Source organism: Paenibacillus alkaliterrae (genome assembly GCF_021532375.1).
GTDB lineage: Bacteria > Bacillota > Bacilli > Paenibacillales > Paenibacillaceae > Pristimantibacillus > Pristimantibacillus alkaliterrae.
Genome location: NZ_JAKGAP010000030.1, coordinates 1 through 54799, shown reverse-complemented (window position 1 = coordinate 54799; position 54799 = coordinate 1). Strand labels below are relative to the sequence as shown.

49 protein-coding genes and 1 riboswitch are annotated in these 54799 nt (G+C 47.9%); of the genes, 30 read left to right on the top strand and 19 right to left on the bottom strand.

Translation table 11 applies throughout. The features are described from left to right. Positions 1-1090 precede the first annotated feature (1090 nt). Positions 1091-1996: an AraC family transcriptional regulator gene (locus L1N85_RS14275; RefSeq protein ID WP_235239635.1), complete on the bottom strand. Its 906-nt coding sequence runs from the start codon at positions 1994-1996 to the stop codon at positions 1091-1093. Between the two features lie 170 nt (positions 1997-2166). Here L1N85_RS14275 and L1N85_RS14270 point away from each other — a divergent pair, with 170 nt between their 5' ends. From L1N85_RS14270 to L1N85_RS14260, 3 genes are read left to right on the top strand one after another with little or no spacing between them, the layout of a single operon-like run. Then, complete coding sequence (locus tag L1N85_RS14270) at positions 2167-2808, top strand: carbohydrate-binding family 9-like protein (protein ID WP_235239633.1); 642 nt, start codon at positions 2167-2169, stop codon at positions 2806-2808. 24 nt (positions 2809-2832) lie between these two features. Beyond that, positions 2833-3684: a sugar phosphate isomerase/epimerase family protein gene (locus L1N85_RS14265; RefSeq protein WP_235239630.1), complete on the top strand. Its 852-nt coding sequence runs from the start codon at positions 2833-2835 to the stop codon at positions 3682-3684. 24 nt (positions 3685-3708) lie between these two features. Next, entirely contained in the window at positions 3709-4743 is a 1035-nt protein-coding gene (locus L1N85_RS14260; RefSeq protein ID WP_235239628.1) for a Gfo/Idh/MocA family protein, read from the top strand. Between the two features lie 83 nt (positions 4744-4826). Here the strand turns inward: L1N85_RS14260 and L1N85_RS14255 are convergent, their stop codons facing one another. The 4 genes from L1N85_RS14255 to L1N85_RS14240 all read right to left on the bottom strand — a co-directional run bounded on the left by L1N85_RS14255 (position 4827) and on the right by L1N85_RS14240 (position 8208). Then, complete coding sequence (locus L1N85_RS14255) at positions 4827-5078, bottom strand: HPr family phosphocarrier protein (protein WP_235239626.1); 252 nt, start codon at positions 5076-5078, stop codon at positions 4827-4829. A gap of 38 nt (positions 5079-5116) precedes the next feature. Continuing rightward, complete coding sequence (locus tag L1N85_RS14250; protein ID WP_235239624.1) at positions 5117-6643, bottom strand: tripartite tricarboxylate transporter permease; 1527 nt, start codon at positions 6641-6643, stop codon at positions 5117-5119. Positions 6644-6660: 17 nt separating this feature from the next. Beyond that, positions 6661-7116, bottom strand: coding sequence for a tripartite tricarboxylate transporter TctB family protein (locus L1N85_RS14245; protein ID WP_235239622.1), 456 nt, complete (start codon positions 7114-7116; stop codon positions 6661-6663). A 69-nt stretch (positions 7117-7185) separates the two neighbouring features. Continuing rightward, the gene (locus tag L1N85_RS14240; RefSeq protein ID WP_235239620.1) at positions 7186-8208 is read right to left on the bottom strand and encodes a tripartite tricarboxylate transporter substrate binding protein; all 1023 of its coding nucleotides are present in this window, start codon (positions 8206-8208) and stop codon (positions 7186-7188) included. A 266-nt stretch (positions 8209-8474) separates the two neighbouring features. On the opposite strand from L1N85_RS14240, the gene L1N85_RS14235 reads away from it, so the two are divergent. The 5 genes from L1N85_RS14235 (at position 8475) to L1N85_RS14215 (ending at position 14438) form a co-directional block, all read left to right on the top strand. Then, positions 8475-10067 carry an ATP-binding protein gene (locus L1N85_RS14235; protein ID WP_235239618.1) on the top strand — a complete coding sequence of 531 codons (1593 nt, stop codon included), beginning with the start codon at positions 8475-8477 and terminating at the stop codon, positions 10065-10067. Beyond that, a complete protein-coding gene (locus tag L1N85_RS14230) occupies positions 10064-10753 on the top strand; it encodes a response regulator (protein ID WP_235239616.1) in 690 nt (229 codons plus the stop codon). Before L1N85_RS14235 ends, L1N85_RS14230 begins: the two co-directional genes overlap by 4 nt. A 137-nt stretch (positions 10754-10890) precedes the next feature. Next, positions 10891-11421, top strand: a complete 531-nt coding sequence (locus L1N85_RS14225) for an acyltransferase (protein ID WP_235239614.1) — start codon at positions 10891-10893, stop codon at positions 11419-11421. A 150-nt stretch (positions 11422-11571) separates the two neighbouring features. After that, on the top strand, positions 11572-13452 hold the full coding sequence (htpG, locus tag L1N85_RS14220) for a molecular chaperone HtpG (RefSeq protein ID WP_235239612.1): 1881 nt from the start codon (positions 11572-11574) through the stop codon (positions 13450-13452). Between the two features lie 569 nt (positions 13453-14021). Further along, positions 14022-14438, top strand: coding sequence for a VOC family protein (locus tag L1N85_RS14215; protein ID WP_235239610.1), 417 nt, complete (start codon positions 14022-14024; stop codon positions 14436-14438). 377 nt (positions 14439-14815) lie between these two features. Here L1N85_RS14215 and L1N85_RS14210 read toward each other — a convergent pair whose 3' ends face one another. Beyond that, complete coding sequence (locus L1N85_RS14210) at positions 14816-15961, bottom strand: acyltransferase (RefSeq protein ID WP_235239608.1); 1146 nt, start codon at positions 15959-15961, stop codon at positions 14816-14818. 105 nt (positions 15962-16066) lie between these two features. Here L1N85_RS14210 and L1N85_RS14205 point away from each other — a divergent pair, with 105 nt between their 5' ends. The 3 genes from L1N85_RS14205 to L1N85_RS14195 all read left to right on the top strand — a co-directional run bounded on the left by L1N85_RS14205 (position 16067) and on the right by L1N85_RS14195 (position 19040). Next, positions 16067-17284, top strand: coding sequence for an MFS transporter (locus L1N85_RS14205; RefSeq protein WP_235239606.1), 1218 nt, complete (start codon positions 16067-16069; stop codon positions 17282-17284). Positions 17285-17387: 103 nt separating this feature from the next. Further along, on the top strand, positions 17388-18560 hold the full coding sequence (locus L1N85_RS14200; RefSeq protein WP_235239604.1) for an MFS transporter: 1173 nt from the start codon (positions 17388-17390) through the stop codon (positions 18558-18560). A gap of 42 nt (positions 18561-18602) precedes the next feature. Beyond that, positions 18603-19040: a nucleotidyltransferase family protein gene (locus L1N85_RS14195; protein ID WP_235239602.1), complete on the top strand. Its 438-nt coding sequence runs from the start codon at positions 18603-18605 to the stop codon at positions 19038-19040. 71 nt (positions 19041-19111) lie between these two features. Here the strand turns inward: L1N85_RS14195 and L1N85_RS14190 are convergent, their stop codons facing one another. Together L1N85_RS14190 and L1N85_RS14185 are read right to left on the bottom strand one after the other, a co-directional pair. Next, positions 19112-19540: a VOC family protein gene (locus L1N85_RS14190; protein ID WP_235239599.1), complete on the bottom strand. Its 429-nt coding sequence runs from the start codon at positions 19538-19540 to the stop codon at positions 19112-19114. Positions 19541-19901: 361 nt separating this feature from the next. Continuing rightward, complete coding sequence (locus L1N85_RS14185) at positions 19902-20636, bottom strand: hypothetical protein (RefSeq protein ID WP_235239597.1); 735 nt, start codon at positions 20634-20636, stop codon at positions 19902-19904. Positions 20637-20845: 209 nt separating this feature from the next. On the opposite strand from L1N85_RS14185, the gene L1N85_RS14180 reads away from it, so the two are divergent. Further along, complete coding sequence (locus tag L1N85_RS14180; RefSeq protein WP_235239594.1) at positions 20846-21310, top strand: MEKHLA domain-containing protein; 465 nt, start codon at positions 20846-20848, stop codon at positions 21308-21310. On the opposite strand, the gene L1N85_RS14175 is transcribed toward L1N85_RS14180, so the two are convergent. Beyond that, a complete protein-coding gene (locus tag L1N85_RS14175; RefSeq protein ID WP_235239589.1) occupies positions 21303-21944 on the bottom strand; it encodes a DHHW family protein in 642 nt (213 codons plus the stop codon). The genes L1N85_RS14180 and L1N85_RS14175 overlap by 8 nt on opposite strands. A 17-nt stretch (positions 21945-21961) precedes the next feature. Then, positions 21962-23131, bottom strand: coding sequence for a DUF3895 domain-containing protein (locus L1N85_RS14170; protein ID WP_235239586.1), 1170 nt, complete (start codon positions 23129-23131; stop codon positions 21962-21964). Positions 23132-23338: 207 nt separating this feature from the next. Between L1N85_RS14170 and L1N85_RS14165 the strand changes: the two genes are divergently transcribed. Continuing rightward, on the top strand, positions 23339-23995 hold the full coding sequence (locus tag L1N85_RS14165; RefSeq protein ID WP_235239583.1) for a pentapeptide repeat-containing protein: 657 nt from the start codon (positions 23339-23341) through the stop codon (positions 23993-23995). A gap of 98 nt (positions 23996-24093) precedes the next feature. Further along, positions 24094-25491, top strand: a complete 1398-nt coding sequence (thrC, locus tag L1N85_RS14160; RefSeq protein WP_235239579.1) for a threonine synthase — start codon at positions 24094-24096, stop codon at positions 25489-25491. Positions 25492-25589: 98 nt separating this feature from the next. Here the strand turns inward: thrC and L1N85_RS14155 are convergent, their stop codons facing one another. Both L1N85_RS14155 and L1N85_RS27935 read right to left on the bottom strand, forming a co-directional pair. Then, the gene (locus tag L1N85_RS14155; protein WP_235239574.1) at positions 25590-26408 is read right to left on the bottom strand and encodes an SDR family oxidoreductase; all 819 of its coding nucleotides are present in this window, start codon (positions 26406-26408) and stop codon (positions 25590-25592) included. A gap of 311 nt (positions 26409-26719) precedes the next feature. Beyond that, on the bottom strand, positions 26720-27046 hold the full coding sequence (locus tag L1N85_RS27935) for a hypothetical protein (protein ID WP_407946424.1): 327 nt from the start codon (positions 27044-27046) through the stop codon (positions 26720-26722). A gap of 126 nt (positions 27047-27172) precedes the next feature. Between L1N85_RS27935 and L1N85_RS27930 the strand changes: the two genes are divergently transcribed. Genes L1N85_RS27930 through L1N85_RS14140 form a run of 3 tightly spaced genes read left to right on the top strand, consistent with a single transcriptional unit; the run spans position 27173 to position 28343 of the window. Further along, a complete protein-coding gene (locus L1N85_RS27930) occupies positions 27173-27571 on the top strand; it encodes a hypothetical protein (RefSeq protein WP_407946423.1) in 399 nt (132 codons plus the stop codon). Positions 27572-27582: 11 nt separating this feature from the next. After that, a complete protein-coding gene (locus L1N85_RS14145; protein WP_235239567.1) occupies positions 27583-27834 on the top strand; it encodes a S1 family peptidase in 252 nt (83 codons plus the stop codon). Further along, entirely contained in the window at positions 27834-28343 is a 510-nt protein-coding gene (locus L1N85_RS14140; protein ID WP_235239564.1) for a DUF3221 domain-containing protein, read from the top strand. The genes L1N85_RS14145 and L1N85_RS14140 overlap by 1 nt, the downstream gene beginning before the upstream one ends. Positions 28344-28892: 549 nt before the next feature. Here L1N85_RS14140 and L1N85_RS14135 read toward each other — a convergent pair. Then, positions 28893-29702 carry a UTP--glucose-1-phosphate uridylyltransferase gene (locus L1N85_RS14135; protein ID WP_235239560.1) on the bottom strand — a complete coding sequence of 270 codons (810 nt, stop codon included), beginning with the start codon at positions 29700-29702 and terminating at the stop codon, positions 28893-28895. A 210-nt stretch (positions 29703-29912) separates the two neighbouring features. Between L1N85_RS14135 and L1N85_RS14130 the strand changes: the two genes are divergently transcribed. From L1N85_RS14130 to L1N85_RS14115, 4 genes are read left to right on the top strand one after another with little or no spacing between them, the layout of a single operon-like run. Then, complete coding sequence (locus L1N85_RS14130) at positions 29913-31196, top strand: UDP-glucose dehydrogenase family protein (protein WP_235239557.1); 1284 nt, start codon at positions 29913-29915, stop codon at positions 31194-31196. After that, a complete protein-coding gene (locus tag L1N85_RS14125) occupies positions 31193-32137 on the top strand; it encodes an NAD-dependent epimerase/dehydratase family protein (RefSeq protein WP_235239552.1) in 945 nt (314 codons plus the stop codon). The genes L1N85_RS14130 and L1N85_RS14125 overlap by 4 nt, the downstream gene beginning before the upstream one ends. A gap of 17 nt (positions 32138-32154) precedes the next feature. Continuing rightward, complete coding sequence (locus tag L1N85_RS14120) at positions 32155-33411, top strand: glycosyltransferase family 4 protein (RefSeq protein ID WP_235239549.1); 1257 nt, start codon at positions 32155-32157, stop codon at positions 33409-33411. A gap of 5 nt (positions 33412-33416) precedes the next feature. After that, positions 33417-34424 carry a CotS family spore coat protein gene (locus L1N85_RS14115; protein WP_235239546.1) on the top strand — a complete coding sequence of 336 codons (1008 nt, stop codon included), beginning with the start codon at positions 33417-33419 and terminating at the stop codon, positions 34422-34424. 4 nt (positions 34425-34428) lie between these two features. Here L1N85_RS14115 and L1N85_RS14110 read toward each other — a convergent pair whose 3' ends face one another. The 3 genes from L1N85_RS14110 to L1N85_RS14100 all read right to left on the bottom strand — a co-directional run bounded on the left by L1N85_RS14110 (position 34429) and on the right by L1N85_RS14100 (position 38307). After that, the gene (locus tag L1N85_RS14110) at positions 34429-36021 is read right to left on the bottom strand and encodes a glycoside hydrolase family 32 protein (protein WP_235239543.1); all 1593 of its coding nucleotides are present in this window, start codon (positions 36019-36021) and stop codon (positions 34429-34431) included. A 184-nt stretch (positions 36022-36205) separates the two neighbouring features. Beyond that, positions 36206-37288, bottom strand: coding sequence for a branched-chain amino acid aminotransferase (locus L1N85_RS14105; protein WP_235239541.1), 1083 nt, complete (start codon positions 37286-37288; stop codon positions 36206-36208). Positions 37289-37410: 122 nt separating this feature from the next. Beyond that, the gene (locus L1N85_RS14100) at positions 37411-38307 is read right to left on the bottom strand and encodes a hypothetical protein (protein WP_235239539.1); all 897 of its coding nucleotides are present in this window, start codon (positions 38305-38307) and stop codon (positions 37411-37413) included. A gap of 140 nt (positions 38308-38447) precedes the next feature. Here L1N85_RS14100 and L1N85_RS27615 point away from each other — a divergent pair, with 140 nt between their 5' ends. Next, positions 38448-38630 (top strand): NlpC/P60 family protein, encoded by a 183-nt coding sequence (locus tag L1N85_RS27615; RefSeq protein WP_328285213.1) that lies wholly within the window; start codon positions 38448-38450, stop codon positions 38628-38630. A gap of 34 nt (positions 38631-38664) precedes the next feature. On the opposite strand, the gene L1N85_RS14090 is transcribed toward L1N85_RS27615, so the two are convergent. Beyond that, positions 38665-39531 (bottom strand): AraC family transcriptional regulator, encoded by an 867-nt coding sequence (locus L1N85_RS14090; RefSeq protein WP_235239534.1) that lies wholly within the window; start codon positions 39529-39531, stop codon positions 38665-38667. Between the two features lie 137 nt (positions 39532-39668). Here L1N85_RS14090 and L1N85_RS14085 point away from each other — a divergent pair, with 137 nt between their 5' ends. The 5 genes from L1N85_RS14085 to L1N85_RS14065 all read left to right on the top strand — a co-directional run bounded on the left by L1N85_RS14085 (position 39669) and on the right by L1N85_RS14065 (position 44351). Next, positions 39669-40727 carry a Gfo/Idh/MocA family protein gene (locus L1N85_RS14085; RefSeq protein WP_235239532.1) on the top strand — a complete coding sequence of 353 codons (1059 nt, stop codon included), beginning with the start codon at positions 39669-39671 and terminating at the stop codon, positions 40725-40727. Next, positions 40724-41581, top strand: coding sequence for a sugar phosphate isomerase/epimerase family protein (locus L1N85_RS14080; RefSeq protein WP_235239530.1), 858 nt, complete (start codon positions 40724-40726; stop codon positions 41579-41581). The genes L1N85_RS14085 and L1N85_RS14080 overlap by 4 nt, the downstream gene beginning before the upstream one ends. A 19-nt stretch (positions 41582-41600) precedes the next feature. Then, complete coding sequence (locus tag L1N85_RS14075) at positions 41601-42491, top strand: sugar phosphate isomerase/epimerase family protein (protein ID WP_235239528.1); 891 nt, start codon at positions 41601-41603, stop codon at positions 42489-42491. Between the two features lie 525 nt (positions 42492-43016). Then, on the top strand, positions 43017-43949 hold the full coding sequence (locus L1N85_RS14070; protein ID WP_235239527.1) for a manganese-dependent inorganic pyrophosphatase: 933 nt from the start codon (positions 43017-43019) through the stop codon (positions 43947-43949). 96 nt (positions 43950-44045) lie between these two features. After that, the gene (locus tag L1N85_RS14065) at positions 44046-44351 is read left to right on the top strand and encodes a DUF6509 family protein (protein WP_235239526.1); all 306 of its coding nucleotides are present in this window, start codon (positions 44046-44048) and stop codon (positions 44349-44351) included. 2 nt (positions 44352-44353) lie between these two features. Here the strand turns inward: L1N85_RS14065 and L1N85_RS14060 are convergent, their stop codons facing one another. After that, positions 44354-44581, bottom strand: coding sequence for a hypothetical protein (locus L1N85_RS14060; RefSeq protein ID WP_235239525.1), 228 nt, complete (start codon positions 44579-44581; stop codon positions 44354-44356). 320 nt (positions 44582-44901) lie between these two features. Next, positions 44902-44994: riboswitch (cyclic di-GMP riboswitch) on the top strand. A gap of 37 nt (positions 44995-45031) precedes the next feature. On the opposite strand from L1N85_RS14060, the gene L1N85_RS14055 reads away from it, so the two are divergent. The 3 genes from L1N85_RS14055 to L1N85_RS14045 all read left to right on the top strand — a co-directional run bounded on the left by L1N85_RS14055 (position 45032) and on the right by L1N85_RS14045 (position 53655). Then, positions 45032-47020, top strand: a complete 1989-nt coding sequence (locus tag L1N85_RS14055; RefSeq protein ID WP_235239524.1) for an S-layer homology domain-containing protein — start codon at positions 45032-45034, stop codon at positions 47018-47020. Further along, positions 47013-52946, top strand: coding sequence for a DUF6531 domain-containing protein (locus L1N85_RS14050; protein ID WP_235239523.1), 5934 nt, complete (start codon positions 47013-47015; stop codon positions 52944-52946). Before L1N85_RS14055 ends, L1N85_RS14050 begins: the two co-directional genes overlap by 8 nt. A gap of 85 nt (positions 52947-53031) precedes the next feature. After that, positions 53032-53655 carry a hypothetical protein gene (locus L1N85_RS14045; protein ID WP_235239522.1) on the top strand — a complete coding sequence of 208 codons (624 nt, stop codon included), beginning with the start codon at positions 53032-53034 and terminating at the stop codon, positions 53653-53655. 262 nt (positions 53656-53917) lie between these two features. Here the strand turns inward: L1N85_RS14045 and L1N85_RS14040 are convergent. After that, a partial coding sequence (locus L1N85_RS14040; RefSeq protein WP_456238768.1) for a hypothetical protein occupies positions 53918-54799 on the bottom strand: 882 nt, incomplete at its 5' end.

Here is a 54799-nt window from a genome sequence, read left to right as displayed (position 1 = left end):
AGGGGGGCTAGCCCCCCTTTGAATCTGACTCCCTTATGGCTAAAATCTAAAAAATTAAATCGGCTAAAAGATAAACTTTTATTCCGGCCTTGACAAACTCGTACAAGGTGACGTGCGTTTCTTCCTCCGTAAAGCCTTTGACTACCTCGGACCATAACAGGTTCCAATCTCCTTGCCGAAATATGGACGAATCCACACCTTCTTCGCTTCAATCTCGGGATGAGGTTTGGCCTTCTCAACGAGCTCGACAAAAATGGTGATCGGTATCTGGAACACATCATCACCAAGCCGTCCAAGAAATTTCGTCTTGTTGAGCTTGATGAATTGTATACCTGATCGTCGTTACACCGAACCATATCTCCAAGATCAAGCGTACGCAAGATATCGTTCTTCGTTTCCTTTGTAAGCTCTGCTTCCTTCCATGCTTTCGCAAGAGAGGGATCTGCGTTTTTCTGAACGAGGCGGACAAACCATCTCGCGTCAATTTAATATTGCTTACCATCCAACTGGCCAATGACCTTTCTCCGCGAATAATGCACGAATAGATAGGTTTTACCTGGCAACTAAGAATGAATCTCCTGGAATCAATTTCGCTATCTCTGCCTTATATGATTAAGGTCACTCATACGAATATCTCCTTCCAGACCCCCTTTCGCATGGGGAGGCTGTTGCTAAATCCCTCATGCAGGGTTGCTGATCGCTCGACTTATCGCGAATTATTGACCTTCTGCCTGCTTCTCATTCTCATACAGTTTCTCAAAACCCTGGTCATCCACCACGATACCGCAGCATCGGCAGCGAATATCTGAGGGGTCGTCCGGTAGAACTTTTTGATCGTCCCACTGCAGGACTCCCCTTGCGGGCAAGTGCTGCTCCGTTTCGCCGATAGTTGATCGGAAACGTGATTGGATTGTTGTACCGGAAGTTGCACGCTAAATGAGTTTTCGAAAATATCAAGGAAAATCGTCTGCGCCGTATACTTCAATGAAGTTAGTGTATAAATCCATCATAGCGCGCCAAACGGGGGGGATCGAGAAGCTGCTGTAATTGGCTAAGCGTAAAGCCGTACCCCGTGCGCAACCGCTGGCCGTTATAATATCCGGGACAGCTTGCGGTATTCCGTGGCGGAAATGCCCTCGTTCCGCCGGAATAGGCGGCTGAAATAATGAATATCGGCGTAGCCGACGCTTTCCCCGATCAGCTCGATCGAGAGGTCGGATTCGCGGAGCAGCCTTCTCGCTTCGCGGTGGCGTATGGATTGCACGAATTCGATTGGCGGCATGCCGGCAAGCTGTTTAAAGAGCTTCGCCGCGTGATCGAGGCTCAAATTGAGTCGGTCCGCAATCGATTTGTTCGTCCAAGCCTTGGCCGGATTTGCCTCGATCTGCTCCATCAGCTCAAAAAGCTTAAGGTCATGCTGGGAGGCAAGGAATGTCGAGCGCGATAATGGCAGTCGAAGTAATTGAGCCAGGATGTTCAGCATTAACGCCTTGCATACGAGCTCGTAGCCTAAAGGACGATTCGTAAATTCCTGAACAAGCTGTTCCATAAGCTGCACGCATACGAGCGGGGGCGTATAGACCGGGTTCAGAGACAATGGAGGGAAGACGTCGGATACGGCTTCATGGGCGAAGCGGCCGATGTCAACGGACGCCTCGTTCACGACCAAGTCCGCTTCCGTCTGGATCTGCAGTTCATCGAAAAAATCAAAATGAATGCCGAGAAAGCGGGTATCCGGCTTAGAAACGGCTTCATTCTGATGAAAGACGCCGGAAGGAAGAAAAATGAGCTGACCCGCAGTAATCGTGTAGCGCTGCCCCCGCATCGTTGTGGCCGCTTCTCCCTGGCTGACATAAAGCAGCTCGAAATCGTACAGCCTTCTCAGCGGCATGGACCCGGTCTTCAAGCGCTGGAACTGCGCGTAATGTATACTGGGCGACCACTCCCTGAAAGGAGCCTGGCGCTGACGGGGATAGATCAATTCTGACGGATTCACCGCATGGCCTCCTCGATTGAAAACTTGCATCCTCTTACAACGGAATTGTGCAAATAATCTCTTTTCCCGCTAAAGAATTTCATCCAGTAATCATTTAATCTATAAGTATTATTACATGCCATTCACTGAAATACAACGTAACGGAATCAGCTAAAAGAGGAGGAGAGCGATTGGAAACCGACGCTCTGCATGCAGACGGCGTATATTATTGCAAACGAGCCAGATTTACCTGTGAGCCCGATGGATCGGAGACGGTGGATTGGAGCTTCTGCGATTCCATGGCATTAACGGACACCGTGACGGGGCTGTCGCCTTATGAGCCTACGGAGGTGCGGGCTTGTTGGAGTCCGGACAGCTTGTACGTTCGTTTCTTATGCAAGGACAGTTATATCGTCTCGGGCTTTACGCGAAGGGACGATCCGCTGTACGAGCAGGACGTCGTAGAAATGTTTATCGACGAAGAAGGGCTGGGACGCCATTATTTGGAGCTTGAGGTCAGTCCGCGTAATGTCGTGTTCGACGCAAAGATCGAGAACGATGGCGTGGCTTCTATTACAGGAACGAATAAAGAATGGAGCTTCACCGGGCTGCAGACGAACGTCGAAGCGGATGGAGAAGGACACTTCATTTATTTCATCCGCATACCTTCCAATAATTTCAAGCGCAAGCCCGAGCAGGGAGTTAGCTGGAAAGTGAATTTTTACCGGATTGACGAGGGGAAGGACGGGACCAGGCAGTATCAGGCTTGGCAGCCGACCGGAGCCATCAATTATCATATACCGTCGAGATTTGGAACATTGGCATTCGTTTAAACCGATGAAAGAGAGGCGTTTGGGATGAAAAAAGGAATAAACATATGGTCGTTTAAAGAGGGCACCTCGATCGGGGAGTGCATACAGCTGGCGAAAAAGGCGGGCTTCGACGGCATTGAGCTGTCTCTGAACGAAACGGGAGAGCTGGGGCTTCAGGCAACCGATAAGGACGTCCGGGAAATTCGTGCCCGTCTGGATGAAGCGGAGCTGGAAATCGCAGGCTTGGCGACCGGCCTCTACTGGTCTTATCCGATGACGAGCGGCGATACAGCCAAGCGCAGCAAGGCGATTGACGTATGCAAGAAGCAGCTTGAGCTTGCGGCCGCGTTAGGCGTCGATGCGATTCTGGTCATTCCTGGCGCCGTAGGCGTGGACTTCATCCCGGGCGCCGAAGTGATCGACTACGATCGCGCATATGAACGCGCGCTGGAATCGATCGGCGAGCTGGTGCCATTCGCGGAAAGCGCGGGCGTGGCGATCGCCATCGAGAACGTTTGGAACAAGTTTCTGCTGTCGCCGCTCGAAATGCGTTCGTTTATCGACGCGCACGGCTCCAGCTTCGTAGGCTCCTACTTCGACGTGGGGAATGTCGTGCACAGCGGCTATCCGGAACATTGGATCCGTATTCTGGGTCACCGCATCAAGAAGGTGCACTTTAAGGACTACCGCCGTCAAGCGGGCGGTCTGCACGGCTTCGTCGATCTGCTTGCGGGCGATGTCGATTACCCTGCGGTTATGAAGGCGCTGGAATCGATCGGCTATGACAACTATGTAACGGCGGAAATGATTCCTCCCTATGCGCATCATTCCGAGCAAATCATTTTCAATTCGTCAGGCGCGATGGATGCGATTCTGGGACGCGCAGGCACTAAATAATACGAGGACAAAGGAGACTTTCTCATGTTAAAGGTAGGATTAATCGGATTCGGTTTTATGGGACGTATGCATTTTGACAATTATGTCCGCTTAATGGAGGAAGGTGCGCCGGTAGAGCTGATATCCATTTGCGACTTGCGGATTGAAGAGCTGAAAAACGGGGCAGCGTGGGGCAATATCGCGACGAAGCAGAATGTGTACGATTTGTCGCCGTACCGGCTTTACGACGATATACAAACGATGCTGGAGAATGAGCAGCTCGATATAGTAGATATTACGCTTCCGACAAATCTTCACGCGGACTTGGCCTGCTCCCTGCTGGAAAGAGGCATTCATGTCCTATGCGAGAAGCCGGTGGCGGGCACAGCGGCGGACGGCTGGCGAATGGCGGAAACGGCGAAGAACACGGGCAGCACGCTCATGATCGGACAATGTCTTCGCTTCTGGCCGGCTTATGAATATTTGAAGTCTTGCGTCTCGGACGGGCGCTATGGCGCGGTTACGGCCGGCAGCTTCTTCCGCGGGAGCGGCTCTCCGCAGGGCTGGTTCCTCGACGGCAGCCAAAGCGGCGGCTGTATCCTTGACATGCATGTTCATGATACGGATATCGTGAACTGGCTGTTCGGCAAGCCGGAGCAGGTGTCGACGAACGCGCGCAATGTCATTCCGGGCAGCGGCTACGACATCGTCTCGACGAACTATATTTACCCGGACGGCAAGGTGCTGAACGCGCAGGCGGATTGGACGCTTCAAGGCGATTTTGGCTTCGCGATGACTTACCGGGTGAATTTCGAAGGAGGAAACCTTGTCTTCGAGAACAACCAGGTGAAGGCCAATCCGAACGACGGCCCCGGCTTTATCGCCGAGTTATCGGAGGATATGGGCTATTACCGCGAAATCAAATACTTTATCGAGTCGGTCAGCAAGGGCGAGCCGGTCTCCATATGCACGCCGGAAAGCGCGGTGGAATCGCTCGAGATCGTCGAAGCGGAAATCCGCTCTGCTGACAAAAGAGGCGCGCTCGAAGCTTTGCAGGATAAGCAGCGGATTGAGATATAGGAATAGCCCCGAACGCGCATAGTGGCATTGCGTTCGGGGTTTTTTCATACAGATCATGTTAAGTTGGTAAATGCAAACCGGGCTCATTCATTAGAGTTCACCTCTACATAAAGATGATATTTATTGAAGACATCGATCATGGCGGTTTTTGCTTCTTCCTCATCGGGACCATGAATTTCAAGTTTATATGCAAGATTTTTGTATAGTGAAATACTTAGGCCAAGAATACTTTTGACGTCGACGAATTTCGTTTCACTGATGCAAAGGACGATGCTTGATTTAAAATTGGCTGCAGTTTGGTTAATGTCAACAATAGCCCGGATTTCAGCTTTCATAAGACAACCTCCGTTCAATATTTTGTTAGGAACCTGCGCTATCCTTCCTCATTGACTACAACCTCTTTTCCTCTCTTTTTCAACAAGACAGGAACAATAATCCAAAGTGCCGCGATAATTAAGAAAACGAGTGACAGCGGTTTTTGCAGGAAAATCATAAAATCACCGTTGGAAGTCGTTAACGCTCTGCGCATATTATTTTCAATCATCGGCCCTAGCACTAAGCCAAGCACGAGGGGAGCTAAAGGGTAATCATTCCGCGCAAGTATGAACCCGGCAACTCCGCAGCCAAGCAGCAGCATTAAATCAAAGATTTGCGCTTGCACGGCGTAAACGCCAAAAATAGAAATGGCGATAATGAGCGGGATCAAGTATTTCGGCGGCGTTTGAATGATCTTGGCAAATACTTTCACAAGCGGCATATTGAGAATAAGCAAAAGGAGATTTCCGATCAGCATGCTGGCAATTAATCCCCATACCACTTGAGGATGCTCCTCGAATAATAAAGGGCCTGGCTGGATGTTATACATGATTAAGGCGCCCATCAATATAGCTGTCGTCCCCGATCCCGGTATGCCGAGTGTAAGCAAAGGAATCATGGCTCCGCCGGATGCTCCGTTATTAGCGGATTCCGGAGCTGCTACGCCGGCGATATTTCCTTTGCCGAACGATTCAGGATTTTTGCTTATTTTTTTCTCCAAAATATAGCTGAAGAAAGAAGCCAATGTGGCACCGGCGCCAGGCAGAATGCCAATAAAAAATCCTAATATCGAGCCGCGGGTAATCGGGCCGGCGCTATCTTTTAGATCTTTCTTTGTCGGAAGAATACGTCCGATCTTCGCTGTTTGGCCGGTGGAGTAATCATTCTCCAATATCGTTTTGAATACTTCGCCCAGAGCAAATAGGCCGACCGCAACGGTTAAAAACTCGAGGCCGGAATAAAGCACCGGAATGCCAAAAGTAAACCTTGCGACACCCGACACCGTATCCATGCCGATAGTAGCCAGAAGTAATCCGAGTACCGTCATAATAAGAGCCTTCGTAATGGATTTGCCGGCCAAACCGCTGACGGCGCATAGTCCAAGGAGCATCAAGGAAAAATAATCCGCGGGCCCGAACTTAATCGCAACTTCCGATAATGGTTCAGCTACTACAATGAGCGCAATGACGGCAAATATTCCTGCGACAAAAGAGCCGATCGCAGATATGGATAAAGCAGCTCCAGCTCTTCCTTGCTTGGCCATTTGATAGCCGTCCAAGGTTGTTACGACGGAAGAGGATTCTCCCGGCGTATTGAGCAGGATGGACGTCGTTGATCCGCCGTACATCGCTCCGTAATAAACGCCGGCCAGAAGAATAATGGAGCTTGTTGCCGCCGCTTCCGGCGGCAATCCGCCGGTTATTGAAGCCGTTATAGGAATAAGCAGCGCGACACCGCTCATGGGACCTATACCGGGAAGTACCCCTACAGCCGTACCGATTAACACGCCGATAAAAGCGAACAGAAGATTACGCCAGTGGAAGGCGGTCGCAAAACCGTCTGCGAGAAATTGTAATGTGTCCATTCATATACCTCCTATTATCACGATAGCCATGACGGAAAGCCAGGCATCGAACCTTCGAGAATGACGACAAAGATGACGTAAACGCCTACTGCAAACAACCCGGAGATCAATATCGACTTCAGCCATTTTCCTCTTTCCAGCACTTGAAAGCTGACGAGGAGGAAGAGGAAGGTTCCGATGATATAACCGATCGTTTCTAACAAGAACGCATATAAAAACGCTGCAGCGAAGATGATTAGAAACCTTTTGTAATCGAGCTTTTCTTCCTTGCTGCTTTGATCTTTAGACTTCAATACTTCGTAGAACAAACGCAGACTTAAAAGAACGAGCAGCGCTCCAAGGCTGAAAGGGGCAATATTGGGACCTACGGTGCTTCCGTATGCCGAAGAACTGATGGTCGTGCTCTGCCACATAAAACCGATTCCTAGAAGTAAAAATACAATACTGGCATATCTATCGAAAACTTTGTTCAATGTCGTGCACCTCCTGTGATTAAAGAAAGAGGGGGAGAGAGACATGCCTCCCTCCCCTAATGAATTCGGTTACTTCTGCATGCCGAGCGCCGTTAACAGCTCTTGTATAACCACTTCTTGTTCTGCCAAGAAGGCTGCGAAATCGGTGGAATTTTTGTACTCGCTCGCCCAATCGTTTGCTTTCAGTTCTGTGTTCCAGGCTTCATTCTCGGAAAGAGCTTTCAACGTTTTGTCCCAAAATGCGATTTGGTCTGCTGTCATGCCTTTCGGGCCCAATACGCCGCGCCAGATCGTGAAATCTGCATCGATGCCCAGCTCTTTTAAAGTAGGCACATCCTTAAAGTCGCCGCCGAGCCGTTCATTGGAAGTAACCGCGAGAATTTTGATCTTGCCTGCTTTCAAATAACTTCCGAGGGAAGAGATATCGGTTCCGATCGCATCGGCATTATTGCCTAGCAAAGCGGCAATCGCTTCGCCCCCGCCGTCATAGGACAGGTATTTAATCGTTTTCGGATCGACGCCCAGCTTGAAGGCCGGCAGTACGCTGATTAAGTGGTCCATGGAACCGGGAGCGGAACCGCCCGCAAGCGTAACCTTTGAAGCGTCTGCTTTAATGTCGTCGATAAGGGCTTGAATGTCATTGTATTTGGAATCGGCAGCAACCGCGATTGCGCCGTAATCCTTCGTTATTTGTGCGAGAGGGGTGACATCCTTGTATCCGTACGGGCTGTTTCCTTCTTTTTTGAGATTGTTAATGAGAATAGGCGGTGAGCTTACAAACAGCTTGTAAGGGTCATCGTTGTCTTTCGCTACGTATTCGGCCAAAAATACGGTGCCGCCGCCGCCGGGTTTATTTTCTACGGTCATCGTCTGATCGACCAGCTTCGTTTCACCGAGTACCTTGGAGAGAGATCTTGCTGTTTTATCCCATCCGCCGCCGGCTCCTGAAGGGGCCGTGATCACGAGAGGCTTCTCCGGATATTTGGCGGCATCCGAGCCTCCTCCATTCGATGCTGTTCCACAAGCTGTAAGACTAACGACAACAAAAGCTGCGGCTACTATTGTTTTCCAATGATTTGTTTTGAGAACCATTCGATAATTCCCCCTTTAGTATCCATCAAGTAAGCGCATGCAAAATGTTGAAAGCGCTTACTCAACTTATATGCTTCATATTAGCATCGCTTATTTGAGTTGAAAAGAATAACGACATAAGTTGAAAAGGAAACATATTGTTAATTTTGTTCATAAAATTTACGGCCGTAATCGGCTTCAGGGGCTATGTTCAGGGAAATATGTAGAATACAATAAAGGCAATGCCAACATTTAAGTTGAGATGCTCTTTGCAAGGAGGTTGTTGAATGCGATTACAAACCAGACTTATTTTGTTGATTGGAACGCTGCTATTTATCATTATTATTGCGTTAACCTTTAGTTTTGAGAGAATGCTGGTGACCACGCTGGAAAAGAATGTGGGCGCCTCTGCACTGAAAATAGCAAAGACGGTAGCGTTAATGGATGTGATAAAGGACGCTTTTGACGAGGAAAATCCATCCGAAATCATTCAACCGATCGTTGAAAAAATTAGAATGGAAACGGATGCCGAGTACATTGTCATTGGCAATCGGGAAGGCATTCGATATGCTCATCCCATTCCGGATCGAATCGGGAAAGAAATGGTCGGCGGAGACAACGAACCGGTACTAAACGGCGAATCGATTATTTCGGAAGCTGTCGGCTCGATGGGGCCCTCACTGCGGGGGAAAACGCCAATCTACGATGATCATAATCAAATCATCGGTATTGTGTCAGTGGGTATATTGTTAAAAGACATTCATGAATCGGCCGCGACCTACCGGAATGCGATGATTATTTTTGCGGCAATAGCGCTTATAGTTGGATGCACAGGTGCGATTGCGATTGCAAACGGCGTGAAACGGTCCATTCACGGTCTCGAGCCTAAGGAAATTGGCTTGTTATATCAGGAGAAGAGAGCCATTTTGGAAACCATACATGAAGGAATCATCGCTATTAATACAGAGGGAACCGTTACACTCGTTAATCATACGGCATTAAAGCTGATCGATCCGCTTGAGCGGATGGAGATTACCGGGAAGCATGTACGGGACGTCATACCGGATTCCCGTTTACTCGAGGTTATCAAATCCGGAAATGCGGAAATGGATCAGGAGATGGTCATTAACGATAGTATGGTCGTGGTCAATCGCCTGCCGATTTTTGACCGTCAACATCAGGTCGTTGGAGCCGTATCAAGCTTCCGCAACAAATCCGAGCTGCTCCGTTTGACGGAGGAGCTTACGCAAGTGAAACGATATACCGAAGCGCTGCGTTCGCAAACGCATGAATATTCCAATAAGCTGTATACGATATACGGGCTCATTCAGCTGGAATCGTATCAGGAAGCGATGGATATCATTACGCATGAAACGGATGTCCATCAAAACCTTATTCAGTTTCTATTGCAGGAGATTCCGGATCCAATTGTTGGCGGTATCTTAATCGGTAAGTTTAACCGTGCGAATGAATTAAAGGTGAGCATGGAAATTGATCCGAAGAGTACGTTCAGAAATATCCCCCGCGATCTAAACCGCAACCTTCTCGTAACCGTCATCGGCAACTTAATTGATAATGCGCTGGAGGCGGTGCTCGCCGCCAGCAATGCCGCTAAAACGGTAAAGGTTCTTTTGACGGATGCAGGCGATGACATAAGGATTGAGGTCGAAGACAATGGAGCCGGTATAGCGGAGGACGCTGCAGCTCATCTGTTTGAGGTTGGTTTCTCCACGAAAAATGAGGTCAATCGGGGTTTTGGTCTTGCTATCGTTAAGCAGGCTGTACAACAGTTACGGGGATATATTAGCTTCCGGTCGCAATCACAAGGAGGCGCCCTATTTACCGTCGTTATTCCAAAGGACAAGGAGAGAGAGCTATGATACGAGTGGTCATTATTGAGGACGATCTCCGAATTGCGCAGATCAATCGCCGGTTTGTGGAAAAAATAGAAGGATTCGAAGTGGTTGGAATTGCAACGGATGAGCAGCAAGCGCACGAGCATTTGGACATTTTGGCCCCGGATCTCGTTCTGCTCGATTTGTATTTTCCCGATATGAATGGACTTGATCTATTGCATTATATTCAGAAAAACAATCCGTTAACGGATGTCATTATCATTACGGCGGCTAAGGAATTTGATACGGTACGGGAAGCCATTCGCGGCGGCGTGTATGATTTTATGATCAAACCGGTTGTATTCGAGCGTTTTCAGGAGAAGCTTAAGTCTTATCAAAAATATCATCAACATATGACGCTGCTCGGCGGAGCGAATAAGCAAGTGGATCAGGAGGGCATTGATCAGCTGTTATGGGGAGTGAACGATAGCCCGGATAAGGACAATTATCTCCCTAAAGGCATCGATAAGATAACGAGCGAGAAAATCTTCTCCTTCATTCTTAGCGGCCCGGAAGTGCTGACCGCGGAAGAGCTTGGGAAGAAGGCCGGTTTCAGCCGTACGACCGCCCGGCGATACTTGGAATATTTCGTGGCCAAGGGCGAGTTGATTGCCGACATCTCCTATGGAACCGTTGGAAGGCCTGAGAGAATATATAAGAGAACGAAGTGATTTCATTAATTTAAAAAGGAAACGATATTTAACAAACATTAATTATTCATAATTATTCGTTTTGAATAATAAATTACGCAAATTTCTGATATTATATTCATTATGAATATCATATCGGAGAAGGGCGGAATTATAATATGCGGTTAAAAAATATTGTATATAAACTTATCGGGTTCTACAAGTTTGGTAAAGCAGCTCCAAAGCTGCGCGGGAAAGTGTACGTTAATAAAATCGGAGAGATTCAGATTGGAAAGAATCTTTCCGTAATTGGACATCCCTGGGCTGTTCAATTTACGAGCACAAAGGGGGCCAATTTGAAAATCGGTGACAATGTATATATTAATGCAGGAGTAGGAATTGCGGCTAATCAAGAAATCGTGATCGGCGACAATGTTAAGATTGGTCCCAGAACGAGCATTTTCGATAGTAATTATCATCGCTTGGACTGCGCCGATCAAGGAGAACTCGCCCGAAAAATCGTAATCGGCGCTAATGTTTGGATTGGAGCCGATTGCACCATTCTGCCGGGTGTCACCATTGGCGATAATTCCGTGATTGCGGCTAAAAGCACGGTTAATAAAGACGTGCCGCAGAATGTATTGGCCGGAGGAAGTCCGGCGAAAGTTATTCGAGAATTAATCATAGAAGATGGATGGGTTAGAGCATAAAGCAAGACACAAATGGAACTCATAACTTGACCTATTGACATGGAAAATTAAGATGTGTTATATAAAAGGGAGGATTAGCACTCCTGTAATGTGAGTGCTAATCATCGTGACGGTTGATTACTAGATACTAGATCGAAGGGAGTTCTATCCGTGGTCCAAAAAGAGTTTAAAGCAGAATCGAAAAGATTGCTGGAAATGATGATCAACTCCATTTACACGCAGAAGGAAATCTTCTTAAGAGAGCTGATTTCCAATGCCAGCGATGCAATTGACAAAATCTATTACAAGGCGCTAAGCGACGAGCAGCTCGTGTTTAACAAAGAGGATTACTACATTAAAGTTACCGCCGATAAGGCGGGCAGAACATTGACCATCTCCGATACCGGCATAGGCATGTCGCAGGAGGAGCTTGAAAATAACTTGGGCGTAATCGCCAAGAGCGGCTCGTTCGCCTTCAAGAATGAGAATGAGGTGAAGGACGGACACAATATTATCGGCCAATTCGGCGTTGGATTTTATTCGGCGTTCATGGTGGCGGATGAGGTTGCGGTTACAACCAAGGCGCTTGGAAGCGATCAGGCCTATAAATGGGTATCGACGGGTGCGGAGGGCTACACCATTGAGCCGGGCGAGAAAGAGACAGTGGGCACCGAGATCGTTTTGACCATTAAAGAAAATACCGAGGACGAGCAGTACGACGAATACCTCGATGAGTATCGCTTAAAGGCGATTATTAAAAAATATTCCGATTTTATTCGTTATCCGATCAAGATGGATGTGAAGGGACAACGTCCGAAGGAAGGCGACGACAACGAGCTCGAAAGCTACGAGGAAGAGCAAACCGTCAACAGCATGGTGCCGATTTGGCGGAAAAATAAAAATGAGCTCACATCCGAGGACTACGAGCAATTTTATTTCGAGAAGCGCTACGGCTTCGATAAGCCGATCAAGCATGTCCATATTAGCGCCGACGGCGCCGTTGTCTACAACGCCATTTTGTTCATCCCGGAAAATACGCCGTTCGACTATTACACGAAGGAATACGAGAAGGGGCTTGAGCTTTACTCCAATGGCGTACTTATCATGGATAAATGCGCGGACCTGCTTCCTGACTATTTCAGCTTCGTGAAAGGTATGGTTGATTCCGAGGATTTGTCTCTGAACATTTCGCGCGAGCTGCTGCAGCATGACCGTCAATTGAAGCTCATCGCCAAAAACATCAAAAACAAAATCAAAGGCCAATTGCAAGGCTTGGTTAAGGATGAAAGAGACAAATATGAGCGTTTCTACAAAGCGTTCGGCAGACAGCTGAAGTTCGGCGTATACAACGACTACGGCATGAACAAAGAAGACCTGCAGGATCTGCTGTTGTTCTACTCCTCCAAGGAGAAGAAGCTGGTCACTCTGGATGAGTACGTATCGAGAATGCCGGAGGATCAGAAGTACATCTATTACGCATCCGGCGAATCGAACGAGCGTATCGAGAAGCTTCCGCAAACCGAGCTGGTGTCCGACAAGGGCTATGAGATCCTCTATTTCACCGATGATATCGACGAGTTCGCGATCAAGGTGATCATGAAGTATAAAGACAAAGAATTCAAATCGGTGTCGAGCGGCGACCTGGGCATTGAACCGGACGCAAGCGAAAAGCAAACCGAGGCCGAAGAGAACGACAGCAAGGACCTGTTCGAGCAGATGCAAACCATCCTTGCGGGCAAAGTGAAGGCCGTAAAAGCGTCCAAGCGTCTGAAAACCCACCCGGTCTGCTTGTCCACCGAGGGTGAAGTCACGATCGAAATGGAAAAGATCCTGAAGGCGATGCCGAACAGCCAGGACGTAAAAGCGGACAAGGTGCTGGAAATCAACGTTAATCATGAGGTGTTCCAATCGCTTAAGAGCGCTCATGCCGGCGACCAGGAGAAGCTGAGCCTGTATACGAACTTGCTGTACAGCCAAGCGCTTCTGATCGAAGGCTTGCCGCTGCAGGATCCGGTAGAGTTTACGAATGATCTTTGCAAGATTATGGTTTAACTTGGCGTTAACCATATAAACTGACCATATGGTTAATCGGCTGCGTTTAAAAGAAAAAGTGAAAATTTCCAGAAAAATACAAAGGAGCTGCCAAGGCAGCTCCTTTTGAGCTAATTGGTTCCTGACACGCTCTATTCATGCTTTTAACGGGAAAACCAGGCGTTATTCACGGGAATAATCGCTTCTAGTCGTCAAACTGACCACATTAGCGGGACAAATTCCAGTTAGGCCAGACTTGCTCGCTGATGAAGCAAGTTTAGCGGTATTTTTTCCAGTTGGATTCATCAATATGTGAAACTCCATTGATCGTGGTGTATATAAAAAAAGGGACCCACAGCAACGGGCTGCGGGTCTAAAAATATATATATATAATTAAAAAGGGGGTCAAGGATGATTATAGACGTTCTACATTAAAGAATGATGAAGCATAGATGTCATTATGATTACAATTTGTGCAGATTGCAGCCGGTAGTTTATAAAATAGCAATTTGGAAGAAGTTCTATCCTATTTTTGATGCTATAATAGAGCTGTTAAAATATCCTAATTCAATGATGAGGTGAGATCTGTTATGGGAGTTCAAGCTGAGAAAATTTTTGTTAATTTGCCGGTTAAAGATTTAAAAAAATCGGTCGACTTTTTTACACTAGTCGGATTTGAATTTAACGCCCAATTTACCGATGAAAATGCAACGTGTATGATTATCAGTGAAAATATATTTGCGATGTTGCTGGTTGAAGATTACTTTAAGACGTTCACCAAAAAAGACATTGTCGATGCAACCAAAAGCACGGAGGTTATTGTCGCATTATCCACTGACAGCAGGGAAAAAGTGGATGAGCTTGTGAATAAGGCTCTAACAGCTGGCGGTAAGCCTTCAAAAGAGCCGATTGATCATGGCTTTATGTACGGATGGAGTTTCCAGGATATAGACGGTCATCTTTGGGAGCTTTTCTATATGGATGAAAGTGCAGTGAATCCAGAGTAATACATGGCTAACGCTTGTAATGGCGAAGAATCAGATCTTCTATAATAGCCTCTCGGTATTCGATGAAAATGATGGGGCTTAATGACTGCAGGACAGCTGTTTGGGAAATGGGAAACGTGAAGGAAAAACGGCTGTGAGAGCCGCTGCCCCTTACTGATGAGGTAAACTCACTATAGATTTATTGAGATTTCCCTCACAATAAGTCGACATTAATGAAAAAATCCTCGAGAATAGGAGGAAGGCTCATTTGATAGGTTAAGGGAGCCCTTATCCTATCTGCCTCGGCGAATGCCGAGAGGCTATAATATTATCAAAGAGGCTGTCCGCAAGCAGCTTGTTGCTGCTTGCGGACAGTTTTTTTTCTCTTATACAGAAGCTCAAGCCGCTTCTGAACGTTTCACTCGGCCGAATATCACCCAGTAATAGGGCAAGAAACGGGAGGCCAGAGAGACGGTAAGCGATGAACCGAATAGGGCAAAAGCGAACCCTCCTAAATACCAGACGTGCAGGAGTGCTTCAATATCTGTTGCCGGGCGGAATTCACGGTATAGAGCCAAGAACAAAGGATGCAGCAAGTAAATACCAAAGGCCAATTCTCCAAGGCGATGAAACAAATAGATGAACCGTGCAGATAAATGAGTGTAAGAGATGTAAGATAGCTGCAGCAAGACTAGAGCAGTCGTGAATGTATGAATACTCCACAAGGCGTTGTACAGCAGCATATCGTATTTCGTCCCATACAGGCGGAAGTTATACCAGATATATATGTGTGCCGCGCTTGAACTCAACCATAAGAACAAAACGAGCAGCTTCAACGATAGCTTCTTATATCGTCCGGACGAATGATAGCCTTTAACAACCTCAAGCCAGCCTCTCACCTTTTGATACCGAATACCCATCCACGCCCCGAGCAGGTAATAACTGAAATATGACAACGACCAGCTGCCAACGCTTGGAATATTTACGTAATCATCTACTACTCGGAATCCCCACTGAACAGCAAAGCCGATTGGAATCGCCCAGCTCACCAGCACAGGCCATCGCTTCATCGCGAACAGGACAACTGGAAACAAGAGATAAAACTGTGCGCTGATAAATACAAAATAAAGATGGGTATATGCGTCACCTGTCAGTACTTTCGTTAAGAAGCCGGAAACCACTTCTCCAGCTGTTTCTCCTTGATAATGAGTCAATAAAACAACTGTGTAGTAGATGACAGAGAAGAGCAGGTATGGGACAATAATAAGCATCAGCCTTCTTTTATAGAAGGTCTTAAGTAGAGACTTCGTCATAGGAGAGTTATAGTAGTTTAAAAACAGAACGAAGCTGCTAAGGAAGATAAAGGTCGTCGTGCCAAATTTCATAAATATATTGAGGGCATTATAGATGGGATAACTGTCATAGATCTTCATCTCCAGCGTAGCAAATGAGGTTGCATGCACGGTCAGCACGCCCAGGATGGCAAAGGCGCGTACAAGATCCAGCTCGGCTAGGCGCTCTTTTGATTGTCTATTTTGACTCATTGTCGTTTCCTTTCTATTGAGGCCAAAATAATTAACGGTATGAATACCATTTTTATATAAAAATAACAGTCTTGTCAATCTTTCCTTACAGAACGGAGGAGAAAGATGTTTGGATTATCCAGGCTTCCCAAAAATGCGCGAGGCTGTTTGCTGTACGAGCCTCTTTTTCTAATTCCGTACAGTATGTTCAGCACATATGCCGCGATTTATATGTTTGAGATGGGATTGAGCGAAACGGCGATCGGCTGGGTTACGACGCTGACCCTGCTCGTGCAGGTGTTCTCATCCTTCATTAGCGGCTATCTTACCGATAGGCTCGGCAGGAAATGGGCGCTGCTTTATTTTGATGTACTTAGCTGGACGGTGGGCACCCTGCTGTGGGCGGTATCGCAAAATATTTGGTTTTTTATAGCGGCGGCTGTCGTGAACGGTTTTCAAAGGGTGCCGCATACTGCGTTTTACTGCCTGCTCGTTGAGGACACCGATCCTAAGGACCGGACCTACGTGTTTTCGGTACTCCAGTTCGTCGCCATGCTGGGAGGTTTGTTCGCTCCGCTCGGGGGGCTGCTCGTTGCCCATTACGGTCTGATTCCCGGTACGCGGATCATGTATGTTCTCGCATGCGTTTGTATGACGATTCAATTCATCGGACGCCATTTTGCTACCCGGGAAACGGATATCGGACTTCGTAAAATGGAAGAAACCCGCGGTGTCGGTTTCATGACCGGATTGCGCGAGTACAAAGGGGTTATTCGCGATATGGCAGGGAATAGGCCGCTGCTGCTGATTTTCGGCGTCTACATTCTGTTCCAGTTTCAGCTCACGCTGAAAAGCACGTTTTTGTCGCTTTTTTTCGTCGATCATCTTCATTTGGACAGCGGGCTCGTGTCGATATTTCCGGCGGTAACCTCTGTTTTCATGCTGCTCTCGATGTGGCTCCTGCTGCCCCGGCTGGGTGATGACAGGCTCCACACGGTTATGCTTTGGGGCTTTTTTATCTCGTTGGTGTCTAACCTTGTGCTGATCTTGCCTCTACCCGGTATTTTGTTCTGGCTGATCTTCAGTACGATTCTAGCCGCGGTGGGCACGATGATGACCTATCCGTATTTGGAAGCGGCGGTTGCAAATGCCATTGACGACGAAAACCGCGCAAGCGTATTTGCCATTTTATCCGTACTGATCCTGCTTGTCATTTCGCCGTCTGGCATTATTGGAGGATGGGCTTATAAATGGAATCCGACGATGCCATTTCTGTTGATCGTCATATCGTTCGCCGCGAGCATGGCGCTGCTGGTTATGTATAAGAGGAGCAGTCACAATTGATTCGATTCGTTTTCCGTTATAAAAACGTATAAATTGTTCACGTTGTGCCCTCTCAATAGAACGGATATCATAAGAATAAAGCTAGCAACACGGGAGGCACTGGATGATACGCATATCTGCTTTTATTTGTTTGATGTTTTCTACGTTTCCCATAGTCGGCTTTTTTCTGCCGGCGTATTTACAGAGCAAGGGCCTGGATTCGATACAAATCGGCATCGTAATGGCATGCGGAGCGGTAATCTCCATTATCGCGCAGCCATTCTGGGGGTTTGTCAGCGATAAAAGGAAAACCGTCAAAAATGTGTTGATTCTCCTTATCTGCGGTAATTTTTTAGCCATCTCAGGCTTTTTCTCAATGGAAACTTTCATCGCCATCACAATGTTCTTTACATTTTTTATGTTTTTCAATAGCGCTACCGGTGCGTTGACCGAGACGCTGGTCATCTCTTATGCTCATGAGAACAAAGTCGAGTATGGTAAAATCCGTCTGTGGGGCGAGGTAGGCGTAGGCTTATCCGCATTGCTGCTGGGCATTCTTATTGAGCGTCTGGGTTTGGGATATCTGTGGGGCATTTATTGCATCTTGCTTGCCGCTACGATTTTAATAGCCATCTCACTAAAGGACTCTCTGTCAACACCGGTACCCGTTGATTTCAAAGCACTTGGGAAGCTGTTCATGCAGCCGAAGCTCCTGTGGTTTCTAGCGCTTATCATGACGGTTAGCATCCCTCATCGAATGAATGACATCCTGCTTGCATTATACTTATCCGAGTTAGGGGCATCTGAATCCAAGCTTGGTTTGGCTTGGGTCGTCGCAACATTTAGTACTGTACCCGCTCTGCTATTAGTCGGCAGGTTGATGAAACGTTGGAACGAGATGGTTATTCTCGTTATCGCAGCGTTGGCATATTCGATCCGGTGGGCTGTATATAGCATGACGGACGATCCTATCGTTCTTATTGCAGCGCAGGCTCTTCATAGTGTTACGTTCCCGTTGTTCCTTGTCGCGTCAATTCAGCATTTGGCCATCATCGTACCCGGAGAATTACGGGCCAGCGGCCAAGCCGCATTTGCCGTCACGTTCGGTGGCCTTGGAGGGATGCTTGGAAGCATCGGAGGAGGTTATGCGTTCGAACAGTTCGGTGCTCAAGTTTCATATGGAATCGGCGGCGGACTCGCACTCCTTGCTGCAGTGGCGACATTGATCACGTATCTAGTGAATCGACACACAAGGAACACATCAAAAATGGTAGATGAAAGAGGCGTCACGTCATAATAAATGAATGGCACATATCATTAGGCAATGGGAGTGAGGGATATGAAGTTGAAAAATGAGGAGGATATAATTCGACTAATTCAAGAAGATGTATGGATGATAGACATATTGGAGGCTGTGAAATCGTTAGATTTACCCGATTGGTGGGTATGTGCAGGATTTGTCTGTTCAAAAATTTGGGATGTTCTACATGGATTCACGGTAAGAACACCTCTTCCAGATATTGACATTGTTTATTTTGATAATTCCAATATTGAAGAAATAGAAGAAAAAACACTAGAAGAGAAATTAAGAAACATTAACGGCATTCAAGATATAATTAATTTGCAACTCAAGCCCACTCCATATTTTTGTGAAACCAATGAGAGAGCTAAGATATACGAAGACCGAATAGTTAAGAAGAACTGGAAAGATAGATGGAGTAAAATAAACATTGTTCATGTCCATCGTCCATTCGGGTATGGAGTAATGATTTTTTAAGTGTCTACGCAAAATGATACTTCAATACTGAAGGCTGTCAAATGAATGGCAGCCTTCGTTCCTCTCACTTTTTACATTCTCATTTCTCCACTGTCATAGTTGAATTGCCATCCAATTCCAAACTTATCCGTCACACTGCCGTAGCATTTGCTCCAAAATGTTTCTTGCAGCTCCATGCCTACAGTGCCGCCTTCTTTCAATTTATGAAATAAAGATTTAATTTCATCTAGATTTTTACTGACGACTGCAAGGCTAATGTTGTTTCCTTCAACAAAAGGCATACCAGGAAAAACATCTGAAAACATAACATTGCTGCCACTAATGTTAAGGCGTGTGTGCATGACTAAATGTTTCGCTTCTTCTGGAAGAACAAATTCAGGGTTCGGCGGCGTTTCTCCAAAGGTCATAATTTGTGGTTTTGCTGTTTCAAAAACCTCTGCGTAAAACTCTACGGCTTCACGACAGTTTCCATTAAAATTAATATAAACATCAACAGACATTTCCTTCACTCCTTAGTTATAAATGGTTAAGCAGGTTTTCATTTCATATTGTATCATTTAAGCCCAAAGAATTAAATGAAATTTACAAAATAATCCTGATTCAAAAACGCGATTAAAAAATGCAACAAAGATTACTATTCTTCGTCTGAAATAGGTAGTGGGTTAGCCTGCGGGCGTGGCGGGATGAACGACGAAAGACTAGAAGCGAATATAACCGTGAATACCGCCTGGTTTTCCCGTTAAATGCATGAATAGAGTGTGTCTAAGACCAATTAGCTGGCGTTTTTCCAGTTCATGCTGTAGTACTGGATTTGAACAACAACAGGGAGCATGCCGCCGCATACTCCCTGTTTGCTGCCTTCTAGCTTTTTTGAATTTTCGCCGGATTGTTGATTTTGTATGGAACGGGGTGCTTGGTGAGCTTTTTGGCTACGATTTTTGCTTCGAACGTAATCGTATCGCCGGTGGCCAGCTCCAGCTTTTTAAGGGTGGCGCTGTGGCTCGACCAGGCAGCTCCAACCTCAATTGCAGGCTCCAAAATCGAAGCCGCTTCGTAGATGACGACCTCGTCGTCATTATCGGAAAAGTTGTTCGGCACGGTAGTGAATTCCTGCACCGTTGCAGTCATTTTGACCTTTTCTTCAGGCAGCTGCAACTTCTCCTTCTTACCTTTTCCTTTCTTATGCGTCTCTGCTTGCGCGGTAGCCGAGGACTCCGCTAAGCTGTCGGCCTTGTGAATTTCCGACTCCGGGGCAGGTTCCTCCTGCTTCGCAGCAGTCTCCACGATCTCAAGAGCAGTCGTTTCCTCAGCTGAAACCGCAGCCTTCACACCATAGTTCGCAGCCTGCATCTCCTTCAGGAACGAGGGATGGATGCAGTGCAGCTGTTCATTATCGAGCTTGATAACCGCTGTTATTTTATCGACATATCCAACGATGCTGCAGGGCAGATTCATGCCGTTTCCTTTGTAGTAGAATGCTTTCGTCTTGACCGCTTTATCGGAAAGCAGGCTCCATTCCTTACACTTGTCGATTTGTTCCGCTTCGTTCCCGAAGGCCGTATACGTGATGGGCTGGATAGTAAACGCATATAACATAGCTTGTCCGCCTTTCTCTTTTCATATAAAGCTATTTTATCACTTTTCCGCCCCATAGGGAGTGGTTTGCAACCGTATGGAGTATCTTAACGTCATATGGAATATTATGGACATAGATTGGATAAGAACTAGCAGACTGGCAAAAGTAGACTTTTAACGCCCTCCGTGATATACGTAAAGGAAAGATACCAACGGAGAGGAAGAGGACGATGCAATTGCAGAAAAAGGGTATCGGTGCAACCGAGGGACACGCGAGACTGCTGGCGGACAGCTATCGACGGTGGATGGGACGGGAGCTGATCGGGCTTGTTCCGGATCGCGGCGTATGGGAGCAGCTCTTTGAAGCGCCCAAAATTATTTTGTCGCATGGAACGGAGACGGACCCTGTCTTGAACTTTGGCAACAGGAAAGGGCTGGAGCTTTGGGAGATGGATTGGGAGCCGTTCACGGGCACTCCCTCAAGACTTACCGCCGAACCTATGGAGCGGGCGGAGCGGGACCGTTTTTTCGAGGCGGTGACCGCTAACGGCTTTGTCGATAATTATACGGGAATCCGCATTTCCAGTACAGGACGACGCTTTTACATCGTGAATGCGATTGTTTGGAATCTCATTGATGAAGAAGGCGCATATAGAGGACAAGCTGCGGCTTTTTCGGAATATCGTTTCATATAAAACAGATGGAGGGAATAACATGCCGATTCATATCGGACTGGCCGGTTGGGGCGATCATAGGCCTACCAGGGTATGACCGGCCATCAGCGGGGAGCGGCCTCGCCGATGCTGCCGTTATGTAGCGGATGTCGATGACGTGGATGTCCTTCACATGCTGCGTAAGGAACGGGAGAAGGCTGTGCGCATTGGAATCCTTGACGACCAGCAGCTTATCCTGATCGGCCTTCCTGGTAGGAAGCTTGCTGCTGAGTGTCATTAACGCATGAACGCCGCCTTGGAAATAGGAGTACTTGTCCTTTTTGTCCAGGCAGCTCCAATCGTAGATGCTTTTCTTCGTCTCACCGGTATCGGCGATATACATTTCCGAGGAAATACTATTTTTCGACATATAGGCTTGAATCGAATCGGGCTTCAGGCCGATGAACTGGCTGCGCGTATGATAGCTCCCAAGAAAGGAATCCGTTACGGTTCGGATATCGAAATCTTTCTCGGCGGCAGGCGTCCAGCCCATTTGCTTCGCATAGGGCGGCATAAGTAAGATAAGCGCCGCAGGTTGTCCTGTGGTGATCCGTACGGTAATAAGGACGATGAGTCGGTTGAAATAGCAGGGGGTAAATTCAGCGTTGCTCTTCACCTTTCGCCGATTGCAGGCTAGGATTCGACTTTGTTGCTTACGTAAACGCGATCCTCAGCGCTTGCCGATACCAGCTCGCATCTGCCTATTGCACTAAGCCTGTCCAAGTAAGCAGCTATTGCAATGTAGATGGCAGGCTTTCCGGTCGACATCCGGTCCTCCTGTACGAGCTTTTGCTCGATCGCGAATTCGGAAACGGCTCGCGTGCTGATACGGCCATACTTCAATGCGTCATCGACAACCCTTTGAGCCGCAGAGGGCAGGTGGAAAGGGCTGGATTTTGAGGGAGCGTTCATGCTGATTGATCCTCTGTCCGCGTCATGGCTGGTGCCCGTTTTTCGGCCTGCTCCTTCAAGGAAGAGGGCGTCGTCACTGCTTTCTGCGTTCTCGATGGGGGAATAGTCTTGGGCGGTCGGCTCACCGAAGGTGAAAGCGCCCTGTCCGCTATCCGATTCGCCGAAATCGAATGCACCTTGACCGTCTTCCACATCATCAAGGGAGAGATCGGCGTGCCCTTCTACCGAATCATCGAGTCTCGGATCGATTTGTCCCTCTACCGCATCATTAAATGTTGTGAGCGCTGCCTCTATCCGTTTTTGTCTGCTCGCCTGATCAAGCTCGCGAAGTCTGCCTCGGAGCCGGGCGAGCTGCCTATCCAGCAAGGGAAGCCCGGCATCCATATGATCCTGGATATCCTGCGGCATTTCTAGCCCGGCGGGCAAAGGCAGAAATACATGCTGCCCCAGCTCCCAGCCCTCCCGATACTTGTACAGCATCTCGTTCATCTCGCCGTCCAACACGTCAAAGCCTTTCAGAATCGACGAAATGGCTTTCGCATCGATCCCCGTATGAAGCTGCAAATGATCGATGCCAAAATACCGCATCGTATTCGTCGGCAGATGCATGACCTGATGCTGGTAACGCAGCGAGCGGCCGCATTCGCATTTCGTATGCGGGGATACCTCGCCGCTATCGGTGAATCCGATGTAATCCCATTCCTCGATGAATGATTCAATATCCTCGAACGCCGCATCCTCAGGGATGAACTGGCATTTCTTGCGGGCAAGCTGGCGCGCGAACAGCGTTCGTCTGCCCCGAACAAGCTCATGATGAATGAAATGGCGCTGCTCCTCCGAAAGCTGCCCCATTAATTGATCGCGCTGCTCCATCGTCAATTCGTATTTCATCTTGCACCTCCACCGCTATGTCAAAAGTTACTCGAATACAATTTATTTCGTTCCCGGCGTAACCCGCCTGGTATCTTTTATTCACATTATAGTGGCGGCTGAAGAATAAGTCATTATAATTGCCGTCGAACACATCATGCTAATCGATTATAATGAAGGATAGCCGCGGCGGCTTGCAAGTAGCTGCTGCATGAGGAGGTTTCATATATGACCAGCAAGAAAGAAAAGCTCGAGGCTCCCAAAATTCCGGACGGATTAGCGGCGTTGGCCGTGTCCGATGATGAGTGGGCGGATGAACACGAGATTAGCGACAGCATCATTCAAGATTGCCATATACATAACCAATCCGCATATAAAGCCTGCTTTGATCGCGTCGTGTTTAATAATGCGGTGTTTCGAGGAACGAGCCTGCGGAAGGCGGAATTTACCGATGTCCGGTTCGAGAACTGCGACTTGTCCAATATCGAGCTGAGCGAGACGATTATGCATAGAGTTTCCTTTCATAACTGCAAATTGCTTGGGATGGACATTACGGGCTCAGCGCTTCGTAACGTATTGTTCGAGCATTGCTATGCGGATTATGCGGTATTGCGCTTCACCAACGCGAAGGGCGTCAAGTTTGATAAAGGCTCGCTTGCGAAGGCGGATATGTCCAATATGACATTATCGAAATTCTACTTACAAGAAACGAATATCGATCAGGTTCAGCTTTCGCAAACGAAGCTGGGCGGGATTGACATCAGCAGCTGCGAGTTTAACGGCCTAGGCGTATCGATGGAGGATTTAAGGCGATGCATTATATCGCCCGCGCAGGCGATTACGCTCGCGACGATTTTCGGACTTGTCGTTAATCGTGAAGATTGAATGGCCGATGAGAATGCTTTACGTTTATTTTTAGCCGGAAAAAGTGATATACTGTTAGGAAAAGAATCGATTGTGCGTATGTAGGAGGCAATTTACAAATGGAGTACATCAGTACAAGAGGCAAGGTTGGCAAAATAGGTTTTATCGATGCGTTTATGATGGGGTTAGGGAATGACGGCGGTTTGCTCGTCCCGAATGAAATACCTGTCATTTCGGCGGCAACGCTGAAGGAATGGCAGGAGCTCAGCTACCAGGAGCTGGTGCTTGCTATTTTCTCGTATTATACGAACGGCGAAATACCGGAGCGGGACTTGAAGGAAATGGTGTACGCGAGCTATTCAACCTTCCGCGATCCGGAAGTGACGCCGGTCCGCAAGCTGAAGGACGATTTGTATTTGCTTGAGCTGTTCCACGGTCCAACCTTTGCGTTCAAAGATATCGCTCTGCAATTTATGGGTCAGCTATATACTTACGTCGCAGCCAAGCAGAACAAAAAAATCCACATCCTTGGCGCAACCTCGGGCGACACGGGAGCTTCTGCCATAGAGGGCGTGAAAGGCAAGGAAGGCATCAAAATTTGCATTCTCCATCCGCACGGCAAAGTAAGCAAAGTGCAGGAGCTGCAAATGACGACGGTTCAAGAGGATAATGTGCTGAACCTTTCGGTAGACGGTAATTTCGACGATTGCCAGCGGATGATAAAGGATTTGTTCGCTGACCTCGACTTCAAAGCGAGCAATCATCTCGCCGCGATTAACTCGATTAACTTCGTGCGGATTTTGGCGCAGACGGTTTACTATTTCTATGCGTACTTCCAGGTCGTGAAGCAGACGGACGCGAAGCAAGTGAATTTCAGCGTTCCGACTGGCAACTTCGGCGATATTTTTGCCGGTTATTTGGCGAAGCGTATGGGCCTTCCGGTCGGCAAGCTTATTCTCGCTACGAATGAAAACAATATTTTGGAGCGCTTCATCCTCGAAGGCGTATACAAGCCCGGCGATTTCCGCAGCACCTACAGCCCGTCAATGGATATCCAGGTGGCGAGCAACTTCGAGCGGTATTTGTATTACGTGCTCGACGAGGATGCTGCACAAATTCGTGAGCTGATGGATCAATTCAAGGCAGAAGGACAAATCGTCATTTCCGGCGAAGCGCTGAGCAGGGTGCAATCGGAATTCGGTGCCCATGGCGTGCAAGGCCAAGAATGTCTCGATACGATAAAAACATATGAAGCGGAAACCGGCTACCTGCTAGATCCGCATTCGGCATGCGGCGTAGCCGCCGCTGATAAATACGAGAGGGGGCAAGAGATTACGGTGTCGCTTGCAACCGCCCATCCTGCGAAGTTCAATGAAGCGATCGAGCTTTGCGGCATTGAGCAGCAATTTCCGGAACAAATCAAAGCATTGTTCGAGAAGCCGCAGCGTCAGACACGCGTCGACGGATCGCTTGAGGCAGTCGTTAACCAGCTTGTGGCATTCTATAACGAACGATAATAACTAGACGCAAAGAGGGCTGCGGCCGGGGGAGTTTCCCTTCTGCCGCAGCTCTCTTTGCGTCTTTACTTTTTTCTAGTTTTCTTAAAGGTTTTCTTTTAAAGAAGCGTTTCCGCTCCGTCGATATATATTTCGGTACCGGATATATGACTGGATTCCTGCGACGCAAGAAATAAGACCAAATCCGCGACCTGCTCGGGCTGCCCCGGTCCATGCTCAAGCGGCTGACTGCCTTCGGGGTATTCGACAGGTATTTTGATCTTATCCAATAGAGGCGTCGGTTTCGTACTTTCACCGATGTTCGTTTCGATAGCGCCGGGACAGATGGCGTTCACGCGGATTTTATAACGTGCGAGCTCCAGCGCGGCCATCTTGGCGAATGCCACCTGACCTGCCTTGGAGGAGCTGTAGGCGGACATGCCAAACCCGGAAAACGAGCGATTGCCGTTAATCGAACTGGTTATGATAATGCTTCCGCCAGATTTCTTCATATGAGGGACAGCATATTTTACTGTGAGAAAGGTGCCCTTCAAATTGGTTGTCAACGTTTTGTCCCAGTCGTCAGGGGTGAGATCCTCAATCGGGGAAAGCGTGCCGTTAATGCCTGCATTCGCGAACACGATATCGATGTGTCCAAAGCGGTCGACGACAGCTTTAATGGCTTGTTCGATTCGCTTCGGATCAGACACATCCGTATCCACAAACAAGGAATCGCCTCCCAGCTCCTTTATTTTGTGCTCCACATCTTCTGAGCGGTCATCGTTCAAATCGAGCAGACATATTTTAGCGCCGTGCCGCGCCAAATGCAAAGCGGAAGCACGTCCGATACCCGATCCCGCACCGGTAATGACCGCGACTTTATCCTTTACGCGAAGATGATGTGAAGCTTCTTGTACCTTAACATTCGTATTGCTCATTTCGAATCCCTCCATTAATACTCAAATTTAACCAATTTAGTTTGCCATGGAAAAGCTTAATTATTCCTTTCCGCGACGTTAGACAAAGTTAGATGCTCATCTTCTTTTTTGTCCTGCTACTATTCTATAAAACAATCAGATGATCAGTTACGAATAATAGATTTGATTCCTATGTTATAACTTGACTCTTGCAAAAATCACTTCTTTATCCTGAAAAGGGCAGACGGATAGCGTAAGTGACATTTTGACCTTATGAAGACATCTTCAGATCACGCAAAATGTCGAATAACGGCTTCTTCTGTAGGGCTTGCTTAAACATAGAGTAGTACACACCCGCGGTGCTCGTGGCGTAATCGCCTAACCACATCGCCAAGCGTTACTTTGGAGTTCGAATTTGACCACTCCTGCCGCTGAAATTTTAACAAGTTCTGTGTGAGGAATTGAATGGTCCAGAAGCGTTCGATTCCTTTAAGCAAAAGCAACTGGTTTTGATCGAATCCAAGCAGTTCTTTGAAGTATCGGTACCCAGTTTCAATATGCCAGCGAACACGGTAGTAACTCAGGATGGTTACGAGATCCAGGCTACGATCCGTACACAGGATACAAAATGGGGTACGCGAACCATCAAACTTGTACAAATTAGTAGAAATTATCCTACAAATCTGGGACTTTACAAATCTCTTAAAACCTTATATACTCACTATAAGTTTAATATTATGGTAAATTATAAAAACTTAGTAAAAATTATAAAGATGTTTCAAAAATTGTCGAAAGTATTATTGTTAACAAGCCTCATTGCATCTACAGCGTCGATAGCATTTGCTGAACCAAATAAGATAAATGAAAAAACTACAGAAATTGAAAAGCTTCAGATTTCGAAACAAATAATGGGTGATGTTGACGAATATGGGTCATTTTACATCGATAAAAATGGGAAATTCGTATTAGGTATTGCCAAAGAGGACTCAAAAACTAGTGACATCATAAGGGATCTAAAAGAAAGCTTTTCTGACGAAGAGGTGAAGATTGAAAAGGGACGTAAGTATACATCACAAGAGCTTAAATCGATTAATAAACTATTATCTATTTTCTCCGAGTATAATACAGACGACTCAAGCATCACTTCTACTATATTGACGAAGAATTGGGTAAAGTTGTTATAGAGGCAACATCATTGTCAGACGATGTAAAAGAAAAACTATTTAAAAAATATGGTGATATACTTGAAATAAAAGTAGATTCTTTCTATAAAGGAGCCGAAGAAACATTTACACGAACAGATAATTTCGGTCTTATAGGTGGAGGGATCGCCTTAAATAATTCATCCTGTACTACTGCAGCCACAGCAAAAAGAAATACTGAGAAGTTTATCATTACTGCAGGTCATTGTTTAAACTCGTATAGAAAGGAGATCAAATCGGTATAATGTTAAAAAGAATATTTCAAATTTTCTTTTGTTTGTTATGCCTATCAGGTTGTGGGGTATCTAATGAAGAACCGAATAAAACTATTAAATCAGGTGAAGCTGATTTGGTTGGGTATGTTGTCAAGAAAAAGGAGTCCCAAATACTCGTGGTGTCTGAATTTCCAAATGCAAAGAACAAATATGAATCTGTCTGGGTGTCGGGGAGCAACATTGATGATCTGGATATAGGCCAAAAAGTTGAAGTATTTTTTGATGGAACAATTCAAACTTCTGACCCAGGACAAGGAACTGCAGGAGAGATAACCATACTTAAAATACAATCGCCAGAGAACACAATCTTATCCCCGAAAGACGCTTTAAAAAAATCATTACTCCAGGTAGAAAATTGGGAAGTTCCAATTGTTAAAGAATTTTCATATCATAGCAAAGATCAGAATTGGGTTATCATCCTTTACGATGCTAAGAATACCTATAATGGAGAGAAAACAATTCTAATAGAGGATAAATGATTTGGACGCTTATACCGTTCAGCTTTCCGGATAACAAACCCAAATCCGCCCAGTTTAAATTTGGGCGGGTCTTTGTGTGCGCCACGCATGGCGATTCTATTAGTATAGCAACTTGGTTTAGGAGTTTACACAATTTATTTTACAGCCTCTTGTCGGTTCCGAATTCATCGTCAATTAAAGTGACTGATAACATCTGGAGTGAAAGAATAAACTTGACGATAGCAGAATGAATCGTTACCATGGAATTGGGACATCCCCTTTTCTGGAAAAAGTTGTGTTGTGGTGACCAACAATTTCGCTAGAAATGGCACGATGTCCTTTTTATTTTTCTTGATCGACAAAGGTTCTAATGTTTCGAGAAGTTCCCTTCGAATTCTACAGCTTTTTCAGCGACAAGTTTTTTGCAAGGATCAAGTTATAAGTAACTTTACGAAGGAGGTAAGAGCGGGGCCATTTGCTCAAAACCAAGACGATGATATCGAGTAAGCTAATATATATGTAAACAAAAAAGCAGCACGTCCTCTTCCAGGGGACGGGTTGCTTTTTCTGTTAGGACTTATTCAACAGGTATGCGCGGCGTTGGATGTTTATATATTCTCGTTCTATGCTAATGTCATACCACTTCTCTTTAAAGACATAGCCGTGTACCTTGCTGGAACGGCACATTTCATTTAAGGCGTCTGTCAATTGAATTTCTCCTTTTCCATCTGCTTTCAACTGCTCGAGTAAAGGGAATATTTCCGGTGTCAATATATATCTCCCCATAACAGCCAGACGGGAGGGCGGATTGATTTTAGGCTTTTCCACAATAGATTGAAGATTATAAATCTGTGATTGAATGCGTTTACCGGCAACGATGCCGTAGTTCTTAAGCAGCGTGGTCTCTACTTTCTGTAATCCGATAACGGGGCTTTTATAATGCTCGTACAACTGAACCAATGCTTGCAGCGGAGAGGGCTGAGCTAAGCATACTTGATCCGGAAGCATAACGGCAAAAGGATGATCTCCTGCAAACTTTTTGCCGAGTTGTACAGCATGTCCGAGACCGAGTGCATCCGGTTGGCGGGCATATTGAATATAAACTTTGGCGGGGCCAATCTTCTCGATCAGCTGTTCTTTGTGTTGTTTAGACAAATGCCGCTCCAGCTCAATGGACCGGTCAAAGTAATTCATAATCTCCGTTTTATTACGGGAGAGAATGATCAAAATTTCCTGTATCCCCGCATTCATGGCCTCCGACACGATATAGTCTATCGCCGGCCGTCCGCTAATAGGGAACAGTTCCTTTGGAACCGCTTTAGTAGCCGGCAAATTGCGGGTTCCATAACCGGCAGCAGGAATGATTGCTTTTAATACCAAAGAAATCACCTCATCAGTTCGAAATATTTTACGGATAATAATTACTAGTATATAAAGATATTTCCGTTTGAAGCCTGTCCTCTATTAAAATCAGGCTTCTGTATACACCCAATTTATAGAGTCCTTTCTTCGTTTCTTAATGGATAGCCGTCACACTTTATAGACTTCGATTAATATAATAGATTACTAGATTTTGAGAGGGATGGTTCAATGAATATTTGTATTGTTGGAGCGGGATATGTCGGTCTCACGACAGCTGCGGTGTTCGCGGACATCGGCCATACGGTCTATTGCACGGATCGCGACTCGGCAAAGATAGATAAGCTAAAGCAAGGCATCGTTCCTATCTATGAACCAGGTTTAACCGAAATGATCGACAAAAACCAAGCGGAAGGGAGACTGTTTTTTGCTGCGAACGTGAGACGGCATATGAGGAATTGTCCGGTCATCGTCATTGCGGTGGGTACGCCTTCCGCAAAAAACGGAAGTGCGGATATGAAGTATATCCTTAACGTCATAAAAGACCTGTCGCTGGTCATTCGTTCGCCTAAAACCATCATCATGAAAAGCACCGTTCCGCCTGGAACCGCGGATTGGGTTGACGAGCTTCTTCTCGAATACGGGGTAAGTTCAGATATATACGAGCTTGTGTCTAATCCCGAATTTCTTCGGGAAGGGAGCGCGATTGAAGATACGATACATCCGGACAGAATTATTATCGGTGCGAATAAGGAAGGAGCGGCAATGAGAGTGAAAGAGCTATATCATCCCATAGATACCCGATTTTTATTGACTCATCGCGTTGAAGCGGAATTAATTAAATATGCTTCCAACGCTTTTCTGGCAACTAAAATATCTTTTATTAATGAAATATCGCGTGTATGCGATGCATTTAAGGCCGATATCACGGAGGTAGCTAAAGGTATCGGAATGGATAATCGAATCGGGCCCAAATTTCTGCAGGCGGGGTTAGGATATGGAGGCTCTTGCTTTCCGAAAGATGTCAATGCACTGAGCTATGCGGCGTCAACCAAACAGGTGAAAATGGATCTGCTGCAGGCTGTAAAAAAAATTAACCGATCACAACTGAACATTTATTTGAATAAACTGAACCACAAACTAGGCGAAAGCAGAGATAACGTTCGGATCGCGGTTTGGGGAGCGACGTTTAAAGAGAATACCGATGATACCCGTTATTCTCAAGCAATAGCCTTTATGAAGATATTAACGAAACAAGGATATCAGGTCTATGCTTACGATCCTCTCGTTTCTCCTCCGATCCCGTCCGTCATTTGGTGTTCCGACAAATATGAAGCCGTTAAGGAGGCGGATGCACTAGTCATTGCAACTGTCTGGCCGGAGTTTATCGAAGCCGATTGGGGCCGCGTAAAGCAACTGATGAAACGAAATATCATTTTAGATGGACGAAACGGCTTGGATAAAAAAATGATGAAAGCATATGGGTTTGAATTCACAGGGGTTGGACGGCCATGAAAATCATTGTGACTGGCGCCGCAGGATTTATCGGTTCGCATCTCTGTGAATTTTTACTGAACAACGGGAAGCACGAAGTCATAGGAATCGATGCCTTTGTTCGCGAAGAGTTGAAAATAATTGGATCAAAAAACATGGAAACCTTTTATTCCCATCCGCGCTTTACCTTGATTTCGTCTGATTTGCTGCATATCGATTGGAATGTAATGCTGAAAGGCGTTGATGTAGTCTTCCATCTGGCGGGTATACCCGGCGTTCGGTCCAGTTGGGGCAACGATTTCCGTAATTACGTAGAAACGAATATACTCGCTACTCAGCAGCTGCTTGAAGCATGCCGCAGCAGCGCAATAAAAAAAATCATTTTTGCTTCTACTTCATCCGTTTATGGAGAAAAGGCAGGGAAAGTGCCTGAAGATTCCAGCACCGCCCCGCTCTCTCCTTATGGTGTAAGCAAATTGACGGGCGAACAGTTATGCCGCGTTTATTGGAAGAACGATGGCGTACCGATTGTCATCCTTCGTTTCTTCACGGTATACGGTCCGCGTCAGCGATCGGATATGGCCTTTCATCGCTTCATTAAGCAAATGATCAAGAATGAACCGATTACGCTAATTGGAGACGGCACGCAGTCCAGAGATTTTACGTATATTAGCGATTGTGTTGAGGCGACGGCTGCAGTCGCGAACCAGCCCACTTTAATAGGAGAAACGATTAATATTGGAGGAAAGGAACGCTCATCCATCCTAAATGTGATTCGCATCTTGGAGAATTTGACGGGAAAACAAGCGACTATCGTGAACGCCGGAGCGATGCGAGGAGAGCCAATGCATACATGGGCTGATATTTCGAAGGCGGCTCGGATTTTGAATTACGAACCGAAGGTAAGCTTAACGGCAGGTTTAGCAGAAGAGCTTGCCTATCTTACTAAATACTATTCATGACGGGAGGCTGTCTCAGCATGAGACTGGCATTCGTATGTACGGAGAAACTTCCTGCTCCCGCGGTAAAAGGCGGAGCCATCCAAATGATGATGGACGGGGTTTCTCCCATTCTTGCCCGCAAGCATCAATTAACGGTTTATACCGTGACGGATGAGACGTTGCCCGATCAAGAGATTCGCGGCGGCATAAAGTATATAAGGTTTCCGAGGGAACGGTATGTAGAAGAAGTTTCCCATTCGCTTAAAGAACATGTTTATGACGTCGTTCATGTTTTTAATCGCCCGCGAAACGTCATACCGTTTAAAACGGCATCTCCCGCCAGCCGGTTTGTCTTAAGTCTTCATAATGAAATGTTTGCCGTTAACAAAATTTCGGATACGGAAGCTAAGTTATGCGTGCAATACGTCTACAAAATAACAACCGTCAGCAACTATATAAAAAAAACCGTAACAGACCGCATTCCCGAAGCGGAAAATAAAATTGAACCGATCTATTCGGGCTTTGATCCTAACGCCTACTACCCGATATGGACGGCGCGAGGAAGTAAGATACGGGAACAATTACGTAACCAATACGGAGTTAATAACAAAAAAGTTATATTGTTTGTCGGGCGGCTTAGCGTAAAAAAAGGTCCTCATTTGCTCATTCAGGCTATGGATCGCGTACTGGAGCAGCATCCGGATGCCGTTCTTGTCATTGTGGGAGGGAAATGGTTTAGCGACAACGCCGTGGACGATTATGGCAAATGGTTGTTGCAATTAGCTGAGCCATATCGAAACCGGGTTATATTTACAAAATTTGTTCCGGCAAATGAAATCCAAAATTATTTTTCGATGGCCGACGTTTTTGTATGCAGCTCCCAATGGCAGGAGCCTTTAGCGCGCGTTCATTATGAAGCGATGGCTGCAGGCGTCCCGATTGTTACGACCGATCGCGGCGGCAATGCTGAAGTCATTACGCATAAGAACAACGGTTATATAGTCCGTGATTATACGAGTGCGTCTTCATTTGCCGATGCGGTCAACTACATGCTTACTAACAAAAATGAGGCGGCGGCGATGGCTGTAAGAGGCAGGCAGCTCGTAGACAGCAATTTTACGTTCGAGCATGTTGCGCAGCGATTAAATAAAATTTATATGGAAGCCTATTCCAGTAAACCGACTCCGTTATCCAATGCTTCCGTATCCAGGAAGAAACAAGCTCGGACGCTTCGTTCACGTAAAGAAAGGAAAACCGCCACGGCTTTTAAAAGAATACAACATAAAGGCAGGTAGCATTCATGCAGGTGAATATAAATGAGATTATGTCTCAGTATCCTCTACGTTTGAGGAGCGCCACACTAATTGCTGACAAAGGCAAAAAAGCGGCCTGGAGCATCGCTACAAATGAGGGTACAAAAATATTGAAAAAATCGCCCGCGACCATAAAGAGACTGCTGTTTCTTATTCAAGCCGTAAAGCATATGCAAAAAAACGGAGCACCAATTCCCGCAATGGTCGCTACACGATCAGGAAAAGAATATTCGGAGGACAGCAGCGGTAATTGTTACGTCTTATCCGATGCCGTGCAGGGTACTTCTCCTACTTATGGAACAGAAGACCTCCTTGCAATAATGAAAGAACTTGGAAAGTTTCACTTGGCATCAAGAGGGTTTCAATCTAATTTTACGACAAACGAAAGAGAGCATCTCGGTGGCTGGGCGCAAAGCTACGAGCGATATATTGAGCGTTTAGAAAGTTTTAAAGGACTGCCCAAAAGCAGCAGCAACGAATTCCAAAAGCTGTTCCTGCTTCATGCCGATCATTTTATTGCCCAAGGAAAAGAAGCCTTAAAATGGATTAGAAGCGGCTATTACACGAATTGGGTCAACAAGGTCGCTATGCAAAAAAATCTTTGCCATCAGGATTTTGCAGCGGCTAATTTGATAAAAACAAATAAAGGCTTGGTCGTAATCGATATGGATTCGCTAACTTACGATTTGCCGGCAAGGGATATTCGTAAAATATTCAATAAAGTCATGAAGAAACATGGGTGGAGCTCGGTAAAAGCCATTTTGATGCTTCGCGCTTATCGCGAGGTTCATCCTCTTAGCGATGAGGAATGCCAAATCATTTATGCCGATCTTTTGTTTCCGCATTTATTCTACGGGATAACTAGCAAAATATTCAATAAACGTTCGGATTGGACTCAATCCTTTGCATTGCAAAAGTTTAAATCCTTAATCGCTTCAGAAAATGATCGGCAAAAAATGCTGGCGTCATGGCAGTCCATCGTTAAACAATCCTAATAGGTTAATTGTCGTCGGGATCCTCATTCCGCCATACGGAACGCATAGGGTAGTAGACAGCCTTGTTTAACGTCACTGTACCGTTGGTCGCAAAGAGCTCAAGCCCGTTGCTTACCGGATTCGGGAAAATAATAGCGGTCATGACGGCTTCTCCATCATTCGCGAATATTTCCAAAGTAGTGTCATCCACAAAAAGCTGCAGCGCAACTTTGCCATTCTTAGGCTGCAGGGGCGCGGTCATCTTCTCCGCGAAGCCGACCTCGAAGGAGCTTTCGCCTGACCGAGTGCGATCCAGAATGAGCTCTTGCTTCGCAGGCTCATAACGGATGACCGTTTCCTCATCGCTTCCCTGTCTTACTTTTATGCCAAATGCATCCGCAGTTTGCGGTGTAAACTCCATATCTATTTCAAAGGAAGTACCTTTGATCCCCTCGAGAGGATTTTGTCCGGCGGTGATGATTTGTTTTTTGAATCTTTGCGGATTTCCGCGCAGTGTTTCCAGCTCTTCGATAGGTTCTTGAATGAGACGAATTCCTGCTCCCGGTATATTCCGTAGTTTGAGCTCACGCGGGATCGACATATTTCCTTTCCATGTACCGGTAGGCATGGAGAAAGGGTAACGCCAGTTCGACATCCAGCCTAGCCAAATCCGGCGGCCATCCTCCTCCGGAATGTCCGAATAGGAGATAGCGGCATAAAAATCCTTTCCATGATCTGTCCACAACTTTTCGTACGGCGGATTGTCATTTTTGAACGTTTTGCCGTCGAAAGCGCCTACGAAGTATTGGGCCTTGGAGCCTTTGGTTTGCGTATTGTTCCCGATGCTTACCGTCAGCACCCATTTTTTCTCCCCGGTTTCCTCGACAGGCAGCAGGAATAAATCCGGACACTCCCAGACAGCGGCATGGGAGCCGTGGCCCGGACCAAACTCGCCGGTCCATTCCCATTTCTTCAAATCGGGAGAGTTATAGAACCATACTTTCTTATCGACCGAAACGATCATAACCCAAGCTTTGGTCGGCTCATGCCAGAATACTTTCGGATCGCGGAAATCTTTCACGTCAGGATTAGGAATGACGGGATTCCCTTCATATTTCGTCCATGTACGTCCCTTATCGGAGCTGTAAGCAATGCTCTGAGACTGAACGCCATTTTTGAAATTTGTAAAAATCGCAACCAATCCAGGTTTGCCGTTAAAGAAACCGGTCGTATCCTGCCAATCGACGACGGCGCTGCCGGACCATGCATCGCCAAGCTCATCCTTGACGATCGCAAGCGGAAGATGCTCCCAATGTATCAAATCTTTGCTCACGGCATGTCCCCATTGTCCGCTGCTTTGATAAAACTGATGATACTCCCCTTTAAAATAAACCATGCCGTTCGGGTCGCTCATATTTTTGGTTTCCGGCGACAGATGGTATTGCGGCCGGAATTTCTCCGTGTAATAGGTCGGACTGGGGTTGAAATTGTAATCGGCGGGGATGATGTTTATTTCCTCCTTTCTGTTATCGATTGATCTTATAGCTGCGAATGCAAGTAAGAGTAAGACAATTAATGCGATGAACAGTAGTCCAATGCGATAAATCGGCAGCTTCATAACAGCAATACCCTCCTCATCTGTATAGTCTTCTGCTATTGTACCGATTCGGCAGCGGAAAAAAATTCACTTTACTCTGTTTCCGACATTAGAATATTTCGTTAATCCTCCACTATGAAAAAAGCTGTCCCGGGGAATCACCCTTGGGACAGCTTCATGAAATAAATATTCGTTTTCCATTTGATTATACGCGAATGCCTGTTGCCTCGACCATCCAGCCGAACGGGTCAGCTATTTTGCCCATTTGAATGCCGGTCAACGTATCGTAGAGCTTCTTCGAAAGCTCGCCGGTCCGCCCCTCGTTGATGACAAGCACCTCGCCTTGCCAGTTCAGCTCGCCAATCGGGGAAATAACTGCTGCGGTTCCCGTTCCGAAGGCTTCCTCCAGCTCGCCTTTACGGTTAGCCTCATATAGCTCCTCGATCGTGATCGGACGCTCCTCCACCGTAATATTCCAATGGTTTAACAGCTGAATAATGGAATTACGCGTCACACCGTCCAAAATGCTGCCGTTCAACGCCGGCGTGTGAACAATTCCGTTAATCTTGAAGAAAACGTTCATGCTGCCGACCTCTTCGATATATTTGCGATGAACGCCATCGAGCCACAGTACCTGGGAATAGCCTTTTTCTTTGGCGATTTCCTGCGCTTTAAGTCCGGCTGCATAGTTACCGGCCGTCTTCGCCTCGCCTACTCCGCCCTTCACCGAACGTACGTATTCCGATTCGACGAAGATTTTGACCGGATTAACGCCCTCCGTATAGTAAGCGCCTACCGGCGACATGATGATGATGAATTGATAATGCGTCGATGGGGCCACACCAAGCTGCGGCTGCGTCGCGATAATGAAAGGACGAATGTACAGCGAGGTGCCCGGTGCCGTTGGTATCCAATTCTGATCGACTGCAAGGAGCTGCTTTAAAGCTTCGATGGCATCATCGATTATGAGCTCGGGCACGCTAAGCCGCTCGTTGGAGCGGTTCATGCGTTGTATATTTTTGTGCGGACGGAAAAGCAGCACGCGTCCGTCATCGGTTTTATACGCTTTCAAGCCCTCGAAGATCGTTTGGCCGTAATGAAATACTTTGGCTGCAGGGTCCAGCACGATCGGCTGATAAGGCACGATGCGAGGCGTATTCCAGCCTTTTCCATCCTCATAATTCATAATAAACATATGGTCCGTATAATAATTGCCGAAGCCAAGCTGTTCCGCCGGCGGCTGCTGTTTCTTCGTTTTGGTTAGCTCAATTTCCAATGATTGAAGCAAATGGCCCATCTCCCTTTACTAATCGTTAATTGAATGCTAACATTTCATACGCTATATTTAAAATATCTATTTTATTAAGTTATCATACCTTTTGGGTATGCTCGCCGCTCGATATATGTAATTCATGATTTACTCAATCGCTGCTGCAGCAATACGGCCAATTCCTCGGCCGTGTCCCAAACGAAAGGACGGATAAGCCGGGTTTGAACGTTCAGCTTATCCCTGTCGTTATGTTTTACAGTCCATATGACCGGAACATTCATGCCGAGCGCATAACCCGCTGCAAAATAAACCTCAGGTGAAAGGTTAGTTAAATCTGCGATAATAAGTTTGCTTTCGGAGATAAGCTGCAGGGATTGATTGTCACGGTTCTCCACCCCCGACTGATTAAATAAGCTTGGCAAATACCCGCACTGTTCGAGCTTTGGAAGCACGCTTTCCGACCATTGCTTACTTAATTCGCGATCATCCGAAAGTAAAACGAAGCAGGATTTCAGCTTTCGTCCTCCAGCTCTTGCAGCAGCTTCGCTCCATCCAATCTCCGTAAGCTTGAAGGTCATGCCTTCCCTTATGATTAACTGCTCTTCGCGGAGCTTCTCAATGATATAGACAAGCTCTTGCAGGTTTGGAGAATATGTCAAGTTAAAGCTATGGGTCAGCGGATGTATGACGACCGCTTCACCCGGCCCTTCAGAATGTCTATACAAATATTGCAGCAAACGGCCTCCTTTATCTTCAATAGAAACCGGTATTTTAGGACAATTTTTAATCAAATCCAAATCTTCAATCGACAGTGTGACCCGTTCATCACGATCCGTCTGCTCTCGGATATACGCCGATATAAGGGGGAATAATTGGCGTTTCGTTTGATGGGAGTAACCGTTGATTGCATCGTAATTGTCTCTCAATAGGCTATAGAAGCCGCCAGGCGAGCAGTTACAGCTTATATAACTGTCGTGTTCGCCTTTCGGTTCTATCGGAACGATTTCATCACAGAACAAACAGCGTTTTTTTATCATTACAGTTTATCACCTCTATAATGTATATTATTTCGCACAGCTTATCACATAACAGAGGGTAATTTTCGAGGAACATATTTCCTGACCGAACATTAGGGAATTCTCATTCTCTTCTAATAAAAGGCTGTAATCTCCTATTAATGCTAGGTATTTACTCTCATAGGAATAATTTAGGGAGCTTCATAACTGCTATATTTGTTTGTATATATATGGGTAACGGACAATTTATTCATAACACGCCATCCAAGGATGGAATAGCTATAAACAGCTTGAACTCCGGTTGGTGGTCAAGTCACTACGTCAGTGCAAGAAGAGTTCTATAATATAGGGCTGTCAGGTAAGCTCTAATTTAGAAGATTAGTTTCCCCGCAACGAGGACGGGGAAACTTTTTTGTGTTTCTTGAACGTCCGGCTAAAATAATAAATATCGTTGAAGCCGGTCGCAGCGGCGACCTCCGAGACCGTCATCGGACTGTGGCGCAGCAAATAATCGGCTTTGTTCAGGCGAGTCATCGTGATGTATTCGGTCAAGGTGCGGCCGCTAAGCTCCTTGAACAAGCGGCTGAAATGGAAGCGGCTAAGGCTTGCCATGCCAGCAAGCAAATCAACCGACATTTCATCCTTGTACCGATTCTCTATATACTCAAAAACCGGTGCGAAGCGCTCGATATTTTTCATTCGCTCGGCGTATTCGTCCTGGGTGAGCACGGTGTCGACGTGATCACGGAGCAGCAGCGTCAACAGCCGGTACAGCTCGGACTTAATGGCCAGCTCATAGCCGAATTCGCGCTGCTCCAGCTCCTTAATAATCGCAAGCATACATTGAGACGCCTTGCTGTCGTCGCCGATGTAATTGCGAAGCAACAGCCGGTTCTGGGTTATCGGCGTAATGAACTTCGTTTCGGCGGCGTCAACGAATTGGCTGTGCAACAGTGAAATGTCGGCGATGAGCGCATAGTAGAACAAATCGGAGGACAAGCTTATGCCGTAATGCAGCTCATTGCTATTCACGACGATAAGATCGCCTGCCGATGCGGAAATGACCGTTGAGCCGCATTCAATAGAGGCTTCACCTGTTATGAAATAAAGAAATTCAAGATGCTCGTGCCAATGGGGGGGGAAGAGAACCGTTCCTTGCTGGTCGAAGCTGGTGCGATGCAGCTTGATCGGAAAATGGGGATCGGGCATGTCCATGGGCTCGCGAAGCGATTCAAATTTGTTCACCTTGATCCTTCCTCTCCTTCCAATAGCACAATTGTACAAATAAACCGCACACGTCTGCATGGAGCTCTGCGTTGAAACCATTATAATACGAAAGTATAGACATGCCAAACCCTACAAGATTAAAGGAGAGATTAGCGATGCAACCGGTACAAATCGCGGTCATTGGAACAGGCTCTATCTCATCGGCTCATTTAGATGCTTATAAGGACAACCCGAATGCGAACCTTTATGCGGTTTGCGATTTGAATGAAGAACGCGCGAGGAAAGCGGCCGAGAAATACGGCGCAACTAAAGTATACACGGATTACCGCGAACTTCTGACCGATCCGGTAATTGAAGCGGTCAGCATATGTACCTGGAATAACACACATGCCGAAATTAGCATCGCTGCGCTCGAAGCGGGCAAGCATGTACTTGTGGAGAAGCCGCTTTGCCGTACGGTGGAGGAAGCGCTTCACATTCAAGAGGCGGTTGAGAAATCCGGCAAGGTGCTTCAGGTCGGTTTCGTCCGCCGCTATGATACGAATGCGCAGCTGCTTCGCTCGATGGCCGACAGAGGAGAGTTTGGTGAAATTTATTATGCCAAAGCATCGTCGATTAGACGCCTCGGAAATCCGGGCGGCTGGTTTTCCGATATCGAACGTTCCGGCGGCGGACCGCTTATTGATATCGGTGTTCATATGATCGACCTGTGCTGGTATATGATGGGCCGTCCGAAGCCGGTATCGGTTAGCGCGAATACTTATCATAAGCTTGGTAATCGGTCCAATGTCCGCAATTTGTCCTTCTATCAAGCGGCAGACTATGACGCCAATCATAATACAGTCGAAGATATGGCGAATGCGCTTATCCGCTTCGAGAACGGCGCTTCGCTGCTCGTCGACGTCAGCTTCACGCTGCATGCGAAGTCTGATGAGGGTATGGTTAGGCTGTTCGGCGAGAAGGGCGGCTTCGAAATCGACCCGGAAGTAGTTATCGTGACGGAGCAGAATGATACGATTCTTAATGTATCTCCGCAAATTGATCATAAAAGCTTTAATTTCCCAAGCGCTTTCAAAAATGAAACCAGTCACTTCATTGACTGTGTGAGAAACGGCAAGCAGCCGATCAGCCCGGTCGAAGATGGCGTTGAGGTTATGAAAATGCTGGTTGGCATCTATGAATCGGCGAAGAAAGGGGCTGAAATACGTCTATGAAACTAGGCATCAGTACTTACAGCTTATCTAATGCGATACATGCCGGTGAGATGTCAATTCAGGATGTTATTGTTTATATCGCGTCCATTGGTGCAGATCATGCGGAAATTGTTCCGATTGGCTTTAACCTGACGGAAAACCCGGAGCTGATCGATGTCATCAAGAGGCAAGCGAAAGAAAGCGGCATCGAGCTGTCGGGCTATGCGGTCGGGGGGAACTTCTCCGGCTTGAACGATGAGCAATTCCAGCAGGAACTCGGGCGCTTGAAGCGGGAGGTTGATATTGCAGCTGCTCTTGGCGTGAAGAAAATGCGCCATGATGTAGCCTCGTCGAAGGATCTGTCCATCGCCAATTTCTTGTCTGAGCTGCCAAGACTAGCCGAGGCATGCCAAACCATCGCAGACTATGCAGCACAATACGGCATTACGACCAGCGTGGAAAATCACGGCTACTATATCCAGCACAGCGATCGCGTACAAGCGCTTGTCCTTGCGGTTGAGCGTCCAAATTTCAAGACGACGCTTGACGTAGGAAATTTCCTGTGTGTAGACGAAAGTCCGGTTTCTGCGGTTAGGAACAATATGAGCATCGCCTCCATGGTGCATGTCAAAGATTTTTACTATAGGCCTGCCACGGATAATCCCGGAGAAGGCTGGTTCAGATCGACGAGCGGAAGTTGGCTGCGCGGCGCAATCGTAGGTCACGGCGACATCGCGATGACGGATGTCCTGCGCAAGGTGAAGGAAAGCGGCTACGACGATTTCATTTCCATCGAGTTTGAAGGTATGGAAGATTGCCGGACCGGTGCGAAGCTGGGCTTCGACTACGTTAAGCGCGTATGGAACGAACTATAACCGAAGGAGCGTGGAGCATATGACATTGCCAAAACTTACGAACAAAATCGGCGTTATCGTAGACAGCTTTCAGGTTGGCGTAAAGGAAGGCTTGCTGAAAGCGAAGCAGGTCGGAGCGGACGGCGTCCAAATGTACGCGGTTCATGGTGAGCTTGATCCTGCCAACCTATCGACGGCGGCGAGAAAAGAATGGAAGTCCTACATCGAAGGACTTGGACTTGATATTTCCGCATTAGTCGGCGATTTAGGAGGACACGGCTTTCAGGATCCGGCGGAAAACCGCGCGAAGATCGACAAGTCCAAGCGTATTATGGAGCTGGGCATGGAGCTTGGAACAAACATCATTACGACGCATATTGGCATCGTACCTAGCGACAGGAACAGCCGCGTATACGAGACGATGCATATGGCATGCGAGGAACTGGCTCGTTATGCGAACGGCATGAACGCTTACTTCGCGATCGAGACCGGACCCGAGACGTCGGCTCATTTGAAGTCATTTCTCGACGGACTTGGCACGAAGGGCGTAGCGGTCAACTTCGACCCTGCCAACATGGTTATGGTGACGGGCGATGATCCGGTTCAAGGCGTACACACGTTGAAGGAATACATTGTGCATACGCATGCGAAGGACGGCGTGAAGCTTGGCCATATCGATCCGCGCGACGTATATGGCTATTACGGCTACGAGGCTGAGCTTGATCACGAGAAGATCGCGGAGATGGCCGAATCAGGCTCAGCGTTCCGAGAGGTTCCGCTCGGGGAGGGCGGCGTCGATTGGACGGCCTACCTGCGCGCCCTGCAAGAGATTGGCTACAACGGTTACCTGACCATCGAACGCGAGGTCGGCACCAATCCGGAAGGCGATATTGGCAAGGCCGTTCAATTTTTGAAAGGGTTTAGAGCGTAGTAAATGTATATAAGGAAGAGGCGGGGAGAGGACTAATTCCCCCGCCTTTTGTGCGCTTGGCAGCGCTTCTTGCTTACAAGGGAGATTAAATCTAATTATTAGACCTATTTGGTTCCATTTCAATTGTTCGGGGTAATTTGGTCTAGTTTTTAGATCTATTAGCAGGATATAAGGACTTTAGCGGGTGTTTCAGCAGAGAATCAAGGAGATAGATCTAAATTGTAGATCTATTTCCTCGAATAGACGAAAAAGGCATGAAATAGATCTGCTTTTTAGCTTTATTCCGTTCGTCATATCCATTGCGGAATCGATCCGCTCTATGTCGAATGAACTGACAGCGCTGAATAAACGCTTTATCGTCTAATCAGTCATTATTCACAAATTTTACAATCTAATTCGGTGTAAAAGTATAGGAATAAGGTGGACTTAAAGTTATAATGGTTTTTAGTGTATAATGACCAAAGAGGATTTGGGTGCGACGTTTGTTCTCTCTCTATCCAAAAAAACGATTAAGGAGTACTCGAAATGACTAAAACGCTTATTTTCGGGCACAAAAACCCGGACACGGACACGATTACATCGGCTATTGCTTATGCGGAGCTGAAAACGAAGCTGGGCGCTGACGTAGAAGCGATCCGTCTTGGCGATGTTAACGGCGAAACGCAATACGCGCTGAACTACTTCGGAATTGCGGCACCGCGTCTAATTGAGAATGTTGCCGACGAAACGGATACCGTTATTTTGGTTGATCACAACGAGCGTCAACAAAGCGCGAACGATATTGATCGCGTACGCGTTCTTGAAGTAATCGACCACCACCGTATTGCTAACTTTGAGACAAGCGCTCCGCTTTACTTCCGCGCTGAGCCGGTTGGCTGCACAGCGACGATTTTGAATAAATTGTACAAAGAGAACGGCGTAGCCATTCGCAAAGAAATTGCAGGCCTCATGCTGTCCGCAATTATTTCCGATTCCTTGCTGTTCAAATCGCCGACTTGCACGGAGCAAGACGTAGCAGCAGCTCGCGAGCTTGCAGAAATCGCCGGCGTTGACGCTGACAGCTATGGACTTGACATGCTGAAGGCAGGTGCGGATCTAAGCGACAAAACGATCGCTCAATTGATATCCCTAGACGCGAAAGAATTCGCAATGGGCAGCTACAAGGTCGAAATCGCGCAAGTAAACGCAGTTGACACAAACGACGTGCTTTCCCGTCAATCGGAGCTGGAAGCAGCTCTGAGCGACATTATCGCGACAAAAGGCCTTGACCTGTTCGTGCTTGTCGTAACGGATATTCTGAACAATGATTCCGTTGCGCTTGCTCTGGGCGCTCAGGCTCACGCCGTAGAGAAAGCTTACAACGTAACATTGTCCGATAACAAAGCGGTATTGAAGGGCGTCGTTTCCCGCAAATCGCAAATCGTACCTGTACTGACTGAAACGTTGAGCAGCCTGTAATAGGCCGCGGCACCGTTAATATGCAGCAGTCTGAAGCTTGATCTCCAAGTTTCAGGCTGCTTTTGTTTTTGTTTATATAACAGAGGAGTGATTGCGATGTTTACCGTTAGGGAATATAGCGTTGATCTGATGAAGGATCCATTTGGCATTTTGACGGGATCGAGGTATGAGTTTATGCTTGACCTGGATGTGGCGGAGGATGACGAGCTGTATCAGGAGGAAGGCGTATCGCTTCGCGTCATTTATGTCGTCGAAGAGGAGGCCTCACGAATCGCAAAGTATGAGTTTTTGACGACATCGTCGAACAAGTACATCGATTTTGAGCTGGAAGAGGACGAAGAGAAGATGGTGCTTGCGTTTTGCAAGGAGCAAGTTCAGGAATCGGCCGAAGCGAGCCGATAGGACTAGCTAAGATTGGCATAGCCGAGCAGTGCTACAATAGGCAGCACCCATAGCAGCGGGACCATACCTATGGTAACCGCTGTTTTCATTTTCCGGTAATGATACAGGATCCAGCTGACGATCATCGATGCAAGCAACGCCAGCGGGTAGATCCAGATGGCGGCGAACAGCGCTTGCGCCCAGAGCAGCTTTTCCGAGCCCGGGGTATCGAACATCATGACCGACATCATCGCGAAAAAGATCCAAACGAACGTAAACAGGACGAACACGAATTGACTAAATAATAGGACGAGAAATTTTTTTTTGTTTTTCCCGGTTAACCCCTTCTTCTATACGCAGCTTAACAGATCTCAGTAGCAAAATGCATCTCCCGGTGTGCGTGTTGGTGCGCTTCATACGTCGAATGATACTGTTCATAGCCAAACTCCTGCTTTATCTCCTTCCACTCTAATTCCAAAAAAAGGTTGTCACATTATGTAACTGTATGTATAATTCTGGTTGGAAATAGATTTGAAGAACTATCCAAATGGTAGATTTGAACTAACCAAGCATTAATAAAAGGCAAACCCGCACGAAAGTCGGGGACGCAAAGCCACGGGTCTTACGTCATGATTGTTCATGAACTGACAGCCGGGTTGCTTAAGAGGCTTGGTCTATTTATTTTCCGGGAGAGGGGAAAAATGATGAGCAGAATGAGGAATGCGCTAAAAGGATTCATTATTTTGGGATTGTTGGGGGGATTGCTGCTGCCTGCGGGGCAAAAGGCTTCTGCGGAGACGGTGTATACCTATAAGGATGAGACGTCTTCCTTCGCCATAAACGGCAGTTCCGTACGAATGACGGGGGAGCATGTCGTATGGCGCGAGCGTGGTCAGATCCATTATGGCAATACGGGCACCGGGCAAAAGACGGTTGTCACGAATCATGGGAAATCGACGGATTCGCCTGCTATCGGAATCAACGGGAGGGGGGAGGCCGTCGTCGTATGGGCAGACAAGAGGGATCAAAGCGAAGGAACCGGCAATTTGAACTGGGATATTTACAGCTATAATCTGAGCACGAATACCGAGAAGAAGCTGAATGATACTATAGGCCAACACCGGATCCCTTCCATCGACGGGAACTATATCGTCTGGCAGACCAATCCGGATTATGAGATGCAAATATACGATATGGCGGCCGCAGTGTTGACGGATTTGGGACGCGGAAGGGATCCGGTCGCCGGGAACGGCCGCATCGTCTATAAAGGATCTGCGGACGGAAGTTTATATGAATATGCGATTGCCGCCCGAACGCATAAGAAGATACTGGACTTGCCGTATACCCAGTACGTGGAGCGGTTTGTCTTCAGTGGCGAAGAGATTCTGTGGAAGCAGCGGGATCTGGATGGTTATGGGAAATATACGTTCATGGATCTGGGCGAAAACAATCCGCAGCCTCTCGATCTGACCGGACCGGTCATGCAGGGTGTCGAGTATAGTGAAATGAGCATCTCGGATGGTACGGCCGTCTGGCTCGAAGCATCCGGCGGTTCGGTAGTCATGAAGGGTGCGGATTTGATCGGCGGTTCTTCATACACGCTCGGCGTGATAAAGCCTTCGCAATTTATCGGATTTAATGGGGACGGGCTTGCCCTTGTGAACAATGGGAAGCTGGTGAACCGAACCATCATCCAAACGGAAGCAGGACTTTCGAACAACCCGGCCGGCGTTCAAACGGGAGGCGCCGTTATCGGTTCCGACGGCGGTATCGTGTCGGCCGACCAAGCGGCATCGTTGGCGTTTGAACAAGGAACGTTCGAAGCGGATACCCGGATCGTACTGGACAATAGCACGGAAACGTCCCTGTTCCAAAGTAAGCCGGCACAAGGCATGACTTGGGCAGGCATGGCATGGAAATGGACGGCGGAAGCGGAGCTGAAGAAGCCTGCAATGCTGACCTTTGAAATGGAACGTGCCATTGAGACGGCCGAATTGGCAAATCGGACGGGCATTTACCGGTATGACGAATCGGAAGGCAAATGGGTATACGCAGGGGGAACGGTAGATTCGGCATGGCGTACAGTTCGCGCCCGGGTGGTTACGCCGGGCTTGTACGCTCTTTTTGCCTACGCGCCTTCTTTCTCGGATATGAACGGCCATTGGGCGCAATCGGAAGTGGAAGTGCTGGCGTCCAGATGGATCGTGAACGGAATGCAGACGGGGGATTTTGATCCCAAGCAATCCGTGACGCGCGCCCAGTTCGCCAAGATGCTGGTCGAAGCGGCGGGGCTCGGGATCGGACAAGCAGGCGGGGGATCGTTTCGTGACGTGCCGGACAACCACTGGGCTGCCCGGTGGATCGAGCAGGCGGCCGCAGCGCAGTGGATCAAGGGCTATGAAGGAAGTCTATTCAAGCCGAATGCCGCCGTCACCCGCGAAGAAATGATGGTCATGCTGGTCAATGCCGCTCGTTTGCCGAAGGATAACACAAGCGATACGCTCTCGGGTTATGCCGATGCAGACCGTGTGCGTGCGTGGGCCAAGCCGTCTGTCGAAACCGCAATCAAGAGCGGCATCATACAGGGCAGCGGCAGCCTGTTGAATCCCGGCGGAACGAGTACGCGTGCGGAAGCGGCAGCGGTCATTTACAGGTGGCTGACGATGAAGGAAGAGCTGTTCAATGAGTAAAGAAGTAAAGAGCAAACGTCCCCGATCGGTGTGGGGCCAAATTGGAAAGTGCATGCTTGCGTTTATCGTGCTTTTGACGGGACTCCCGCTGCTGCCGAATGCAAACCTGCCGAGAGCGTATGCGGATACGTCGCTGCAGATTAATCCCTATTCGCTCAGCTCGGTATATAACGGACGGACTGAGGTGAACTTCAGCTTCGATGATCCGGACCCGGACGATGAAACGCAAGAATCCCATGAAACGGTAATTAGTCTGGAGCGTAACGGCTCGACGGTCGCAACGCTGAAAAACGGTACATATCCGACCGAAACGAACAATAGCTATACATGGAATGGCAAGGCCAACGGGGAGCCGGCCGAAGAAGGCAGCTACCAGATTCGGGTCACGCCGACCCGATTTCCGAATAACGGCAATTCAGGCAGCGTGCAGATCATAAACCCGAAGCCTCCGCAGCCGATAATGGATATCGAGTCCGATACGAAAAGCGAGGAGCACACGATCAGGGGTATTGCGGAGATCGGCACTACGATAGATCTGAAGATGAAGCGAATTCGCAGAGTCGGCAATGATACGACTGTCGATAACGGAAGCGTTGAAACGCTTGCCGAGAACATTAAAGTTAATCTAAGGAAATCGTCATGGGCGCTGGCCGTACCGGTTAACGCTTCCTACTTTACGAATTTCCCCGAAAGGTCGGATAATCTGCCTGAGGATTATGTGGGCGAATGGGAAGTGAAGGTGCGGCTGCCCGCTTATGAAATCGCAGAAATCCAGGCTGTCGCGACGAGAGTTTTCGACGGGAAGAAATCAGACAGCTCTAAAACGCTGCGGGTGCTGAGGTATAAAACGCCTGCATGGAATATCAACTGGTCGGTCATCGCCAGCTATTATTACAACGTGACTGAGAAAGAAGCCATTGTCGAGAAAATCGGCAAAGTAGCCGTCGACAACGGCTTTCCCGTTGAGGATTGCAACGGGCAGACCTGCTACGGCACCCTCGAAGAGGGCGTAAATTTGCTGGTCATGGAGCCGCAGCAAGCCGGAGAGATTGGCCAGGAAGATGACGAGCGAATCCACGAGGAATATACGAACCGCAACGGCCATCCGATTGCGGAGGCGTTCGACCCGGTCAACCTGGCGACGGGGGACTTCGTGTTCCGGCATCCGAATATGAGCGTACAGGCGGTTATACCGCTTGACCTGACGCTGACGTACCACAGCCGGGACCGCTATGACGGCTATTTTGGCGTCGGCTGGCATCATACTTATGAGCGGAGATTGGAGTTCCGGGAGAACGGCATTGTCTATGCGGTATCCCCTGAAGGCGCGAGCCACCGCTTCGAAGCGGCTGGCAACGGGCAGTACGCGGGGCAGGACGGCATATACGATACCCTGACGAAGAATCAAGACGGGACATACACGCAGCAAACGCCGCAAAGATGGTCCTACATTTATCGCAGGGACGGCCTGTTGTACCAGATATTGGATCCAAACGGCAATCGCATTCAGCTCACTTATCTGGGAAGCCTGCTTACCGATGTGGCGACCAATGGAGCGAAGCTGACGCTCACCTATGGAGCCGGAGGCAAGGTCGCGCGGGTAACCGACCATTCGGGACGGTATGCGGCTTATGAGTATGATGCCGTCAATCATGATTTGACCGCCATGATCCTCCCCGACGGGGCAAGGATTGCTTATGAATATGACGATAAGCACCGAATAATCGAAATTCTCAATCCGAATGAAACGGCCTCGCTCATTAATGAATATGATGAGCAGGACAGGGTCGTGCGCCAGAGGGATTTTGCAGGCGTCTGGGGCAGCATCGAATATGATCCCGCAGAGATGCGGACGGTGACAACCGATGCACTTGGAAGGCAGACCGTTTACCAATATGACGAGCGTTACCGTAAAACGGCGGTGACATACGCGGACGGGACAGTCGAGCGTTACCTGTACGATAAGCACGACAACCTGATTGAAATGACAGACCGGGGCGGCAGGGTCTGGGGATATATGTACGACGATTCAGGCAATCTGATCCGTGCCAAGGACCCGGAGGGCTACCAGACGGAAATCCGGTACAACGCCTTCAATCTGCCGGAGGAGATCGTCGATCCGCTTGGACACAAGACGGCGCTCGGTTATGACGGCAACGGCAACCTGACCGCGATTACCGACGCTGAAGGCGGTGTTTCACGCATTGCGGTGGATGGCCGGGGCATCCCGGTATCCGTTACGAACGCAAACGGCGAAACCGCCAGCATCGAGAATGACGAATACGGTTTTGCAAGGTTCATCACGGATCCGCTTGGCAACCGCCAAGAGATGATCCGCGATCCGCTTCACCGCGTCACCGGCCTGCTTGACGCGCTGGGACAGCGGATGCAGATGGAATACGATCCGCGGGATCGGATTACCGCGCGGATCGATGCGCTTGGGAATACCGAGCGGTATGAGTATGACAAGGACAGCAATCTGACCGGCTACACCGATGCGGAGGGATCGCGCACCGTCTATACGTATGACAGCTACGCAAGAGTGATTGCGGTGACCGACGCTTTGGGTAATGCGACCCGTAACGAATATGATGCCGTAGGTAATCTGACGAAACGGACCGACCCGAACGGGGCTGAAACGGTTTACAGCTACGACGAGACCAACCGTTTGGAGGCGGTCACCGATCCGGAGGGGAATGTACACCGCTACGAATACGACAATAACGGCAACCTGAAGCGCTTCGTCGATCCGAACGGCGGTGAAACCCGGATCGAATACGACGGGCGCAATCTTCCGCTGAAGGTAACCGATGCAGCGGGCGGCGTATCACTGATGAGCTATGATGCGGCCGGCCGTTTGAGGCAGGAAACCGATCCGCTGGGCCACGCTGTCTTATACACCTACGATGCGCTGGGCAGATTGACCGAACAGACGGATGCCCTAGGGCAGAAGACCGTCTATACGTATGACAGCTCGGGCCGCCTGATCCAGACCGTTAATCCGAACGGCGGGGTGTGGCAGCTCGATTACGACCCGCGCGGCATGCTCGTCAAGATCACCGGTCCGCTCGGACAAGCATCCGAGATGACCCGGGATGCGCTTGGCCGGGTTATCGACTCCATCGACGAAGCTGGGAAAACGACAAGCTATCGCTACGATGCGGCCGGACAGGTGACCGCACTGATCAATCCGCTCGGTCACATGACGGAAATGGCTTATGATGCCCGCGGCCTGCTTACCGCCTTGAAGGACGCCAAAGGGCAGACGACGCAATATGGCTACGATCCGCTCGGCCGGCTTCATAAGGTGACCAATGCGCTTGGGGCGGCGACGGCTTACGGGCATGACGCCATGGGGAATATCACATCGAAGACGGATGCCCTTGGGCGCATTACGTCCTATGAATATAACTTGAACAGCCAGTTGATTCGGGAAATTGGTCCAGAGCAGCGCGTGACGGAGCTGATCTACGACAGACTTGGCAATCGAACGGGCGTGAAGCTTTCGGATGGTGAAACGACCAGCTATGGCTATGACCTTATGAGCCGATTGACGGACATTCTCTATCCGGACGGGAAGCAGGTCGGTTACGAATACGATGCGGCCGGTCGCAGGACACGAATGACCGACGAGCTCGGGGAGACGAGCTATACCTACGATGCGCTGAACCGTCTCACTAAGGTGACCGATCCTTACGAGCAGACGATTCAATACGAATGGACGCCTAGCGGACAGCGCAGCAAAATTGTATATCCGGATGCCGCCGTCGTCCATTATCAGTACGACCTGCTGGACCGGATGACGGCCGTAACGGATGCAGCGGGCAGAGTCACGAGCTATGCTTACGATGTGCGAGGCATGCTTATCTCCAAGAGTCTTCCAACAATGGGGCAGAGCAGCTACCGGTATGACGACGCGGGCCAATTGCTGGAGCTGACGCACCAGAATCAGTTCGGTAAAATCATGGAGCAAATGACCTATGCGTACGATCCGGTCGGCAACCGCATCCGCAGCGAGCGTCTGTCGGACGGGGACGACGAGGACGGGGGCGACAGCCAGGAGTTGATCGTGACCGACTATGCGTATGATGCGCTGAATCAGCTCATCGACGTTCAGACGCAGAATGCAGTGTCGGTGGAGCTGCCGGTATCCACGCAATACCTGTACGATGCTGTAGGGAATCGCCTGTCGAAAACGAGCGTATGGGGCGAAGTGACCGATACCGAGTCGTACACATACGATGCGGCGGATCGGCTCCTGCAATGGACGAACAGCAGTGAGATGAAAGATTACATCTATGATCCGCAGGGCAATCTGCTGCAGGTGATGCAGAAGGATCTTCTTTCGGAGACGGAAACGGAACCGCAATGGTCGGAACCGGAAGTGATCGAGCAGTATACATGGAACGGCGCGAGCCGTCTGATCGAGCAAATCAACCGCAGCGGCGACGTGACGCGTTATGCCTACGACGGCGACGGCAACCGGATGAAGATGATCGTCGACCTGGCCTACATCCCGGAGGACGGCCGCGGCACTGGAGACGGAAACGGCGGTTCGGACTGCCTTGAAGTGCCGCCCGGCTTCGTGCCGCCAGGACTAGCGGACAAGTGCGGCAATGCCGATGGCGGCAGCGAACCTGGAAACGGAAACGACGATGGCTCCGGAGCCCCGGATTGCTTTACCGTTCCGCCGGGCTTCGTGCCGCCGGGACTGGCGGACAAGTGCGGCGGGGAAACGACGTATCCGGACGATCATCCGGGCGGAACGCGCGACGGATGGGAGAAGCAGTTCAAGAAGAAGCATTGGGAGTTCCATTACACGAACGACGTTAGTCTGGCGCTGCCCGAACCGATCCAGGTGACCGAAGCGGACCCGACGAAATGGAAGGAAACGTATGTTTACGGAGCAGGCGGGGAACGGATCGGCATGACCTACTTGCCGGCGTACGACCATGACAACGGCTGGGAGCCTTCGCCGGGGGCAGGAGGGGCGGAACCGGGTGTTTCGCCGAAGACGCTGTACTATATGGCTGACGGGCTGGGAAGTGCGCTGGGAGTAATGACCGAGGACGGGCGCATGTCGGCGCGCTACCATTACGACGAGTTCGGCATCCCGCTGCCCGCGAAGAAATTCGACCCGAACTGGCCGGGACCGGACAACCTTTTCGGCTACACCGGATTGGGGTATGATTATACCAGTGGTCTCACGTATGCAAGAGCGCGGTATTACCAGCCGGAGCTGGGGCGGTTTATAAGTGAGGATACGTATGAAGGGGATATGTGGAATCCGCAGAGTCAGAATAGGTATGCTTATGTGCACAATAACCCTTTGAAGTATGTTGACCCGACAGGGCATAAAGTTTGGCTGATTCATGGTACATTCAGTAATCCAGAGACTTGGACTCCAGAATTTAAAGAGTATATTGGTGATTTATATAATGAAGATGTTGCCACACATTATTGGTCAGGTGGCAATAATAAATCAGCTAGAAAAGAAGGGGCTGAAGCATTAGCTGAGGAAATTATTAAATGGAGACAAGAAAACCCGGATGAACCTATCAGGTTAGTGGGACATAGCCATGGAGGAAATGTTGCTATCATGGTAGCTAATCTTTTAGGAGAAGAAAATGTAAAAGTTGAAACTCTTGTAACGGTTGCAACTCCAGTTAGAGGCTATCAGCTTAAACAAGAAGTAGGACAGCATCTTCATGTTTATAATGAACGTGATGGAGTTCAAGTCAATGGTGGGAGTATATGGTTGCTTGGAAAAGCACGTCGTACATTTAGTGGAGCCGCAAATGTGAAAGTTGAAGTTGATGAAAAATATGACGGTATTGAATCTCATTCAGTAATGCATTCTAATGTCGATGTTTGGAAGAAATATATTCAGGGGCTATTAGCAGATTTTTATGTTAAGCCGGAATAATCCGTTGGTAATATGCGGGCTGTGTCTAACAGTCCGTATATGCATGTTTTCAATAATTTAAATAATTCATAAAGGGGCGGAGTTATTGCTAATATTAAGAGTAGTTTGGGCTATAGCAGCATTCATTAACTTATGTGCTGTCATGTGGTTCATTATTGGAACTACAGCTAATTTCCAACGCGGAATCGATTTAGTATCAACTGTCATTTTGGTTTACTTTGGAATACCTTCATTGTTACTGATTATTCTATCAATAGTTTTAATTATTAAAGCGTGGCAACCTTCGTCAATATGGGGAGTTATAGGTGTCAGTATATTAATTTTAAGCATGTTGACCTTAAGTCCGCCATTGTTCAAAAATGTAAATACTAGTGGTTGGTTAACTGAAAAAGTCACAACAGATACATTGCAAGTAACAGCTGATGGCAAGTATGAATATCACTTGGAACTAGTTAACCTTTTCCAAAAAAACAGCTATGCTCGGCTCTACTTAAGAAGCATATCTACTGGAGAAGAATTACGTATTCCTCTTGAAATGGAGATATATAAGATTAAGGGTATATCTTTGGGGAGGACCAATTTTTGGATTACTTTAGAACAAACTTTAGAACCCAATAAATACTCTTTGCGAACAACAAAAGATTTTCCATTGCAAGATGGCAAATACGATATTGATATTAATAAAGGCATAGCTGTGAAAGCTAAATAGACTCTTAAGTCCAGATATCTTTGAAAAGTGGAAAGAAACTTGGTAAATCCGCGAAAAGGCAGCAGGAAACCAAGGACTGTCAAAAACAGCCCCGCGTCCAGGTAGTTAGAGTCAGTTCGCGTTTACTTTGTAGCCAGGCCAGGAACAATGAAGAGCTCTTTGGTTTTCAGTCCCAATGTAATCACGGCTTTACCCAATTTGGTCAGGTAGTATTTGCGTGTGCCGGATACCTTCTTGATGAGGCCATGAATTCGCAGTCGTTTCAAGGGCGTGAGACGGAAGCTGGGCTTCGATCAGGGAGCAGCTTGCGGATCGATTTGTTCTGCAATCCGCTGATGTTAAACTCGCCATGCGCCAGTACCTGAAACAACTGATGGTCTTCCCGGCTGAAGAAATTAAAACCCTTGTAGCTCCTGTCATCCACTTTCTTGGACTTGGAAAGCTCATCGAGCTTCTTGGCACCGTCACTCGGATCATCGAGCGAAGAAACAAACGCCAGATAACGACGATTGGATGCCTTAAGGATTTGACTGAGCAGAAACAGGCTGTAGATGTTCTTCTTCATCGGAGCGACCTTCTGCGTCACGGTTCCATCGCGCTGCTGAACCTCCCGCGAATGCTTGAATTGCGAGACGTTATTCACCGTTGTCTCGATTCGCAGCACGTAACCAAATTTGTCGTACATCTTGATGGTGACTGCACCCATTTGGTGCTTGATTCTCGTACCGAGAATACGTTTGTTGAATCGATTGCCCATTTCGCCCTCATAGTTCCCATCGGGATTTCGGAATACGACGTCGGTTGCATATTCGACCTGCATGATGCTCCAGCGATACATAACACCCAGTTTCTTGATCACCGGGCAGTAGCGGTTGGCTAAGATGTCGAGCACTTGATGGAGATCTTCGACGCGGATATGATCGGACAACTGTTGCGCCTTTTCCCAGTCGCCGATGTGCAGGAATGCGTTATCCCGCATCAGATACTCGATGCCTTGTTTGGTTAAACGGGAGGCGAGCCAATTGTGTCCGTTCATGTAGAACTGCAAACGAAACGGACACCAAGTAGGAACTCGGAGATAACACAGTCCGAAATCCAGATCGATGAAGTAGAAGTAGTAGTGCAGACATTTGCTGGTGTCGGA

Bases quoted from the DNA above. Each gene is read 5' to 3' on its own strand.
- L1N85_RS14240 (WP_235239620.1), bottom strand. From the start codon at position 8,208: ATGGTTCTCAAAACAAATCATTGGAAAACAATAGTAGCCGCAGCTTTT.
- L1N85_RS14130 (WP_235239557.1), top strand. From the start codon at position 29,913: ATGAATATTTGTATTGTTGGAGCGGGATATGTCGGTCTCACGACAGCT.
- L1N85_RS14210 (WP_235239608.1), bottom strand. From the start codon at position 15,961: ATGAGTCAAAATAGACAATCAAAAGAGCGCCTAGCCGAGCTGGATCTT.
- L1N85_RS14155 (WP_235239574.1), bottom strand. From the start codon at position 26,408: ATGAGCAATACGAATGTTAAGGTACAAGAAGCTTCACATCATCTTCGC.
- L1N85_RS14205 (WP_235239606.1), top strand. From the start codon at position 16,067: ATGTTTGGATTATCCAGGCTTCCCAAAAATGCGCGAGGCTGTTTGCTG.
- L1N85_RS14215 (WP_235239610.1), top strand. From the start codon at position 14,022: ATGGGAGTTCAAGCTGAGAAAATTTTTGTTAATTTGCCGGTTAAAGAT.
- L1N85_RS14080 (WP_235239530.1), top strand. From the start codon at position 40,724: ATGAAACTAGGCATCAGTACTTACAGCTTATCTAATGCGATACATGCC.
- L1N85_RS14185 (WP_235239597.1), bottom strand. From the start codon at position 20,636: ATGTTATATGCGTTTACTATCCAGCCCATCACGTATACGGCCTTCGGG.
- L1N85_RS27615 (WP_328285213.1), top strand. From the start codon at position 38,448: ATGCTAGGTATTTACTCTCATAGGAATAATTTAGGGAGCTTCATAACT.
- L1N85_RS14165 (WP_235239583.1), top strand. From the start codon at position 23,339: ATGACCAGCAAGAAAGAAAAGCTCGAGGCTCCCAAAATTCCGGACGGA.
- L1N85_RS14235 (WP_235239618.1), top strand. From the start codon at position 8,475: ATGCGATTACAAACCAGACTTATTTTGTTGATTGGAACGCTGCTATTT.
- L1N85_RS14265 (WP_235239630.1), top strand. From the start codon at position 2,833: ATGAAAAAAGGAATAAACATATGGTCGTTTAAAGAGGGCACCTCGATC.
- L1N85_RS14225 (WP_235239614.1), top strand. From the start codon at position 10,891: ATGCGGTTAAAAAATATTGTATATAAACTTATCGGGTTCTACAAGTTT.
- L1N85_RS14200 (WP_235239604.1), top strand. From the start codon at position 17,388: ATGATACGCATATCTGCTTTTATTTGTTTGATGTTTTCTACGTTTCCC.
- L1N85_RS14250 (WP_235239624.1), bottom strand. From the start codon at position 6,643: ATGGACACATTACAATTTCTCGCAGACGGTTTTGCGACCGCCTTCCAC.
- L1N85_RS14085 (WP_235239532.1), top strand. From the start codon at position 39,669: ATGCAACCGGTACAAATCGCGGTCATTGGAACAGGCTCTATCTCATCG.
- L1N85_RS14070 (WP_235239527.1), top strand. From the start codon at position 43,017: ATGACTAAAACGCTTATTTTCGGGCACAAAAACCCGGACACGGACACG.
- L1N85_RS14180 (WP_235239594.1), top strand. From the start codon at position 20,846: ATGCAATTGCAGAAAAAGGGTATCGGTGCAACCGAGGGACACGCGAGA.
- L1N85_RS14115 (WP_235239546.1), top strand. From the start codon at position 33,417: ATGCAGGTGAATATAAATGAGATTATGTCTCAGTATCCTCTACGTTTG.
- L1N85_RS14100 (WP_235239539.1), bottom strand. From the start codon at position 38,307: ATGATAAAAAAACGCTGTTTGTTCTGTGATGAAATCGTTCCGATAGAA.
- L1N85_RS14255 (WP_235239626.1), bottom strand. From the start codon at position 5,078: ATGAAAGCTGAAATCCGGGCTATTGTTGACATTAACCAAACTGCAGCC.
- L1N85_RS14140 (WP_235239564.1), top strand. From the start codon at position 27,834: ATGTTAAAAAGAATATTTCAAATTTTCTTTTGTTTGTTATGCCTATCA.
- L1N85_RS14190 (WP_235239599.1), bottom strand. From the start codon at position 19,540: ATGTCTGTTGATGTTTATATTAATTTTAATGGAAACTGTCGTGAAGCC.
- L1N85_RS14230 (WP_235239616.1), top strand. From the start codon at position 10,064: ATGATACGAGTGGTCATTATTGAGGACGATCTCCGAATTGCGCAGATC.
- L1N85_RS14050 (WP_235239523.1), top strand. From the start codon at position 47,013: ATGAGTAAAGAAGTAAAGAGCAAACGTCCCCGATCGGTGTGGGGCCAA.
- L1N85_RS14120 (WP_235239549.1), top strand. From the start codon at position 32,155: ATGAGACTGGCATTCGTATGTACGGAGAAACTTCCTGCTCCCGCGGTA.
- L1N85_RS14075 (WP_235239528.1), top strand. From the start codon at position 41,601: ATGACATTGCCAAAACTTACGAACAAAATCGGCGTTATCGTAGACAGC.
- L1N85_RS14260 (WP_235239628.1), top strand. From the start codon at position 3,709: ATGTTAAAGGTAGGATTAATCGGATTCGGTTTTATGGGACGTATGCAT.
- L1N85_RS14065 (WP_235239526.1), top strand. From the start codon at position 44,046: ATGTTTACCGTTAGGGAATATAGCGTTGATCTGATGAAGGATCCATTT.
- L1N85_RS14170 (WP_235239586.1), bottom strand. From the start codon at position 23,131: ATGAAATACGAATTGACGATGGAGCAGCGCGATCAATTAATGGGGCAG.
- L1N85_RS14110 (WP_235239543.1), bottom strand. From the start codon at position 36,021: ATGAAGCTGCCGATTTATCGCATTGGACTACTGTTCATCGCATTAATT.
- thrC (WP_235239579.1), top strand. From the start codon at position 24,094: ATGGAGTACATCAGTACAAGAGGCAAGGTTGGCAAAATAGGTTTTATC.
- L1N85_RS14195 (WP_235239602.1), top strand. From the start codon at position 18,603: ATGAAGTTGAAAAATGAGGAGGATATAATTCGACTAATTCAAGAAGAT.
- L1N85_RS14125 (WP_235239552.1), top strand. From the start codon at position 31,193: ATGAAAATCATTGTGACTGGCGCCGCAGGATTTATCGGTTCGCATCTC.
- L1N85_RS14055 (WP_235239524.1), top strand. From the start codon at position 45,032: ATGATGAGCAGAATGAGGAATGCGCTAAAAGGATTCATTATTTTGGGA.
- L1N85_RS14060 (WP_235239525.1), bottom strand. From the start codon at position 44,581: ATGATGTCGGTCATGATGTTCGATACCCCGGGCTCGGAAAAGCTGCTC.